This window comes from Streptomyces sp. NPDC110618, from assembly GCF_055657065.1.
In genome coordinates this window covers 169,858-224,975 of record NZ_JBVKBN010000012.1, presented here as the reverse complement: position 1 = coordinate 224,975, position 55,118 = coordinate 169,858, and the positions used below count along the sequence as shown (strand labels likewise).

The 55,118-nt window shown below is 72.1% G+C and carries 55 protein-coding genes and 1 tRNA gene (2 of these 56 only partly in view); 29 read left to right on the top strand and 27 right to left on the bottom strand.

The genetic code is table 11. The annotated features are described in order from the left end of the window. The 5 genes from ACZ7L7_RS21990 to ACZ7L7_RS21970 all read left to right on the top strand — a co-directional run. Positions 1-795, top strand: the 3' portion of a protein-coding gene (locus ACZ7L7_RS21990) for a class F sortase (protein WP_472076857.1). 114 nt of this gene lie to the left of the window's left edge; the window shows 795 of its 909 coding nt (coding positions 115-909); its start codon lies beyond the left edge, outside the window; its stop codon occupies positions 793-795. Positions 796-970: 175 nt separating this feature from the next. Continuing rightward, positions 971-2,326, top strand: coding sequence for an ABC transporter ATP-binding protein (locus tag ACZ7L7_RS21985; RefSeq protein ID WP_471591683.1), 1,356 nt, complete (start codon positions 971-973; stop codon positions 2,324-2,326). Between the two features lie 20 nt (positions 2,327-2,346). Continuing rightward, on the top strand, positions 2,347-2,811 hold the full coding sequence (locus tag ACZ7L7_RS21980; RefSeq protein WP_285511584.1) for a DUF3574 domain-containing protein: 465 nt from the start codon (positions 2,347-2,349) through the stop codon (positions 2,809-2,811). Positions 2,812-2,922: 111 nt separating this feature from the next. Further along, on the top strand, positions 2,923-4,308 hold the full coding sequence (locus ACZ7L7_RS21975) for an aldehyde dehydrogenase family protein (RefSeq protein ID WP_285511583.1): 1,386 nt from the start codon (positions 2,923-2,925) through the stop codon (positions 4,306-4,308). Positions 4,309-4,325: 17 nt separating this feature from the next. Next, positions 4,326-5,408: a Zn-dependent alcohol dehydrogenase gene (locus tag ACZ7L7_RS21970; RefSeq protein ID WP_285511582.1), complete on the top strand. Its 1,083-nt coding sequence runs from the start codon at positions 4,326-4,328 to the stop codon at positions 5,406-5,408. A 15-nt stretch (positions 5,409-5,423) separates the two neighbouring features. Here ACZ7L7_RS21970 and ACZ7L7_RS21965 read toward each other — a convergent pair whose 3' ends face one another. From ACZ7L7_RS21965 to ACZ7L7_RS21955, 3 genes are all read right to left on the bottom strand, one after another. Next, on the bottom strand, positions 5,424-6,359 hold the full coding sequence (locus tag ACZ7L7_RS21965) for a DMT family transporter (protein ID WP_471591747.1): 936 nt from the start codon (positions 6,357-6,359) through the stop codon (positions 5,424-5,426). A 67-nt stretch (positions 6,360-6,426) separates the two neighbouring features. Next, the gene (locus tag ACZ7L7_RS21960; protein ID WP_471591684.1) at positions 6,427-7,140 is read right to left on the bottom strand and encodes an ArsR/SmtB family transcription factor; all 714 of its coding nucleotides are present in this window, start codon (positions 7,138-7,140) and stop codon (positions 6,427-6,429) included. Between the two features lie 51 nt (positions 7,141-7,191). Beyond that, complete coding sequence (locus ACZ7L7_RS21955; protein ID WP_285511580.1) at positions 7,192-7,836, bottom strand: TetR/AcrR family transcriptional regulator; 645 nt, start codon at positions 7,834-7,836, stop codon at positions 7,192-7,194. 91 nt (positions 7,837-7,927) lie between these two features. On the opposite strand from ACZ7L7_RS21955, the gene ACZ7L7_RS21950 reads away from it, so the two are divergent. From ACZ7L7_RS21950 to ACZ7L7_RS21940, 3 genes are all read left to right on the top strand, one after another. Next, positions 7,928-9,079, top strand: coding sequence for an acyl-CoA dehydrogenase family protein (locus tag ACZ7L7_RS21950; RefSeq protein ID WP_453606298.1), 1,152 nt, complete (start codon positions 7,928-7,930; stop codon positions 9,077-9,079). A gap of 76 nt (positions 9,080-9,155) precedes the next feature. After that, positions 9,156-9,401 carry a YiaA/YiaB family inner membrane protein gene (locus ACZ7L7_RS21945; protein WP_471591685.1) on the top strand — a complete coding sequence of 82 codons (246 nt, stop codon included), beginning with the start codon at positions 9,156-9,158 and terminating at the stop codon, positions 9,399-9,401. A gap of 92 nt (positions 9,402-9,493) precedes the next feature. Further along, the gene (locus ACZ7L7_RS21940; protein ID WP_285511577.1) at positions 9,494-10,117 is read left to right on the top strand and encodes a TetR/AcrR family transcriptional regulator; all 624 of its coding nucleotides are present in this window, start codon (positions 9,494-9,496) and stop codon (positions 10,115-10,117) included. A 37-nt stretch (positions 10,118-10,154) separates the two neighbouring features. On the opposite strand, the gene ACZ7L7_RS21935 is transcribed toward ACZ7L7_RS21940, so the two are convergent. After that, on the bottom strand, positions 10,155-10,616 hold the full coding sequence (locus ACZ7L7_RS21935) for a MaoC family dehydratase (RefSeq protein WP_285511575.1): 462 nt from the start codon (positions 10,614-10,616) through the stop codon (positions 10,155-10,157). A 109-nt stretch (positions 10,617-10,725) separates the two neighbouring features. Here ACZ7L7_RS21935 and soxR point away from each other — a divergent pair, with 109 nt between their 5' ends. Next, positions 10,726-11,190: a redox-sensitive transcriptional activator SoxR gene (gene soxR, locus ACZ7L7_RS21930; RefSeq protein WP_285511574.1), complete on the top strand. Its 465-nt coding sequence runs from the start codon at positions 10,726-10,728 to the stop codon at positions 11,188-11,190. A 258-nt stretch (positions 11,191-11,448) separates the two neighbouring features. Here soxR and ACZ7L7_RS21925 read toward each other — a convergent pair whose 3' ends face one another. The 3 genes from ACZ7L7_RS21925 to ACZ7L7_RS21915 all read right to left on the bottom strand — a co-directional run bounded on the left by ACZ7L7_RS21925 (position 11,449) and on the right by ACZ7L7_RS21915 (position 14,119). Then, a complete protein-coding gene (locus ACZ7L7_RS21925) occupies positions 11,449-12,516 on the bottom strand; it encodes an RNA ligase (ATP) (protein WP_471430380.1) in 1,068 nt (355 codons plus the stop codon). Positions 12,517-12,607: 91 nt separating this feature from the next. Further along, positions 12,608-13,345: a 3-keto-5-aminohexanoate cleavage protein gene (locus ACZ7L7_RS21920; protein ID WP_453606305.1), complete on the bottom strand. Its 738-nt coding sequence runs from the start codon at positions 13,343-13,345 to the stop codon at positions 12,608-12,610. A 168-nt stretch (positions 13,346-13,513) separates the two neighbouring features. Then, on the bottom strand, positions 13,514-14,119 hold the full coding sequence (locus ACZ7L7_RS21915; RefSeq protein ID WP_250749030.1) for a hypothetical protein: 606 nt from the start codon (positions 14,117-14,119) through the stop codon (positions 13,514-13,516). Positions 14,120-14,363: 244 nt separating this feature from the next. On the opposite strand from ACZ7L7_RS21915, the gene ACZ7L7_RS21910 reads away from it, so the two are divergent. Beyond that, positions 14,364-17,150, top strand: coding sequence for a penicillin acylase family protein (locus ACZ7L7_RS21910; RefSeq protein WP_285511571.1), 2,787 nt, complete (start codon positions 14,364-14,366; stop codon positions 17,148-17,150). Positions 17,151-17,169: 19 nt separating this feature from the next. On the opposite strand, the gene ACZ7L7_RS21905 is transcribed toward ACZ7L7_RS21910, so the two are convergent. Further along, entirely contained in the window at positions 17,170-18,516 is a 1,347-nt protein-coding gene (locus ACZ7L7_RS21905; protein WP_285511570.1) for a serine-threonine protein kinase, read from the bottom strand. A gap of 81 nt (positions 18,517-18,597) precedes the next feature. Continuing rightward, positions 18,598-19,833 (bottom strand): exo-beta-N-acetylmuramidase NamZ family protein, encoded by a 1,236-nt coding sequence (locus ACZ7L7_RS21900; protein ID WP_453606311.1) that lies wholly within the window; start codon positions 19,831-19,833, stop codon positions 18,598-18,600. A 172-nt stretch (positions 19,834-20,005) separates the two neighbouring features. Between ACZ7L7_RS21900 and ACZ7L7_RS21895 the strand changes: the two genes are divergently transcribed. Further along, the gene (locus tag ACZ7L7_RS21895) at positions 20,006-20,758 is read left to right on the top strand and encodes an SDR family oxidoreductase (protein WP_285511695.1); all 753 of its coding nucleotides are present in this window, start codon (positions 20,006-20,008) and stop codon (positions 20,756-20,758) included. Positions 20,759-20,878: 120 nt separating this feature from the next. After that, entirely contained in the window at positions 20,879-21,472 is a 594-nt protein-coding gene (locus ACZ7L7_RS21890) for a TetR/AcrR family transcriptional regulator (protein ID WP_093724387.1), read from the top strand. A gap of 12 nt (positions 21,473-21,484) precedes the next feature. On the opposite strand, the gene ACZ7L7_RS21885 is transcribed toward ACZ7L7_RS21890, so the two are convergent. From ACZ7L7_RS21885 to ACZ7L7_RS21855, 7 genes are all read right to left on the bottom strand, one after another. Beyond that, entirely contained in the window at positions 21,485-22,699 is a 1,215-nt protein-coding gene (locus ACZ7L7_RS21885) for an acyl-CoA dehydrogenase (protein ID WP_453606314.1), read from the bottom strand. A gap of 6 nt (positions 22,700-22,705) precedes the next feature. Continuing rightward, positions 22,706-23,728, bottom strand: coding sequence for a phosphotransferase family protein (locus ACZ7L7_RS21880; protein WP_471430386.1), 1,023 nt, complete (start codon positions 23,726-23,728; stop codon positions 22,706-22,708). Positions 23,729-23,884: 156 nt separating this feature from the next. Then, on the bottom strand, positions 23,885-24,181 hold the full coding sequence (locus ACZ7L7_RS21875) for a hypothetical protein (RefSeq protein WP_285511566.1): 297 nt from the start codon (positions 24,179-24,181) through the stop codon (positions 23,885-23,887). A 175-nt stretch (positions 24,182-24,356) separates the two neighbouring features. Beyond that, entirely contained in the window at positions 24,357-24,680 is a 324-nt protein-coding gene (locus ACZ7L7_RS21870; protein ID WP_285511565.1) for a DUF202 domain-containing protein, read from the bottom strand. Beyond that, positions 24,677-25,069, bottom strand: a complete 393-nt coding sequence (locus ACZ7L7_RS21865) for a YidH family protein (RefSeq protein WP_285511564.1) — start codon at positions 25,067-25,069, stop codon at positions 24,677-24,679. The genes ACZ7L7_RS21870 and ACZ7L7_RS21865 overlap by 4 nt, the downstream gene beginning before the upstream one ends. 9 nt (positions 25,070-25,078) lie before the next feature. Then, the gene (locus tag ACZ7L7_RS21860) at positions 25,079-25,603 is read right to left on the bottom strand and encodes an NUDIX hydrolase (RefSeq protein ID WP_472076850.1); all 525 of its coding nucleotides are present in this window, start codon (positions 25,601-25,603) and stop codon (positions 25,079-25,081) included. 100 nt (positions 25,604-25,703) lie between these two features. Then, entirely contained in the window at positions 25,704-26,597 is an 894-nt protein-coding gene (locus ACZ7L7_RS21855; protein ID WP_453606319.1) for a DMT family transporter, read from the bottom strand. A gap of 382 nt (positions 26,598-26,979) precedes the next feature. Here ACZ7L7_RS21855 and ACZ7L7_RS21850 point away from each other — a divergent pair, with 382 nt between their 5' ends. The 4 genes from ACZ7L7_RS21850 to ACZ7L7_RS21835 all read left to right on the top strand — a co-directional run bounded on the left by ACZ7L7_RS21850 (position 26,980) and on the right by ACZ7L7_RS21835 (position 30,986). Beyond that, positions 26,980-27,930: a hypothetical protein gene (locus tag ACZ7L7_RS21850; RefSeq protein ID WP_285511694.1), complete on the top strand. Its 951-nt coding sequence runs from the start codon at positions 26,980-26,982 to the stop codon at positions 27,928-27,930. A 48-nt stretch (positions 27,931-27,978) separates the two neighbouring features. Beyond that, positions 27,979-29,520 carry an APC family permease gene (locus ACZ7L7_RS21845; protein WP_285511561.1) on the top strand — a complete coding sequence of 514 codons (1,542 nt, stop codon included), beginning with the start codon at positions 27,979-27,981 and terminating at the stop codon, positions 29,518-29,520. A gap of 130 nt (positions 29,521-29,650) precedes the next feature. After that, on the top strand, positions 29,651-30,376 hold the full coding sequence (locus tag ACZ7L7_RS21840) for a molybdopterin-dependent oxidoreductase (protein ID WP_285511560.1): 726 nt from the start codon (positions 29,651-29,653) through the stop codon (positions 30,374-30,376). Then, positions 30,360-30,986 (top strand): cytochrome b/b6 domain-containing protein, encoded by a 627-nt coding sequence (locus ACZ7L7_RS21835; protein ID WP_285511558.1) that lies wholly within the window; start codon positions 30,360-30,362, stop codon positions 30,984-30,986. The genes ACZ7L7_RS21840 and ACZ7L7_RS21835 overlap by 17 nt, the downstream gene beginning before the upstream one ends. A 60-nt stretch (positions 30,987-31,046) precedes the next feature. Here the strand turns inward: ACZ7L7_RS21835 and ACZ7L7_RS21830 are convergent, their stop codons facing one another. Next, positions 31,047-32,444 carry a GntT/GntP/DsdX family permease gene (locus tag ACZ7L7_RS21830; protein WP_285511557.1) on the bottom strand — a complete coding sequence of 466 codons (1,398 nt, stop codon included), beginning with the start codon at positions 32,442-32,444 and terminating at the stop codon, positions 31,047-31,049. A 97-nt stretch (positions 32,445-32,541) separates the two neighbouring features. Further along, positions 32,542-33,069 (bottom strand): gluconokinase, encoded by a 528-nt coding sequence (locus tag ACZ7L7_RS21825; protein ID WP_285511556.1) that lies wholly within the window; start codon positions 33,067-33,069, stop codon positions 32,542-32,544. A 146-nt stretch (positions 33,070-33,215) separates the two neighbouring features. On the opposite strand from ACZ7L7_RS21825, the gene ACZ7L7_RS21820 reads away from it, so the two are divergent. Both ACZ7L7_RS21820 and ACZ7L7_RS21815 read left to right on the top strand, forming a co-directional pair. Beyond that, positions 33,216-33,923 (top strand): FadR/GntR family transcriptional regulator, encoded by a 708-nt coding sequence (locus ACZ7L7_RS21820; protein WP_285511555.1) that lies wholly within the window; start codon positions 33,216-33,218, stop codon positions 33,921-33,923. A gap of 38 nt (positions 33,924-33,961) precedes the next feature. Then, positions 33,962-34,702 carry a class I SAM-dependent DNA methyltransferase gene (locus ACZ7L7_RS21815; protein WP_285511554.1) on the top strand — a complete coding sequence of 247 codons (741 nt, stop codon included), beginning with the start codon at positions 33,962-33,964 and terminating at the stop codon, positions 34,700-34,702. A gap of 4 nt (positions 34,703-34,706) precedes the next feature. Here ACZ7L7_RS21815 and ACZ7L7_RS21810 read toward each other — a convergent pair whose 3' ends face one another. Both ACZ7L7_RS21810 and ACZ7L7_RS21805 read right to left on the bottom strand, forming a co-directional pair. Next, positions 34,707-35,078: a YchJ family protein gene (locus ACZ7L7_RS21810; RefSeq protein WP_285511553.1), complete on the bottom strand. Its 372-nt coding sequence runs from the start codon at positions 35,076-35,078 to the stop codon at positions 34,707-34,709. A 92-nt stretch (positions 35,079-35,170) separates the two neighbouring features. Further along, positions 35,171-35,255, bottom strand: a tRNA-Leu gene (locus tag ACZ7L7_RS21805). A 187-nt stretch (positions 35,256-35,442) separates the two neighbouring features. Here ACZ7L7_RS21805 and ACZ7L7_RS21800 point away from each other — a divergent pair. From ACZ7L7_RS21800 to ACZ7L7_RS21790, 3 genes are all read left to right on the top strand, one after another. Next, the gene (locus tag ACZ7L7_RS21800) at positions 35,443-36,768 is read left to right on the top strand and encodes a M20/M25/M40 family metallo-hydrolase (protein ID WP_472076847.1); all 1,326 of its coding nucleotides are present in this window, start codon (positions 35,443-35,445) and stop codon (positions 36,766-36,768) included. Positions 36,769-36,946: 178 nt separating this feature from the next. After that, positions 36,947-37,180 (top strand): chaplin ChpH, encoded by a 234-nt coding sequence (gene chpH, locus ACZ7L7_RS21795; RefSeq protein ID WP_285511550.1) that lies wholly within the window; start codon positions 36,947-36,949, stop codon positions 37,178-37,180. Between the two features lie 117 nt (positions 37,181-37,297). After that, a complete protein-coding gene (locus ACZ7L7_RS21790) occupies positions 37,298-38,152 on the top strand; it encodes a chaplin (protein WP_472076845.1) in 855 nt (284 codons plus the stop codon). Positions 38,153-38,210: 58 nt separating this feature from the next. Here ACZ7L7_RS21790 and ACZ7L7_RS21785 read toward each other — a convergent pair whose 3' ends face one another. Next, complete coding sequence (locus ACZ7L7_RS21785; RefSeq protein WP_030053310.1) at positions 38,211-38,399, bottom strand: DUF5703 family protein; 189 nt, start codon at positions 38,397-38,399, stop codon at positions 38,211-38,213. Between the two features lie 47 nt (positions 38,400-38,446). On the opposite strand from ACZ7L7_RS21785, the gene ACZ7L7_RS21780 reads away from it, so the two are divergent. Then, positions 38,447-39,127: a hypothetical protein gene (locus tag ACZ7L7_RS21780; protein WP_453608373.1), complete on the top strand. Its 681-nt coding sequence runs from the start codon at positions 38,447-38,449 to the stop codon at positions 39,125-39,127. Positions 39,128-40,197: 1,070 nt separating this feature from the next. On the opposite strand, the gene ACZ7L7_RS21775 is transcribed toward ACZ7L7_RS21780, so the two are convergent. Together ACZ7L7_RS21775 and ACZ7L7_RS21770 are read right to left on the bottom strand one after the other, a co-directional pair. Continuing rightward, complete coding sequence (locus ACZ7L7_RS21775; protein ID WP_472076843.1) at positions 40,198-42,444, bottom strand: helix-hairpin-helix domain-containing protein; 2,247 nt, start codon at positions 42,442-42,444, stop codon at positions 40,198-40,200. Beyond that, positions 42,441-43,427 (bottom strand): aldo/keto reductase, encoded by a 987-nt coding sequence (locus tag ACZ7L7_RS21770; protein WP_285511546.1) that lies wholly within the window; start codon positions 43,425-43,427, stop codon positions 42,441-42,443. The genes ACZ7L7_RS21775 and ACZ7L7_RS21770 overlap by 4 nt, the downstream gene beginning before the upstream one ends. 169 nt (positions 43,428-43,596) lie before the next feature. On the opposite strand from ACZ7L7_RS21770, the gene ACZ7L7_RS21765 reads away from it, so the two are divergent. Both ACZ7L7_RS21765 and ACZ7L7_RS21760 read left to right on the top strand, forming a co-directional pair. Continuing rightward, the gene (locus ACZ7L7_RS21765) at positions 43,597-44,652 is read left to right on the top strand and encodes an LLM class F420-dependent oxidoreductase (RefSeq protein WP_285511545.1); all 1,056 of its coding nucleotides are present in this window, start codon (positions 43,597-43,599) and stop codon (positions 44,650-44,652) included. Between the two features lie 435 nt (positions 44,653-45,087). Continuing rightward, positions 45,088-45,876, top strand: a complete 789-nt coding sequence (locus ACZ7L7_RS21760) for a ferritin-like domain-containing protein (RefSeq protein ID WP_285511544.1) — start codon at positions 45,088-45,090, stop codon at positions 45,874-45,876. Between the two features lie 19 nt (positions 45,877-45,895). Here ACZ7L7_RS21760 and corA read toward each other — a convergent pair whose 3' ends face one another. After that, positions 45,896-46,885, bottom strand: a complete 990-nt coding sequence (corA, locus tag ACZ7L7_RS21755) for a magnesium/cobalt transporter CorA (RefSeq protein WP_261717911.1) — start codon at positions 46,883-46,885, stop codon at positions 45,896-45,898. A 62-nt stretch (positions 46,886-46,947) separates the two neighbouring features. Here corA and ACZ7L7_RS21750 point away from each other — a divergent pair, with 62 nt between their 5' ends. From ACZ7L7_RS21750 to ACZ7L7_RS21730, 5 genes are all read left to right on the top strand, one after another. After that, on the top strand, positions 46,948-47,634 hold the full coding sequence (locus ACZ7L7_RS21750) for a histidine phosphatase family protein (protein ID WP_285511543.1): 687 nt from the start codon (positions 46,948-46,950) through the stop codon (positions 47,632-47,634). An 81-nt stretch (positions 47,635-47,715) separates the two neighbouring features. After that, a complete protein-coding gene (locus ACZ7L7_RS21745; RefSeq protein ID WP_285511542.1) occupies positions 47,716-48,306 on the top strand; it encodes a DUF3090 domain-containing protein in 591 nt (196 codons plus the stop codon). Then, complete coding sequence (locus tag ACZ7L7_RS21740; RefSeq protein WP_285511541.1) at positions 48,270-49,088, top strand: SCO1664 family protein; 819 nt, start codon at positions 48,270-48,272, stop codon at positions 49,086-49,088. Before ACZ7L7_RS21745 ends, ACZ7L7_RS21740 begins: the two co-directional genes overlap by 37 nt. 100 nt (positions 49,089-49,188) lie before the next feature. Next, positions 49,189-50,418, top strand: a complete 1,230-nt coding sequence (gene mshC, locus ACZ7L7_RS21735) for a cysteine--1-D-myo-inosityl 2-amino-2-deoxy-alpha-D-glucopyranoside ligase (protein WP_472076840.1) — start codon at positions 49,189-49,191, stop codon at positions 50,416-50,418. Between the two features lie 182 nt (positions 50,419-50,600). Further along, positions 50,601-51,560, top strand: a complete 960-nt coding sequence (locus ACZ7L7_RS21730; protein WP_472076838.1) for an SMP-30/gluconolactonase/LRE family protein — start codon at positions 50,601-50,603, stop codon at positions 51,558-51,560. 129 nt (positions 51,561-51,689) lie between these two features. Here the strand turns inward: ACZ7L7_RS21730 and ACZ7L7_RS21725 are convergent, their stop codons facing one another. The 3 genes from ACZ7L7_RS21725 to glpK all read right to left on the bottom strand — a co-directional run. Further along, positions 51,690-52,616, bottom strand: a complete 927-nt coding sequence (locus tag ACZ7L7_RS21725) for a PAC2 family protein (protein WP_285511538.1) — start codon at positions 52,614-52,616, stop codon at positions 51,690-51,692. 277 nt (positions 52,617-52,893) lie between these two features. Beyond that, complete coding sequence (locus ACZ7L7_RS21720) at positions 52,894-54,510, bottom strand: glycerol-3-phosphate dehydrogenase/oxidase (protein WP_285511537.1); 1,617 nt, start codon at positions 54,508-54,510, stop codon at positions 52,894-52,896. Positions 54,511-54,587: 77 nt separating this feature from the next. After that, positions 54,588-55,118: the 3' portion of a glycerol kinase GlpK gene (glpK, locus tag ACZ7L7_RS21715; RefSeq protein ID WP_285511535.1), read on the bottom strand. Its footprint extends 1,011 nt past the window's final position; the window shows 531 of its 1,542 coding nt (coding positions 1,012-1,542); its start codon lies beyond the right edge, outside the window; its stop codon occupies positions 54,588-54,590.

The following is a 55,118-nucleotide window of genomic DNA, read 5'->3' as shown; positions in this document are numbered from 1 at the left end:
GCGTACCGGCTGACCAGGACCGCCCTCGCGGTGCTCGCGCTGGTCACGGGCGGTCTGTGGTGGGGGCAGGACGAGGAGCCCGGCGCGGTGGCCGACGCCGCCCAGCCGGGGCACCCGGCCGCAGCCGGTCCGGCGTACGACGGCCCCCGCGGGACCGACCCGCAGGGGCTCCGGGGCCGCCCGGACGACATCCCCGACCGGCCTGCGGTGTCCCCCGACCGGCCTGCGGTATCCCCCGACCGGCCTGCGGTGTCCCCCGACCGGCCGCCGCCCAGGGCCCGCTCCGGGCCCGAGCGCCCCGCCGCCCCCCTCCCGCGCTCCCGCGCCGCCCGCCTGTCCATCCCCCACCTCGACGTCGACGCCCCCGTCGTCGACCTGCGCCTGGACCGCGAACGCCGGCTGCCCGCACCGGACGACGGCGACCCCAACCTCGTCGGCTGGTACGCCGACGGGCCGTCCCCCGGAGAACAGGGCACCGCCGTCGCCGTGGGGCACCTGGACACCGACACCGGGCCCGCCGTCTTCGCCGGGCTCGCCGAACTCGGGCGCGGCCACCGGGTCGAGGTACGGCGCGCGGACGGGCGGACCGCCGTGTACGCCGTCGACAAGGTGCGGTCGTACGAGAAGGACCGGTTCCCCAACCGCGAGGTGTACGGGCCCCGGGCCCGCCCCGAACTGCGGCTGATCACCTGTGGCGGAAGCTACAACCGCAGAACCGGCTATTCCGGCAATCTGGTGGTCTTCGCCCACCTGGTGGAGGTCCGGGACGCCCCGTCCCGCCCGGGGCAACGCTGAATTCGGCCGTCCGCTTTCTCACCTAGTGGACGCTGCAAGCGGATCGCGTTCATCCTCTTCCCTCCGGCGCGCACATTCCGTTAACTTCCGTGACTCACCGGCCCCGTACGACCCGCACGGGGCATCCCGTCGCGGAGCACCAGGGCCGCCGAACCCAGCCCCCGGGGGCACCCCAATGACACGCGCCATCTCTCTGCACAACGTGAGCAAGAGCTACGCGAAAGGTGTTCGCGTGGTCGAACGGCTCTCGTTGGACATCGATCCCGGTGAATTCCTCGTCCTGCTCGGCCCGTCGGGCTGCGGCAAGTCGACAGTGCTGAGAATGATCGCCGGCCTTGAGGAGATCGACGAGGGCGAACTGTTCCTCGACGGCGAGTGGGCCAACGATCTGCCGCCCTCCGGACGGGACATGGCGATGGTCTTCCAGAACTTCGCCCTCTACCCGAGCATGACCAGCCGCGACAACATCGGCTTCCCGCTGCGCATCGAGGCACCCGGCGAGGACCCGGGACCCCGCGTGGACGCCACCGCCCGGATGCTCGGCATCGAGGACCTCCTCGACCGGCTGCCCGCCCAGCTCTCCGGCGGTGAACGCCAGCGCGTCGCCATGGGCCGGGCCATCGCCCGCCACCCCTCCGCCTTCCTGATGGACGAGCCGCTGTCCAACCTCGACGCCAAGCTCCGCAACCACCTGCGCGCCGAGATCACCAAGCTCACCCGGGACCTGGGCGTCACCACGGTCTACGTCACCCACGACCAGTCCGAGGCCATGTCCCTCGGCGACCGGGTCGCCGTCCTGCGCGGCGGCGTGCTCCAGCAGATCGGCACCCCGCGCGAGGTCTACGCCCTGCCCCGCAATGTCTTCGTCGCCGCCTTCATCGGCACCCCGCGGATCAACCTGCTGCGCGGCCTGGTGCGCGCCCCGCTCGACGGGGCGATGACCATCAGCCTCGGCAAGCAGTTCCTGCGGCTGCCCGAACCCCTCTCCCTGGACCACCAGTTGCTCCGGGTCCAGCAGGGCCGCGAGGTGGTCGTGGGCCTGCGTTCGGAGGCCGTGCGGATCGCCAAGCCGACCTCCGCCCGGCCCGGCGAGGTGGTGCTGACCGGTCTGGTGGAGCACGTCGAGTTCCAGGGCCACGAGGTGCTCGTCCACTTCAACACCGGTTCCCGGCCCGCCGTCGTGCCCGAGCTGGAGGCCCCGCGCCCGGCGCGCCGGGTCCGGCGGCGCAGACGGGAGGGCGGCACCGTCCTGGACCGGATCCGGGAGCGGGCGGGCGCGCTGCGGGCGGGCTCGTCGGCCGTGGCGGTGCTGGACGACCCGGCCGACGCCGGTGAGGACCGCTCCTTCGAACCCGTACCGCCCGAGGGGCGGCTGCCCGGCGACCTGATCGTCCGGACCACCCCCGACATAGACCTCCGGCACGGCATGCAGGTGCCGCTCCTGGTCGACATCGCCCACATGTTCGTCTTCGACCAGGACGGCGAACGGATCTGTCCCGCTCCGGCGCGGCTGCCGGATCTCGCGGAGTAGAGCCCGTAAGTGATGGGGACATGAACGTTCCCATCAAGCAGCGCCCGCGCACCCGCGCCGCACTCCTCGCCGCCGGTCTCCTGCTCGCCGTGGCCGCGCCCACCGCGTACGCCACCCTCGACGACAGTGAGTCCGGCGGCCTGCCGCGGCGCGGCGCGCCCTATGTCGAGACCCTGCTCTTCTTCGGCACCGAGCGTCCCGACGGCGGACCGGCCGTCACCGACGAGCAGTTCATGGCCTTCGTCGACGAGGAGGTCACCCCCGGCTTCCCCGACGGACTGACCGTGCGCACCAGCCGCGGCCAGTGGCGCAACGCCGACGGCACCATCGACAAGGAACGCTCGTACGAGTTGGTCCTGCTCTACCCGGTGGCCGCCGCGCAGACCGGTGACCGCAAGATCGAGGAGATCCGCCGCGCCTACGAGAAGGAGTTCGGCCAGGAGGCGGTGGGGAGGGTGGACGACCGGGTGGAAGTCGACTTCTGAGCACCTTCCGGGCAGGGTGAGCTGTGCCATGCGGGCGGTCCCTGGTGCCGGAAAACTAACGGCGCTAGTTTAAGGGGGTCCCGCAGTCGCACCACGCCCGGAAGGAACGCGATGAAGGCACACGACGGCTTCTACATCGACGGAGCCTGGCACCCCGCCGTCGGCCGGGACCCGATCGACGTGATCGACCCGGCCGCCGAACAGGTCATCGGCCAGGTCCCGGCCGGCACCGCCGAGGACGTCGACACCGCCGTACGCGCGGCCCGCGCCGCCCTCCCGGCCTGGGCCGCCACGGCGCCCGCCGAACGCGCGGCCCGCCTCGCCGCCCTCCGCGACATCCTGACCGCCCGCAAGGACGAGATCGCCGAGACGGTCACCGCCGAACTCGGCTCCCCGCTGAACTTCTCCCAAGCCGTCCACGCCGCCGTGCCGATCGCGGTCGCCGCCTCCTACGCCGAACTCGCCGCCACGCACTCCTTCGAGGAGAAGGTCGGCAACTCCACCGTGCTGCACGAGCCGATCGGCGTGGTCGGCGCGATCACCCCGTGGAACTACCCGCTCCACCAGATCGTCGCCAAGGTCGCCCCCGCCCTTGCCGCGGGCTGCACGGTCGTCCTCAAGCCCGCCGAGGACACCCCGTTGACCGCCCAGCTCTTCGCCGAGGCGGTCCACGAGGCGCGGATTCCGGCGGGCGTCTTCAACCTGGTCACCGGCATCGGCAGGATCGCGGGCCAGGCCCTCGCCGAGCACCCCGGCGTCGACCTCGTCTCCTTCACCGGCTCCACCGCCGTCGGCAAGCAGATCGCCGTCACGGCCGGTGCCGCCGTCAAGAAGGTCGCCCTCGAACTCGGCGGCAAGTCCGCCAACGTGATCCTGCCGAGCGCCGACCTCGCCAAGGCGGTCAACGTCGGCGTCGCCAACGTCATGTCCAACTCCGGCCAGACGTGCAGCGCCTGGACCCGGATGCTGGTGCACGCCTCCCAGTACGACGAGGCCGTGGAACTCGCGGTCACGGCCGCCGCGAAGTACGGCGAGCGCATCGGGCCGCTGGTCAACGCCCGCCAGCGGGACCGGGTGCGCGGCTACATCGACAAGGGTGTCGCCGAGGGCGCCCGGCTGGTCGCGGGCGGCACCGAATCCCCGCGCGAGCGCGGCTACTTCGTCAGCCCGACCGTCTTCGCCGACGTCACCCCCGAGATGACCATCGCGCAGGAGGAGATCTTCGGGCCGGTCCTGTCGATCCTGCGGTACGAGGACACCGAGGACGCCCTGCGCATCGCCAACGGCACGGTCTACGGCCTGGCCGGGGCGGTGTGGGGCGACGAAGCCGAGGCGGTCGCCTTCGCGCGCCGCATGGAGACCGGACAGGTCGACATCAACGGCGGCCGCTTCAACCCCCGCGCGCCCTTCGGCGGCTACAAGCAGTCCGGCGTCGGCCGGGAGCTGGGCGCGCACGGGCTCGCCGAGTACCTCCAGACCAAGTCCCTCCAGTTCTAAGAGGAGTTCACCACCTCATGGTTCGCGCCGCTGTCCTGCCCGCCGTGGGCGCCCCGCTGGAGATCGCCGAGATCGAACTCCCCGACCCCGGACCCGGCCAGGTCCGCGTCCGGCTCGCCGCCGCGGGCGTCTGCCACTCCGACCTGTCCCTGTCCAACGGCACCATGGTGGTGCCCGTCCCGGCCATCCTCGGGCACGAGGGCGCGGGCACGGTGACCGCGGTGGGCGAGGGTGTCACCGGGCTCGCCCCCGGCTCCGGGGTCGTGCTGAACTGGGCCCCCTCCTGCGGGAGTTGCCCGGCCTGCGGGCGCGGCGAGGTGTGGCTGTGCGGCAACGCCATGAACGGCGCCGCCAACGTCCACGCCCGCCGGGTGTCCGACGGCACGGAACTGCACCCCGGCCTGAACGTCGCCGCGTTCGCCGAGGAGACCGTCGTCCCCGCGTCCTGCGTGCTGCCCGCCCCCGAGGGCGTTCCGCTCGCCGAGGCGGCCCTGCTCGGCTGCGCCGTCCTCACCGGCTACGGCGCCGTCCACCACTCGGCACGCGTCCGCGAGGGCGAGACGGTCGCCGTGTACGGCGTGGGCGGAGTCGGCCTCGCCGCGATCCAGTCGGCCCGGATCGCGGGCGCCTCCCGGATCGTCGCGGTCGACGTCTCGGCGGCGAAGGAGGAACTGGCCCGCGCCGCCGGCGCCACGGACTACGTCGTCGCCTCCGACACCACCGCCCGCGAGATCCGCGCCCTCACCGGCAAGCAGGGCGTGGACGTGGCCATCGAGTGCGTCGGCCGCGCCACCACCATCCGCGCCGCCTGGGACTCCACCCGCCGCGGCGGCCGTACGACGGTCGTCGGCATCGGCGGCAAGGACCAGCAGGTCACCTTCAACGCCCTGGAGATCTTCCACTGGGGCCGCACCCTCTCCGGCTGCGTCTACGGCAACACGGACCCGGCCCGGGACATCCCGATCCTGGGCGACCACGTCCGCGCGGGCCGCCTGGACCTGGGCCAGTTGGTGACGGAACGGATCGGCCTGGAGGGCATCCCGGCGGCCTTCGAGAACATGCTGGCGGGCAAGGGCGGACGGGCGCTGGTGACCTTCTAGAGGGCGCGATGCCGCTCAGGCCGGTTCCGTCTCCGCCTCGGGAGCGGGAGCGGCCTGACCGGTCCCGGCCTTCCGCGCCGCAGGCCGGGACCGCGACACCGCCACCCCCAGCAGGCACAGCGCCCCGCCCGCCAGCGTCAACAGTCCCGGTACCTCCCCGAGCGCCGCCCAGGACATCAGGACGACCAGGGCCGGGACCGCGTACGTCGTCGCGCCCATGCGGCCGGCGGTCGTACGGGCCAGCGCGTACGCCCAGGTCGTGAAGGCGAGGGCGGTCGGGAAGACGCCCAGGTAGACCATGTTGAGCGTGGCCGACAGCGGGGCGTGCGCAGCCTGCGACACCAGCTGGCCGGAGAACGGCAGACAGGCCACCGCGCCCACCAGGCACCCGAACGTCGTCATCTGCAGCGCGCTCGCGTGCGCCAGCGCGGGCTTCTGCGCCACCACACCCCCGGCGCACGAGACCGCCGCCAGCAGGCACAGCGCCACACCGAGCAGCGAGGACCCGCCCCCGCCCGACATCGACAGACCCACGGTCACCGCGCCCGCGAACGCCACCGCCATCCCCGCCACCAGCCGAGGAGGCGTCGTCTCCCCGAGGAGCCGCGCGCCGAGCAGGGCGACCAGGAGCGGCGCGATGTTCACCACCAGGGCCGCCGTACCGGCGTCGACCTGCTGCTCGCCCCAGTTCAGGGCCACCATGTAGAGCCCGAACCACAGCACCCCGGAGATCAGGATCCCGCGCCACGCGGCCCGCGGCGGCCACCCCTCCCGCCGCAGCGCGCAGATGACCCCGAGCACCAGCGCCCCGGCCAGCAGCCGCCCCAGCGCCAGCGCGCCGGGCGCGTACTCGGCACCCGCGCTGCGGATGGAGACGAAGGCGGACGCCCACAGCACGACGGTGACGGTGGCGGCACCCGCGGCGAGCGGGTCGGTACGGCGGGGACTCATCATGCTCCCGAGGCTAGGAAGGACAGGTGGCTGGAAGCTCGCGGTTTTCGGACCCGGAGCAGGGGCGTCAGGCCAGTGCCTCCGGCCGGATGCCGAGCAGTTCGGACAGCGCTCGTTCCCCTGCCGCCGTCACCTTCACCGCACGCTCGGACCCGATCCGCACGCACCATCCGGCCTCCAGCGCGTGCCGGCACAGCGCCGCGCCCGCCGCCCCGCCCAGATGCGGACGCCGCTCGGTCCAGTCGAGGCACGCCCGCGCCAGCGGCCGCCGCCCCGTCCGTTCCAACGGGATCCCGGCGGAGCCGAACCACTCCAACCCGGCGTCGGTGAGCGCGAACCCGGTGTCCTGCCGCAGCAGCCCCCGCTCCGTGAACGCGTCGGTCACCGCGATCCCGAGCCGCCCGGCCAGATGGTCGTAGCAGGTCCGCCCGCGCGCCATGGCCGCGCCCGCACCGGCCTGCCGCAGACCGCGCGGCCGTACGACCGCCCGCGGCGCGACATACGCGGCGAGGTCCTCCACCAGCTGCGCGGCCCGCGCGTCGGCGAGCCGTACGTACCGGTGCCGCCCCTGCCGCTCCTCGACCAGCAGCCCACCGGCGACCAGCTTGCCGAGGTGCTCGCTGAGCGTGGAGGCGGCCACCCCCGCGTGCCGGGCCAGTTCCCCGGCGGTCCAGGCCCGCCCGTCGAGGAGCGCGAGCAGACAGGCGGCCCGCGTCTCGTCGGCGAGGAGCGAGGCGAGCCGCGCGAGATGGGGTGCGCGGGGATCGCGGCGATCGGTCATGGGTCCAGCATGAGCCCCGGACACTTCGGCGGCGGCCGAACCATCACCGACTCAGGCTGACGCCCGCTGGATCCCCTCGTACTGCCGCTCCAGCCCGTCCAGCAGCGCGGCGAGCCCCGTCTCGAAGGCCCGCTCGTCGATCTTCTCCTGCCGCTCCGCGAGCAGATGCGCCTGACCCAGATGCGGATAGTCCTCCGGGTCGTAGGCGCTCTCGTCGTCGACGAATCCCCCCGCGAACGACCCCAGGGCGGACCCCATGATGAAGTACCGCATCAGCGCCCCGATCGACGTGGCCTGGGCCGGCGGCCACCCCGCCGCCACCATCGCCCCGTACACCGCGTCCGCCAGCCGCAGCGCGGCGGGCCTGCGCCCGGGACCGCGCGCCAGTACCGGCACGATGTTCGGGTGGTCGCGCAGGGCCGCCCGGTAGGACACCGCCCAGTCGTGCAGCGCGGTGCGCCAGTCCCGGCCGTCCTCGAACATCGACAGATCGACCTGGGCGCTCACCGAGTCCGCGACCGCCTCCAGGATCTCGTCCTTGGTGCGGAAGTGGTTGTACAGCGACGGCCCGCTCACCCCCAGCTCCGCCGCCAGCCGCCGGGTGGAGAGGGCGGCGAGCCCCTCCGTGTCCACGAGCACCCGGGCCTTCTCGACGATCCGGTCGGTGCTGAGCAAGGGCTTGCGCGGTCGGGCCATGGCGCACATAGTAGGGCTGCGCCTAGAAACTAGCAGTGCTAATTTAAATGTACGGCCTTCAATGTACGGCATTCAATTGGGGTGACTCGGCATGAACCTGGAGCTCAGCGAGGAGCAGACCGCCGTACAGCGGCTCGCCCGGGACTTCGTGGCCCGCGAGATCACCCCGCACGTCGTCGGCTGGGACCGCGCCGAGGAGGTCGACCGGGGCATCGTGAAGAAGCTCGGCGAGGTCGGCTTCCTGGGCCTGACGATCGACGAGGAGTACGGCGGCTCGGGCGGCGACCACCTCGCGTACTGCCTGGTGACCGAGGAACTGGGCCGCGGTGACTCCTCGGTGCGCGGCATCGTCTCCGTCTCCCTCGGGCTCGTCGCCAAGACGATCGCCGCGTGGGGGAGCGAGGAGCACAAGCGCCGCTGGCTGCCCGGACTGACCGCGGGGGAGTACGTGGGCTGCTTCGGCCTCACCGAGCCCGGCACCGGCTCCGACGCGGGCAGCCTCGTCACGCGGGCGGTGCGCGACGGGGGCGACTACGTCATCAACGGCACCAAGATGTTCATCACCAACGGCACCTGGGCCGACGTCGTGCTCCTCTTCGCCCGCTCCACCGACGCCCCCGGCCACAAGGGCGTCAGCGCCTTCCTCGTCCCCACCGACACCCCCGGCCTGACCCGCCGCACCGTCCACGGCAAGCTCGGCCTGCGCGGCCAGGCCACCGCCGAACTGGTCCTGGAGGACGTCCGCGTGCCCGCCTCCGCGATGCTGGGGGAGGAGGGCAAGGGCTTCTCCGTCGCGATGTCGGCGCTGGCCAAGGGCCGCATGTCGGTGGCGGCGGGGTGCGTGGGCCTGGCGCAGGCAGCCCTGGACGCGGCCGTGAAGTACGCGGGGGAGCGGGAGCAGTTCGGCAAGACAATCGCCCACCACCAGCTCGTCCAGGAACTGATCAGCGACATCGCCGTGGACGTGGACGCGGCCCGGCTGCTGACCTGGCGGGTGGCGGATCTGATAGACCGCGGGCAGCCGTTCGCCACCGAGTCCTCCAAGGCCAAGCTCTTCGCCTCCGAGGCCGCCGTCCGCGCCGCCAACAACGCCCTCCAGGTCTTCGGCGGCTACGGCTACATCGACGAGTACCCGGCGGGCAAGCTGCTGCGCGACGCCCGTGTGATGACCCTCTACGAGGGCACCAGTCAGATCCAGAAGCTGGTGATAGGCCGCGCGCTGACGGGGGTCTCGGCGTTCTGACGCACCCGTGCCTGAGTACGTGATCTGAGTACGTGCGCGGATGTGAGGCGCCCCACACCGTCCGAATGATGTCCCCATGAGTGACACACCGGGCAAGCAGCAGAACACGGCCGCCTTCTACGGCCAGTCCGTCGCCTCCTTCGCCGTCGCCATGGCGGCCACCGCGATCGGGATCTACCAACTGGACGCCGACCCCTGGGTCCGCGCCTTCCTCGCCATAGCCGTCCTGTACCTGGTCACCTCGGCCTTCACCCTGGCCAAGGTCATCCGCGACCGCCAGGAGGCGGCGTCCCGCGTGTACAGCCCGTTCGAGAAGCTCTGACCGGGCACCGCCCCTCCGGACGGCCGCTCTAAGCGCTCGCTCACTGTCGGCGGTATGGTGGTGACCCTGTCAGCGAGAGGGGCGAACGAGCGATGAGTACGGCGGAGGAGACGGCCGGCGGCGAGCAGGCGGGGTGGGGCGAGGTCACGCCCGACGCGGCCCGGCGGCTGCTGATCGCCGCGGTGGAAGCCTTCGCCGAGCGCGGGTACCACGCCACGACGACCCGCGACATCGCCGGGCGCGCCGGGATGAGCCCGGCCGCGCTCTACATCCACTACAAGACCAAGGAAGAGCTGCTCCACCGGATCAGCCGGATCGGCCACGAGAAGGCGCTGGAGATCCTGCGCACGGCCGCGGCCCGCGAGGGCACCGCCGCCGAGCGGCTGGCGGACGCGGTGAGCTCCTTCGTGCGCTGGCACGCGGGAGGCCGTACGACCGCCCGCGTCGTCCAGTACGAACTGGACTCCCTCGGCCCCGAGGCCCGCGCCGAGATCGTCGGACTGCGGCGTCAGGTGGACGCCGTGGTGCGCGGGATCATCGAGGACGGGGTGGCGTCCGGCGAGTTCGAGGTGCGGGACGTCCGGGGCACCACGCTGGCTGTGCTGTCGCTGTGCGTGGACGTGGCGCGCTGGTTCAACATCGACGGTCCGTGGACCCCGGACGAGGTCGGCGAGCTGTACGCCGACCTCGTACTGAGGATGGTCACGGCGAAGTAGGCCCGGGGCGCGGCCCAGGTCCCAGGGGTATCGGCTCCTAGAGGTAGTACCGCGCGACGGACTCGGCGACGCACACGGGCTTGTCGCCGCCCTCCCGCTCCACGGTGAAGGCGACCGTCACCTGTACGCCGCCCTTGACGTCCTCCACGCCCGTGATTCTCGCGGTGGCGCGCAGGCGGGAGCCGACCGGGACCGGGGCCGGGAATCGGACCTTGTTGGTGCCGTAGTTGACGCCCATCTGCACGCCCTCGACCGACATGAGCTGCGGTCCGAAGAGCGGCAGCAGCGACAGCGTCAGATACCCGTGGGCGATCGTCGTCCTGAACGGCCCGGAGGCGGCCTTCTCCGGGTCGACGTGGATCCACTGGTGGTCGCCGGTCGCCTCGGCGAACAGGTCGATCCGCTTCTGGTCGATCTCCAGCCAGTCGGTGTGGCCGAGTTGCTCGCCGACGGCGGCCTTGAGTTCGTCGACGGAGGCGAAGTTTCTGGGTTCTGCCATGTTTCCCTGCCCTCCCGAGCGCTGTCTAAGCGACTGCTTAGCATGCTAGCTGGGTGGGCCGCTGTCAACGAGCCGCGGTCCCGTGGCCGGGGTGGGTAGGCTCCGAGGGGTGCCCAAGATTCCCGAGAAGATCCACGAGCTCACGGTCGGCCAGCTCTCCGCGCGCAGTGGGGCGGCGGTGTCGGCCCTGCACTTCTACGAGTCCAAGGGCTTGATCGCCAGCCGCCGTACATCGGGCAACCAGCGCCGCTACACCCGTGACACCTTGCGCCGGGTCGCCTTCATCCGCGCGGCACAACGGGTCGGCATTCCCCTGGCGACGATCCGCGAGGCCCTGGCGGAACTTCCGGAGGAGCGCACGCCCACCCGGGAGGACTGGGCGCGGCTCTCCGAGGCGTGGCGAGCGGAACTGGACGAACGCATCACCCAACTGAACCGTCTCCGCGACCACTTGACGGACTGCATCGGCTGCGGCTGCCTGTCCCTGGACACCTGCGTCCTGTCCAACCCGGACGACGCCTTCGGCGAAAGCCGAGCGGGTTCGCGACTCCTGGTAGAACGCCGCAGGCCGTAACGCAGAGGGCTTTGTTCGCCCCCGCCGCCCCTTCCCATTCCCGTCCCTGGGGGCTCCGCCCCCAGACCCCCGTGTCGGCCCTGAACGGGCCTCGTCCTCAAACGCCGGACGGGCTGATAGGGGCGCGGGGAACTGCGCGAACAACCCCCACCGGCCCGCACCCGAGGTGCGACCCTCGGGGGTCGAAGGGGCGAAGCCCCTGGGGATGGGACGGGTAGGGGCGGCGGGGGCGAAAAAAGGCCCCCCGCCGCAGCGCAGCTACTCGTACTCGGTCCCACCCTTCCGCGTCAGATACGCCGGGCTCACCGCCTTCGCGATGGCCCGCCCCCCGGTCACCGGGCTGTACCGCTCCTCCAAGGGCCGTATCACCACACCCTCCCGCAGATGCAGCGCCCGCCCCGACACGGTCTCCCGACCAGTGGCGACCGACAACACCACCTCACTGTCGTACGGCCCCTCGTACAGCCGAGGCACCACAGGCAGCGCATCCCCCACCACAGACGCCGCGTCCAGCCACCGCACAGCCCCGTCGATCTCCGCCGAGACATCGAACACCGCGTACCCCAGCGTGTCCCGCCGCCCGTCGGCGCCGTACGTCAGGTCCTGCACCCCCGCCCCGAACACCTCCCCGAAGATCCCGACCCGCCGAGCCCCGAGCCGCTCGGCGACGGAGGCCGCCACCTCCGCGACCCCGTGCCCCCGCACGGCCCGCCAGTACAGATTCCGCGGATCCTCCTTCAGGGCGAGGGACTTCGAGCCGAATCCCTTCGACGAGACGAACACCTGCCCGGAGTCCGCCACGTACGTCACCAGGCACGCCGACCCGTGCAGCTTCTCCGTCAGCACCACCGGCTCGCCGTCCGCGAAGATCCCCGGATACCGCTGGATGTTCTCGATGTCCACCCATGGCAGCAGCTCCGGCGCGGCCTCCACGTCCCCCGACATCGTCGGCGGGATCGGCGGCACCCATTTCGTGATCCCCAGCCGCTCCGCGAAGTCCGTACCGTCCGCCGCGGCCTTCTCCAGGTCCACGTCCGCCAGCGCGCCCGGCCGGCACACGATCCCCTGCGACAGCTCACCGCGCAGCCGAACCGCCTTGACCCGGTCGGAGTTGCTGCCCGCCAGCCGCCCGGTCAGCCCCAGCTCCTCGACCAGCGCGGCCGGCAGCACGGACTGCTCGGGGATGTAGACGGCCACATCGCCGGTACGGTAGGCGCCCTTCGCCACGACGGCCCGGTACAGACCCACCTGGGCCAGTTCTAGGGCGTCGGCGTTGGGGTGTTCGTGGATGGTCAGTACTTCGGCGGTGACACGCAGCGTCGACATCAGCGACTCCCGGATCTGCTCGGACAGTTGGTACTCAGCTGGTACTCATCGCGTCCAACTGTCCGTACCGGAAAGGGGTGGAGCGACCGGTTTAGCGCCTGGTACCGTCCCCGCCGGTGTCCGCCCCCACCGCCAGCGCGGCCGTCACCAACTGCGCGTTCGAGAGGGCCCGTTCACCATCGGGAAGGACCAGCACATCCTCCAGCCCCACCCGCGTCGCCAGCCCCAGCCCCCGCGCCAGCCGCAGCACCGGCCACGCCCCGCCGTCCTCCCCGTGCACCAGCACCGGCCGCCCGGAGGCGTCCCCCAGCGAACCCAGCAGCTCCCGCGCCGTGCGTTCCGCCGTACCCGGGTCGGTGTCCGTCACCTCCGCCAGCACCCGCAGCACCCGCCCGCCCAGCGGCGACCGGGCGAACCGCGCCGCGCCCTCCGTGCCCGACCAGATGCCGGCCTCCACGCCCACGCCTCGCTCGATCAGTGCGGCTGCCACCTCCTCCGCCCCCGGTTCGTGCCAGTTGACCGAGGCGTGGTCCGGCAGCACGGTCCACGAACGGATCCGCGCCACCCGTGCGTCGGGGTCCGGTTCCTCCCACGCGCCCGTGGTCACCCCGACCGGCACGGACACCCGCGCCCGGACGGCCTCCAACGTCGCCGCGACGACGCGAGGGGAGAGGCTCTTCCTGCCGCAGGGGGTTCTGGGATGGACGTGCACATCCGTCGCGCCCGCCGCCACCGCCTCCGCGGCCGACTCGGCCAGCGCTTGCGGCGACAGGGGGATCATCGCGCCGTCGGCCGCCGACCGGGATCCGTTGAGACAGACCTGCATCACACCGTCTAGTGTCCCAGCCGCGGCAGAGTTGGGGGTGCGGCATCCCCAACGCACCCCCCAGGTGCGGCATCCCCGGCGCACCTCGTATCCATGGCGCGGCTTCGTCCCGCGGGTACCAACAGCCCCCCGTCACCCCGCGGACGACACACCGCACCCCCCGACACGGCGTCAGGCGGACACCAGCATCCGCCGCTCCCGCCGCGCGGCCGCCAGCGCCTGGGGCGTCAGCACCGGACGCGGCACGACGATGCCGCAGTCCACGCAGACCGGCCCCGACGACGGCTCATGTGCCAGGTCGTACCTCCAGGTCAGCCGCTCCCCGCCGCACACCGGGCAGTGGTCGCCCGGCTCGCGCTCCAGCGCGGAGATCAGCCTGCGCAGCACCTCGGCCAGCGGCGCACGGGGGTGTACCCGCGGGTCGTCGCACCACGCCACGCCGAATCCGCCCCAGGTCAGCCGGTGCCAGTCGTCGACACTGCCCGGCCTGCGCAGCCCGTCGTGCTTCTCCTTCTTGCGGCGGCGGGCGAACTCGGCCTCATAGGCGAGCCAGACCGAACGCGCCTCCTCCAGTTCCTCCAGCGCGGCCACGAGCCGCGCCGGGTCGGGGGAACGGTCCTCGGGATCGAACCCGGCCCGGGAGCACAAGTGGTCCCAGGTCGCCCTGTGCCCGTAAGGGGCGAACCGCTCAAGGCACTTGCGCAGCGAGTAGCGCCGCAGCGCCAGATCGCAGCGTGGATCTCGCACCTGTCTCGCCAGACTCCGGAAACCGGCCATCGCCCTGCACCTCCGTCACACCTGCACCTGTACTTCGGTCACTTCGGCGACGCCGTACGGACTTCGCACGACGTTGACGAATAGACGTATCGACACGCGATTCGGCTCCATCGAATTTCCGATGGCCCCCATCAGCCGGTCCGGGTGCCTCGTCAAGGCCCCGTAAGTTGAGGCATGTTCACCTTCAATCCCGGGGATACCGGCGGTAACGTCAGGCCCGCCCACCCCGTCGGTAGGAGCTGCCATGCCACGGCGCATCCCCCGTACCGCGCTCGACAGACTGAGAACTCCCGGCAGATTCCCCGGGTTCCTGAAGACGGCATCCGTATGCGCGCTCATTGCCGGTCTTTTGACTCCGCTTTCCCCGGCCGTTGCCGCGGACCCCCAAGCGGCGGCCGTCGCCGATCACTGCGGCAACCAGTGCTCCGACATCCTGCCGCCCGGCCAGAACGGCAACGCCACCCTCGCCCAGATCCTGCTCAACCAGGCCTTCGGCAGCATGCCCGCGCACGCCTCCGACCAGATCGGACCGTACGCGAACCTGGCCACCGGCCACCCGGCGCTGACCAACTCCACGATCACGAACTTCTTCAACGACGCCTCCTTCGGCGTCCCCGCCGACCAGGTCGACTCCACCCTGAAGCCCGCCGGACGCACCGACGTGACGATCGTCCGGGACAAGAAGACCGGTGTGCCGCACATCACGGGCACCACCCGCTACGGCACTGAGTTCGGCGCCGGGTACGCCGCGGCCCAGGACCGGCTGTGGCTCATGGACGTCTTCCGCCACGTCGGCCGCGGCAACCTCACGCCCTTCGCCGGCGGCGACCCCGCCAACCAGGGCCTGGAGCAGGAGTTCTGGCGCCACGCCCCGTACACCGAGGCCGATCTCCAGGCCCAGATAGACAACGCTGTCGCGGCCAACGGAGAGCGCGGCCGGCAGGCCCTCGCCGACGTCGAGGCCTACATCGACGGCATCAACGCCTACATCGACGCCTCCGACAGCGGACGCTACTTCCCCGGCGAGTACGTCCTCACCGGCCACAAGGACTCCCTCACCAACGCCGGGACCATCGAGCACTTCAAGCCCACCGACCTGGTCGCGCTCGCCTCCGTCATCGGCGCCCTGTTCGGCTCCGGGGGCGGCGGTGAGGTCGACAACGCGATCTCCCTGCTCGCCGCCCAGGAGAAGTACGGGGTCGCGGAGGGCACCGAGGTCTGGGAGTCCTTCCGGATGCGCAACGACCCCGAGGCGGTCGTCACCGTCCACGACAAGAGCTTCCCGTACGCCGAGAGGCCCGCGAACCCGCAGGGCACGGCACTCCCCGACGACGGCCCCGTCACCGCCGAGCCCCTGGTGTACGACCGTACGGGCAGCGCGGCGACCGAGACCGCCGCCGCCACTTCCGCCTCGGCGACGAAGGCGGCGATGAGCTCGGCCCGGCGCGGGATGTCCAACGCGCTCGTGGTCGGCGGGGAGCACACGGCGAGCGGCCACCCGATCGCCGTCTTCGGCCCGCAGACCGGCTATTTCGCACCCCAACTGCTGCTCCTCCAGGAGATCCAGGGACCGGGCATCAGCGCCCGGGGCGCCTCCTTCGCGGGACTGAGCATGTACGTCGAACTCGGCCGCGGCCAGGACTACTCCTGGAGCGCCACCACTTCAGGCCAGGACATCATCGACACCTACGCCGTCGAGCTCTGCCAGGACGACCACCACTACCTGTACCGGGGCACCTGCACCGCGATGGAGAAGGTCGAGCGGAAGAACGCCTGGAAACCCACCACCGCCGACGACACCCCGGCCGGTTCCTACACGATGCGGGTCTGGCGCACGAAGTACGGCCCCGTCTCGCACCGCGCGACCGTCGACGGCAAACGCGTCGCCTACACCACCCTGCGCTCGTCCTTCCTGCACGAGGCCGACTCGATCATCGGCTTCCAGATGCTCAACGACCCCGATTTCCTCACCGGCCCGCAGCGCTTCCAACAAGCCGCGCGGCACATCAACTACACCTTCAACTGGTTCTACGTCGACTCCGAGCACACCGCCTACTACAACAGCGGCGACAACCCGGTACGGGCCACCGGCGTCGATGCCGAGTTCCCGGTGTGGGCGCGGCCGTCGTACGAGTGGCGGAACTGGACTCCGGAGACGAACACCGCCGACTACACCCCGCCCTCGGCGCACCCCAACTCCATCGACCAGGACTACTACATCTCCTGGAACAACAAACAGGCCGCCGACTACACCACCGCCCCCTGGGGCGACGGCTCGGTGCACCGCGGCAACCTCCTCGACGACCGGGTGCGGGAGTTGACCGAGCAGGGCGGGGTGACCCGCGCGGCCCTGGTGAAGGCGATGGCCGAGGCCGGGCTCGCCGATCTGCGCGCCGAGGACGTCCTGCCGGACCTGCTGAAGGTCGTGAACAGCTCCCCGGTCACCGATACGGCGGCGAAGGCGGCCGTGGACAAACTGTCCGCGTGGCTCGCCGCGGGCGCCCTGCGCACCGAGACCAGGGCCGGGTCCAAGACGTACGCGCACGCCGAGGCGATCCGCGTCCTGGACGCCTGGTGGCCGCTGCTCGTGCAGACCGAGTTCCAACCCGGCCTCGGCAGCGAGCTGTTCACCGCCTTCACCAACAACCTGCCGGTCGACGAGGCGCCCTCCGCCGCCCACGGCCCGACCGGCGCCCACGCGGGCAGCTCCTTCCAGTACGGCTGGTGGAGCTATGTCGACAAGGACCTGCGCGCGGTGCTCGGGGAGCCCGTCGAGGCACCGCTGGCCCGCGAGTACTGCGGGAACGGCAGCCTGAGCGCCTGCCGCGACAGTCTCCTCAGCACCCTGAAGACGGCGGCCGCCAAGACCCCGGCCCAGGTCTACCCGGGTGACGACGGCTGCCCGGCGGGCGACCAGTGGTGCGCCGACTCGATCGTGCAGCGCACGCTCGGCGGCATCAAGCACGCCCGGATCAGCTGGCAGAACCGGCCCACCTACCAGCAGGTCGTGGAGTTCACCTCACACCGGTGAAGGTCTTTCCGGTGGTACCTCACACCGGTGAGACATCCGGCGCGGCGGCGGGTCCGTGCACCCGGCCCGCCGCCAGCACCAGCTGGGCCAGCTCCCGGTGCGCGATGTCGCTGTGCGCACCGGCGGGCGGCCCGCCGCGCCGTACCACCGCCGCCGCGTCCACGTTCACACACCCCTTGGCGGGCAGCGGCCCGCGCAGCGCGTCCGCGAGCCGCAGATTCCTCGTTCCGGGCACCGCCTGCACCCCGTCGAAGCCCAGCGCGCCCCACTTGGCGCCCAGCGCCCGGCGGATGGAGAGTTCGTGGAGCTCCCGGTCGTGGCCCGCCATCCGGGACGCCAGCGGGTACACCGTGCCCAGCGCGTCGTCGTGCTCGGAGTAGCAGCACACCAGCGGCCCGTCGATGCGGTTCTGCTGGCCCTGCAGGACCCCGCCCGCGCGCGCGTCGTGCGGCAGCCGCGCCGCGAACGCGTAGTGCGAGAAGGCCGCCTGAAGCAGCGTCACCGACTTCACCGTACGCACGCCCTCGGGCAGTCCGCGCAGCGCGAACGCCACCAGCCGCCCGCCGAAGCTGTGCCCGATCAGATGGACCCGCGTCTTCGGCGACCGCTCCGCGAGCTGCCCGATCACCCGCCCGAGCCCCCGCTCGCCCACCGTCCCCGCGCGCCGCTTCATCGCGAAGTACGTGGCCTGGCGCAGCAGTTCGTGCGCCCCTTCCCAGGGATTCGGCAACGAGAAGGAAGCCTGCCCGGGTGACCGCACCTCGGCGAGCGCCCGGCCGAAGTCCGCGCAGACCTCGGCCGCCGTCGCCCGGAACATCTCCGGCTCGTCCTGCGGAACGCCTTCCGCCAGGGTGTCCGCCGCGAACAGCGCCTGCGGACCCGGCGGCACCAGATCCACCAGCAGCCGCACCAGCCTTACGAACTCGTCCAGTTCGGCCTCCTCGCGGGACTGCTGGTCCAGCAGCCGGGCGAGCTGGTCGATCACCGTGGCCCGGCCGGGGAAGGTCTCCAGCAGCGCGTGCCGGGTGTCCTTGTCCAGTGCCGGACGCGCGGTCGTACCGGCCGCGACCGAGCGCGGGAAGTCGGGGATCGGCTCGTCCGAGAACCGCATCGAGGGCCACACGATCCCCACGTACCCGATCTTCGCCGTGGGGGCGAGGTGAGGGACATGGGTGAAGAACCGGTCGTAGAGCCGGGTGGCCCCGGAGCGGTCACTGTTCCAGCCGTGCGCGAAGACGAGCAGGTCCCGCACACCGCGCTGGGCGACCCCGGTGAGCAGCCGGTCCCGGGAGCGGGTCCCGGCGTCGCCGTCCGCGTCGAAGGTCAGCTCCCAGTACGGGGATACGCTCATCTGCGGTCGTGCCATGGCAGGCTCCCTCGTGCCCCGTAGCGGTGCGATGTGGGCGTATCGTCCCGCCACGGGGCAGAGTTGGCCATACAACCCGGCTCATCTGTAGAGGAGGTATTTCTTTCGAATCCTCCGGAACGCGGTGAGTTCGCCCTGCCAGCCCTCGACCACCTCGTCCGTGCTCGCTCCCGCGTCGATCGCGGTGCGCACCTGGGTGGACCCGGTGAGCTTGTCGATCCAGTTGTCGGAGCGCCAGCTGAAGCCGGGGAAGACCTTCTTGGCGGTGACGAGGAGGGCGATGCCGGTGCGCACGGGGTCGTAGGCGTCGCGGTCGTGGACGTGGATCTGCACGCCGCCGACGGTCTTGCCCTGGAACTTGGAGAAGGTGGGCGTGAAGTACGCCTCCCTGAAGTGCACTCCGGGCAGCCTCTGCCGGTTCGCCTCGGCGGCCCAGCGTCCGTCGATGCCCTCCGCGCCGAGCAGTTCGAAGGGCCGGGTGGTGCCCCGGCCCTCGGAGAGGTTGGTGCCCTCGAAGAGACAGGTGCCCGAGTAGACGAGCGCGGTGTCGGGGGTGGGCATGTTGGGGCTCGGCGGCACCCAGGGCAGCCGCGTGGCGTCGTAGAACTGCGAGCGCCGCCAGCCGGACATGGTGACCGTGCGCAGGGGGACCGGCGTGGTCAGGAACTCCCCGTTGAACAGCAGGGCGAGCTCGGCCACCGTCATCCCGTGCGCCTGCGAGATCGGCTCCCGTCCGACGAAGGTGGCGAACTCCTTGTGCAGCACCGGTCCTTCGGCCGAACGCCCGGTCACAGGGTTGGGCCGGTCGAGGACCACGAACCGCTTTCCGGCGAGGGCCGCCGCCTCCATGCAGTCGTAGAGCGTCCAGATGTAGGTGTAGAAGCGGGCGCCGGCGTCCTGGATGTCGAAGACGACGGTGTCGACGCCGGAGGCGGTGAAGATGTCCGCGAGCGCCTGACCGCTCTTCAGATACGTGTCGTAGACGGGCAGTCCGGTCGCCGGGTCGTCGTAGCGGCCCTCGGAGCCGCCCGCCTGTGCGGTGCCGCGGAAGCCGTGCTCCGGGCCGAAGACGGCCCGCAGGTCCACCCTGTCGTCCTCGTGCATGACGTCGACGATGTGACGGACGGTCCGGGTGATGCCGGTGGGGTTGGTGACGATGCCGACGCGCTGGTCCTTGAGGGGGGAGTATCCGTCGGAGACCAGGCGTTCGAACCCGGTGCGCAGGCCGCGGCCCTTTCCTTCCGCCGCCGCTGCCGAGGTCGTGGTCGCCGCCAGGGCCGGGGTTGCCGCTAGGAGAGTTCGTCTCGTTAGGCGCATGAGGGGCACGGTAGGGGCTGGTGCGGTGGTTCGTAAGGTGCTGGTTGTTCGGGCCTGTCGCGCGGTTCCCGCGCCCCCGGGATGTCTCCCGCACCCTTTCCCCGTCACATACCGACTGGTTAGTCTGGAGCCTCGATCGAGCCGCGCGAGAAGGAGACCGAGGGTGGAAGCCTTGCAGGGTGCCGGAGTGGTGGTCACCGGAGCCGGTGGCGGGATCGGGGCCGCGCTCGCGCGGCGGTTCGCCGGAGCCGGGGCCCGGGTCGTGGTGAACGACCTGGACGGCGCCAGGGCCGAAGCCGTCGCCGAGGAGATCGGCGGCACCGCCGTCCCCGGGGACGCCTCCCGGATCGTCGGCGCCGCCCGCGAGGCGCTCGGCGGGGACATCGACGTGTACTGCGCCAACGCCGGCGTCGGCTCCGGCGGCTCCGAGGCCGCGGGCGAGGACGTCTGGGCGCTGGCCTGGGACGTCAACGTCATGGCCCATGTACGCGCCGCCCAGGAGCTGATCCCGGGCTGGCTGGAGCGCGGGTCGGGACGGTTCGTCTCCACCGTCTCCGCCGCCGGACTGCTCACCATGATCGGCGCCGCGCCCTACAGCGTCACCAAGCACGGCGCGTACGCCTTCGCGGAGTGGCTGTCGCTGACGTACCGGCACCGCGGGATCAAGGTGCACGCGATCTGCCCCCAGGGCGTGCGCACCGACATGCTCGCCGCCACCGGTAGCGCCGGTGACCTGGTGCTCCGGCCGACCGCCATCGAGCCCGACGACGTCGCCGACGCGCTGTTCAAGGGCATGGCCGAGGACCGGTTCCTGATCCTGCCGCACCCCGAGGTCGCCGGGTACTACCAGGGGCGGGCCGGGGACCCGGACCGCTGGCTGGCGACCATGAACCACATCCAGCAGAAGTGGGAGTCGGCGCAGTGACGCCCCAGTAGGGGATCTGGTCTGCCCGCCGGGGACGGCAGGTGGGAAGATCCTCGGGCGGGAGTTCTTTTCCCGCCCGCACGACAGTCAGTGAGAACGTGAAAGGCAGGTGGCGGCTAAGTGCCCAGGACGACGGACGGAGACGGTACCCCCGTCCCCCAGCGGCTGCTCGCCGCCGCCACCCGGCTCTTCGCCGAGCAGGGCTACGACCGGACCTCGGTCCAGGAGATCGTGGAGGCGGCCGGCGTCACGAAGGGAGCCCTGTACCACTACTTCGGCTCCAAGGACGATCTGCTGCACGAGGTGTACGCGCGCGTGCTCCGCGTCCAGCAGGAGCGCCTGGACGCCTTCGCGGACGCCGACGAGCCGGTGGAGAAGCGGCTGCGGGCCGCGGCGGCGGACGTGGTGGTCACCACCATCGAGAACCTCGACGACGCGTCGATCTTCTTCCGCTCGATGCACCATCTGAGCCCGGAGAAGAACAAGCAGGTGCGTGCCGAGCGCCGGCGCTACCACGAACGCTTCCGCGCGCTCATCGAGGAGGGCCAGCGCACCGGCGTCTTCTCCACCGCGACCCCGGCCGACCTGGTGGTGGACTACCACTTCGGCTCGGTCCACCACCTGTCCACCTGGTACCGCCCCGACGGCCCGCTCAGCCCCCAGGAACTGGCCGACCACCTGGCCGACCTGCTCCTGAGGGCGCTCAGGCCGTAACCGACGGCGGCCTCACAGGTACTTCTTCAGCTCCCGGCGGGCCAGCGACCGCTGGTGGACCTCGTCCGGCCCGTCGGCAATCATCAGCGTCCGCGCGGCCGCGTACAGCTCGGCCAGCGGGAAGTCCTGGCTGACGCCGCCCGCGCCGTGCAGCTGGATCGCGCGGTCGATGATGTCGACGACGGCACGCGGCGTGGCGATCTTGATGGCCTGGATCTCGGTGTGGGCGCCCCGGTTGCCGACGGTGTCCATCAGCCAGGCCGTCTTCAGCACCAGCAGCCGCAGCTGCTCGACGGTCACCCGCGCGTCGGCGATCCAGTTGTGCACCACGCCCTGCTGAGCCAGCGCCTTGCCGAACGCCTGCCGGGAGACCGCCCGGCGGCACATCAGCTCGATCGCCCGCTCGGCCATGCCGATCAGCCGCATGCAGTGGTGGATACGTCCGGGACCGAGCCGGGCCTGCGCGATGGCGAAGCCGCCGCCCTCCTCGCCGATGAGGTGGGACACCGGCACGCGCGCGTGGTCGAAGATCACCTCGGCGTGGCCGCCGTGGGAGTGGTCCTCGTACCCGAAGACCTGCATGGCCCGCTTGACGGTGACGCCCGGGGTGTCGCGCGGGACGAGCACCATGGACTGCTGGCGGCGGATGTCGGCCCCGTCCGGGTCCGTCTTGCCCATCACGATGAAGATCTTGCAGTCCGGGTTCATCGCCCCGGAGATGTACCACTTGCGGCCCGTGATGACGTAGTCGTCGCCGTCCCGCTCGATGAGCGTGGTGATGTTGGTGGCGTCCGAGGAGGCCACGTCCGGCTCGGTCATCGCGAACGCCGAGCGGATCTCACCGGCCAGCAGCGGCTCCAGCCACTGCTTCTTCTGCTGCTCGTCGCCGAACTGGTGCAGCACCTCCATGTTCCCGGTGTCCGGCGCGGCGCAGTTCGTCGCGGTGGGCGCGAGGTGCGGGGAGCGGCCGGTGATCTCGGCGAGCGGGGCGTACTGGAGGTTGGTGAGCCCGGCGCCGTAGTGGCCGTCCGGCAGGAAGAGGTTCCACAGGCCCTGCCTGCGCGCCTCGGCCTTGAGCTCCTCGACCACGGCCGGGGTGTCCCAGGGCGAGGCCAGCGCGGCGCGCTGCTCCTCGGCCACCGCCTCGGCCGGGTAGACGTACTCGTCCATGAAGGCGAGCAGCTTGGCGCGCAGCTCCTCGGTGCGTGCGTCGAACGCGAAGTGCATGTCCCGTCAGCCTTCCTGAAGAGTGGTCAGCCCGTGCTCGATGAAGACCGGGACCAGGTCGCCGATGCGGTCGAAGCCGCGGCCGACGGTCTGGCCCAGCGTGTAGCGGTAGTGGATGCCCTCCAGGATCACGGCGAGCTTGAACCAGGCGAACGCCGTGTACCAGGAGACGGCGGAGACGTCCCGCCCGGAGCGGGCGGCGTACCGCTCGATCAGTTCGGCCGGATCCGGGTGGCCGGGGGCCTCGGCGGTGGTGGAGACGGGGGAGTCGGGCATGTCCAGCGGCATGCTGTACATGACCAGCAGGCCGAGGTCGGTGAGCGGGTCGCCGAGCGTCGACATCTCCCAGTCGAGGATCGCCTTGATGCGGTCGTCGCCGCCGATCAGGACGTTGTCCAGGCGGTAGTCGCCGTGAATCACGGTCGGCGCGGGGGAGGCCGGCAGCTGCCGTCCCAGCGCGGCGTGCAACTCGTCGATCCCGGCCAGCTCCCGGTTGCGGGAGGCGTCGAGCTGCTTGCCCCAGCGGCGCAACTGACGGTCGAGGAAGCCCTCGGGCCGCCCGAAGTCGCCGAGCCCGACCGCCTCCGGGTCCACCGCGTGCAGATCGACCAGCGTGTCCACCAGCGACAGCACGGCCTGCCGGGTGCGCTCCTCGCCGAGGGGTGCGAGCTGGTCGGCGGTGCGGTAGGGGGTGCCCTCGATGAACTCCATGACGTAGAAGGGCGCCCCGAGCACGTCCTCGTCCTCGCACAGCAGCACCGGGCGCGGCACCGGTACGTCCGTGGGGTGCAGGGCGCTGATGACCCGGTGCTCGCGCTTCATGTCGTGCGCGGTGGCGAGGACATGGCCGAGCGGGGGCCGCCGTACCACCCAGCGGGCGGTGCCGTCGGAGACGGCGTACGTCAGGTTCGACCGCCCGCCCTCGATCAGCCGCCCGGTCAGCGGGCCGTTCACCAGGCCCGGATGCTCACGGTCCAGGAGGGCGCGCAGCCGGTCGAGATCGAGTCCGGGCGGGTCGTCGGGGCTCATCGGTGCTCCTACGGGCAGGTGAACGGGACGCGACCAATGATGCCGACCGGTCGGTATGTCGTCCAGTGCGGGGGCCCAAAGTGATCGGAGCCACGATAGGCCGTCAGCTCCCCGCGCCGGGCGACGGGGAGCTGACGGGCGGTGTCTTTCGGCCGGTCAGTGGTCGTCCCAGTGGCCGTTGTGGGCGGCGTGCCGGTGGCCGTCGTGCAGATAGTCCACATGGTCCCCGTGCAGCACGCTCTCGTGCCCGCAGTCCTCCCCGTGCTGATGCTCGTGCCCCTCGTGCGGGGCGTGCTCGTCCGGCTCGCACTCGTCCCAGTGCCCACCGTGCTCGCGGTGCAGATGCCCGCCGTGCGCGTAGTCGACGTGGTCCCCGTGCGGCACCTCGGTGTGCCCGCAACCGGGGCCGTGGGTGTGGTGGTGGGAGGCGTGTTCATGATGCAGGGAGGACATGCTGCTCACCTTCGAGACGCGGAAGCCGACGACGGTCAGGCTGCCACGTGAAGTGCGCGTATCGGCTGAATTCGCCGTGCGGCGCACACCATGGGAGCACGCAAAGGATCAACACGGCGCCGCACACCTGTCGGCGCGCGCGCGATCAGGGCAGCCCCGCCCACCACGGGAGCGCCTAAAGAATCAGCACCGCCCCGCACACCGCGACCCCCACCGTGCACAGCACCACCGTCGAGGCGAACCGGGGCGCCATGGGTGCCGGCTCGTGGCCGGAGGCCAGGGCCTGGATGCGGGCGTGGGCCAGGGCGAGGAACGCCAGCCAGAGCAGGGCGCACACGGCGGAGACCGCGATCCGCGCCACTGTCACGTCGGCGTGCAGCGCGGCGCGCCCCGCCAGGACCGCCGCCACGGTGGCCGCGAGGGTCGTACGACGCCAGGCCAGGCGGGTCCGCTCGGGCTGGAGCCCGGGGTCACGGACCGGCTCCGGGGCCGTCGTCACCCCTCCCACCCGACCAGCACGATCACCGCCATCACCAGGGCCACCACCGCCACGACCACGCTCAGCACCGCCGGGAACCGGGAGACCGGCAGGTCCTCACCGCGCCGCATCGCCCGCTCGCACCGCACCCAGTGGTTCACCGCGCGCAGCGAGCACAGCACCCCCGCCGCCAGCAGCGCCAGCGCGAGCCCGGCGCGCCAGCCCCAGCGCAGGTCCGGCAGGAACTGGTCCACCGCGAACCCGCCGCCGATCAGCGCCAGCGCGGTGCGCAGCCAGGCCAGGAAGGTGCGCTCGTTGGCCAGCGAGAACCGGTAGTCCGGCGTGCCGCCCTCCTGGCGGACCACCTCGGGGGCGAACCACAGCCGGACGTTCCGTACGAATTCGATCACGCCGGGACCCTACCGGGAGCCCTCGGCGGCCCGGTGCGCGCGCAGCCGGTGATAGGCGTCGAGCCCGTCCGGCACCCAAGCCCACGCGTCGAGACGGGCGAGGACCTCCTCCTCGGGGAGGAAGGCGTGCCAGTCGACCTCCTCCACCTGGGGGCTCACCGGCAGCTCGCAGCGCACCTCGTACACCGCCGACCACCAGCTGTGCCCGGCGCCGTTGTCGTAGAGGAACTTGAACAGGAACCGCGGCCGGGGCAGCCCGGACACCCCCAGCTCCTCCTCGGCCTCCCGCAGCGCCGCCGTGTCGTAGGACTCGCCCGCGCCGACGACCCCGCCGACGAACATGTCGTACATCGAGGGGAAGGCCAGCTTGGTCGGTGTGCGCCGATGGACGAACAGGCGTCCCTCGGCGTCCCGCGCCTGGATGAACACGCACCGGTGCCGCAGCCCCTCGGCGTAGGCCTGCCCGCGCGGGGACTGTCCGACGACCCGGTCGTTCTCGTCGACGATGTCGAGGATCTCGTCAGCTGAGCTCATGGCCCTCATCCAAGCAGGCCCGCAAAGCTGAGTTCACGCCCCTCGTCCACGCAGGCCCGCGCAGCTGAGTTCACGCCCCTCGTCCGAGCAGGCCCGTCCGTCAGCCGGTCGCCAGCTTCCCCGTCGGCTCCCGCGGCGCCTGGCCGCACGGCATGGCCGGGTGCAGCCCCAGCAGCACGATCCCCACCACGATCGCCGCGAGCCCGGCGGACTCCCACGCCAGCGCCCCGGCGTCGGTGCGCAGCCGGTCCCCGAGGAACCCGACCCCGCACAGGATCCCGGCCAGCGGCTGCGCCGCCGTCAGCGCGGGCAGCGACATCCGCAGCGACGCCGTCTCGAAGGCGCTCTGCACCAGCACCAGCCCGGTCACCCCGAGCGCCAGAACCGCATACGGCTGCCAGCCGGTCAGAACCTCCAGCAGGCCGCCCTCGTCGAAGCGCCGGCCGGTGATGCGGGTGAGGGCGTCCTGGACGCCGTAGAGCAGACCGGCGGCCGTGGCGAGCAGGACCGGCCCGGCGCTCAGCCGGGACCGCCTGGCGTACCCGGTGAGCAGCAGGGCCGCGCCGATCATCGCGCCGATGATCAGCCACTGCCGGGAGGAGCCGCTCAGCGCCGTGCCACCGGACGGTTCACCGGCCACGATGAACGCCGTCACCCCGCCCGCGAGCAGCAGCAGACCGGCCCACCCCTGGCGGCCCAGCCGCTGTCCGGTCTGGCGCCGGGACAGGGCCAGCGCGAAGAGCAGGTTGGTCGCCAGCAGCGGCTCCACCAGGGACAGCTCACCCTGCCCGAGCGCGACGGCGCCGAGCGCCATGCCGACCACCATCAGCGCGATACCGCCGAGCCAGCGGGGCACCCTCATCAGGTCGAGCAGCAGCCGAGGGGAGAGGAAGTCCTTGAGCGGTGCCTTCTGCGCGGCGTTCTGCTGCAGGACGAATCCGAAGCCCAGACAGCAGGCGGCGCTCACGGCGAGAAGCAGTACCTGAAGCGACACGCGGGGTTCCTCGATCGTTGGGCCGGGCCCGGGGTGTACGGCGCGACAGCCGACAGTAGCGTCCCGGGGTCCGGTCCGCCGCCCGGAATGGGGGCTTCACGCCATGGTCCGGGTCCGGCGCCGAAAACACCAGGGCCTGCGCCACAGAATCAGGTCAATTCCGGCATACGACTGCATACGCGCCGTGAGTACCACGTCACAACTGCCCCGGCAATCACAGGAGTTGACGACTTTCACACCCCGGTGGCCCTTGACGACAAGTATTGGGTGAGGGTTTGCTGTGCGTGATCACTCGATGGCGAACCGGAACCAGAACCGGAACCAGCAGACGACCCGTCGTGACCGAGCGCGTACAGCGACCCGCATGAGGATGTTTTCCGAGGTGTCCCCACCCCCACCACCCCTCGGTCGGAGCCGCAGGCGTGCGGCCCAGCCCCTGGACGGCGCCCTCGACGACCTCGACCTCGCGCAGGCCCGCGCCGCGCTGGCCCAGGGCCGCTGGCAGAGCGCCCGCTCCCTGCTCGGCCGTACCGGTGACGACTGGGACTGCCGGGGCCACCGCGTCACCGTCCTCGCCCAGGAACCGTACTGCGCCCCCTGGGCGAGGGAATGGCTGCTCGCCGAACCGGAGTCCGCCGACGCCCGCGTCCTGCTCGCCCTCGCCGAGGTCCAGCGCGCCCTGCGCGGCAAGGAGAAGCCGGACCGCGCCCGCGAGAGCTGCCGCGCCGCCGCCGAGGGCGCCCCGGCCGACCCCACCCCCTGGCTCGGCCTGCTCATGCTCACCCGCGGCACGGGCACCGAGGAGGAGGCGCTGCGCCTGTTCGACGAGGTCCGCCGCAGGCACCCCGACCACCACCACGCCCACCACCTGATCGTCGCCCGGCTCGCCGAGCGCCACGCCGCCGCCGGCCCCGACCCGCTGCACGAGGTGTACGACTTCGCGGGCGCCGCCGCCGAACGCGCCCCCGCCGACTCCCCGCTCGCCGTGCTGCCGGTGATCGCGCACGCCGAGCGCTACCGCGTGCTGGCCGCCGCCGGGCACGAGCCCGCCGACCCCGCCGCCTCCGGGCACTGGGTCGGGCGCCGGGCCCGCCAGGTGATGAAGGCCGCCTTCGACTGGTGGCTGGAATGGGAGCACGAGGGCCACCCGCGGCGCCTGGTCGACCTGAACTTCCTCGCCCACGCCAAGTACTGCGAGGGCCGGGGCGCCGAGGCCGCCGCCCTCTTCCACCGCATCGGCGACCACATCACCCCCGAGCCGTGGTCCTACCCGGACCGCGACCCCGGCTCCGCCTTCCGCGCCGCCCGCGACAGCGCCCTCGGCACGGTGTGAACGACCGCACGCCCAGGAGTCCCACCCCGCCCCCGAAAGGACCTCACGATGACCACGGGCAGTACCCCGACGAGTTCGCCCCCCACCGGCGGCATCAGCACCTTCAAGGGCCAGGACCGCGCCCTGCGCGCCGACCGGCTCGGCACCACCGGCCTGCTGCTGTCGGTGCTCGCCGCCACGGCCCCGCTCATGGTCGTCGCCGGTGTCATGCCCACGACCTTCGGGGTGATGGGGGTCGTCGGACAGCCCCTGCTCTTCGTGATCCTCGGCGGCGTCCTCGCCCTGTTCAGCGTCGGCTACGCCGAGATGAGCCGCCACGTCCACAACGCCGGCGCCTTCTACGCGTACATCTCCCGCGGCCTCGGCGGCACCGCCGCCTCCGGCGCCGCCCTGCTCGCCCTCGTCGCCTACAACGCCCTCCAGGTCGGCATCTACGGCATCTTCGGCTTCGAGGTCTCCGGCCTGTTCGCCACCTACCTGGAGATCGACCTCGCCTGGTGGATACCGGCCCTGCTCGCCGTCGTGCTCACCGGCGCGCTCGGCTGGCTGAAGATCGACCTCAACGCGCGCGTGCTCGGCGTACTGCTCCTCATCGAGGTCGTCCTCGTCGTCATCTTCGACGTCGCCGCCCTCGGCGACCCCGGCCCCGAGGGACTGTCCCTGCACGCCTTCAACCCCGACACCCTCAGCGGCGTCGGCATCGGCACCGCCCTGTGCTTCTGCGTCGCCGCCTTCCTCGGCTTCGAGCAGGCGCCCGTGTACGCCGAGGAGACCAGCCGCCCGCACGTCCTCGTGCCCCGCGTGATGTTCCTGGCCATCGGCGGCATCGCCGTCTTCTACACCATCAGCTGCTGGGCCATCACCGTCGCCACCGGCCCCGACGCCGTCGTCGGCACCGCCCGGGAACAGAGCGCCGGAATGCTGTTCTTCCTCACCGAGGGCCTGCTCGGGGAGACCTTCACCGACGTCCTGCACATCCTCTTCGTGACCGGCATGTTCGCCGCCATGGTCAGCTTCCACAACGTCGTCGCCCGCTACGCCTTCGCCATGGGCCGCGAGGGCCTGCTGCCCTCCGCCTTCGGCCGCACCACCAGCGCCAGCGGCGCCCCCGGCACCGGCTCCCTGCTCCAGACCGGGATCGCCCTGGTGGTGGTCAGCGCCTTCGCGCTCACCGACGACAAGCCGACCGGCGACCCGACGGCACCGGTGCTGCACCTGTTCACCTGGATGGGCAACGTCGGCGCGCTCGGCGTCATCCTGCTGATGTGTGTCGCCTCGGTGTCGGTCGTGGTCTTCTTCGTCCGCCGGGGCGCCGCGGCCGCCCAGTTCTGGCGGCTCACCGCCGCGGCCCTCGCCGCCGCCGCGCTGGCCTTCATCGTCGTCTACACCGTCAAGGACTTCGACGTCCTGGTCGGCTCCGGACCCGACTCGTCCCTGAACTGGATCCTGCCCGGCATCCTCGCCCTCGCCCTGCTCGCGGGCGTCGTCCAGGGACTCGTCCTGCGCGCCCGCAACCCCGAGGTCCACGCCCGCATCGGCCTCGGCAACGAGGCCTTCCAACTGGACAAGGCGGCAGCGGCCAAGGATTGACCGGCAGCGGCCAGGGATTGGCCGGCAGCGGCCAGGGATTGACCGGCAGCGGCCGAGCATTGATTACCAAACTCTGACGGGCACCCCCGGCCCCTGGCCCGCCCGGGGCCGGGAGTGCTCGAATGAACAGGTGAACTCCGAACAGCCCGAGGAACGCGGCACCCCCATCGGCCGCCGTGTCTTCCTCGGCACCCTCGGCCTCGGCGCCCTCGGTGTGGCCACGGCGCCCGTCCTCCAGCGCGGCATGGAGTCCTTCCTGGCCGGCGCCGCCGAGAAGGACCCCACCGGCCTGACCGGCCTGCTCCCCAACGGCGGCGGCTTCCGCTACTACTCCGTCGCCTCCTCGGTGCCGCACAAGAACGCGGGCAACTACCGCCTCACCGTCGACGGCCTCGTCGACCACCCGATGACGTACACCCTCGACGAACTGCGCGCCCTGCCCCAGACCCGCCTCGTCCGCGACGTCCAGTGCGTCACCGGCTGGCGGGTCCCGGGCACCCCCTTCGAGGGCGTGCGCCTGTCCCGGCTGCTGGACGCCGCGGGAGTGCGCGCCAAGGCCGGGGCGGTGCGCTTCACCTGCTTCGACGGCGTCTACACCGAGAGCCTCACCCTCGACCAGGCCCGCCGCTCCGACGTCCTGGTCGCCCTGCGCATGCAGGACAAGGACCTCAACCACAGCCACGGCGGCCCGGTCCGCCTCTATGTGGCTCCCATGTACTTCTACAAGTCCGCCAAGTGGCTCTCCGGCATCACCGTCACCGAGGACGTCCGCCCCGGCTACTGGGAGGAACGCGGCTACGACGTCGACGCCTGGGTCGGCCGCTCGAACGGACGCGACGATGAACCCACGAGCTGACACTCCGGCCCCGCCCGCCACGAGCCTGCGCCGCTTCGGCCGCGCCACCAGGTGGGTCCACCGCACCACGGCCGCCCTGATGCTCACCTGCGTGGCCACCGCCGCCTGCCTCTACGTCCCCGAACTCGCCGAACTCGTCGGCCGCCGCGAGCTGGTGGTCCGTATCCACGAATGGGCGGGCCTCGCCCTGCCCGTACCGCTCCTGGCCGGCCTCGCCTCCCGCGCCCTGCGCGCCGACCTCGGGCACCTCAACCGCTTCGGCCCGCACGACCGGCGCTGGCTGCGCGCCGTCCTGCGCCGCGACCGGAGCCCCGGCGCCCGCCCCGCCGCCAAGTTCAACGCGGGCCAGAAGATCTACGCGGCCTGGATCGCGGGCGCCACCCTGGTGATGCTCGGCACCGGCCTGATGATGTGGTTCACCCACCTCACGCCCCTGATGTGGCGCACCAGCGCCACCTTCGTCCACGACTGGCTGGCGCTCACCATCGGAATCGTCCTGGCCGGCCACATCGGCATGGCCATCGCCGACCCCGAGGCCCGTCGCGGGATGCGCACCGGGTCGGTGAGCCGGGAGTGGGCGAAGCGGGAACACCCGCTCTGGAAGCCCTGACACGCCAACGGGCCCGCCCTCCGCACGGAAGGCGGGCCCGGGACAGCCGCTAAATCACCGCTATATCACCAGGGACAACAGCAGTACCGTGCCACCGGCGACCACCGAGATGATCGTCTCCATCACCGACCAGGTCTTGATGGTCTGGCCGACGTCCAGCCCGAAGTACTCCTTCACCAGCCAGAACCCCGCGTCGTTGACGTGGCTGAAGAAGAGCGAGCCCGCGCCGATGGCGAGGACCAGCAGGGCCGTCTCGGTGGTGGACATGCCCGCCGCGAGCGGCGCCACCAGACCCGCCGCCGAGACCGTCGCCACCGTCGCCGAACCGGTCGCCAGCCGGATCGCCACCGCGATCAGCCAGGCCAGCAGCAGCGCCGGGATCGACCAGTCCTCGGAGATCTCCAGGATCATCTGACCCACACCGGAATCGATGAGCGTCTGCTTGAAGCCGCCGCCCGCGCCGACGATCAGCAGGATGCCCGCGATCGGCGCGAGCCCCTTCTCCACCAGCCCGGAGACCCGCTCCTTGCCGAACCCGGCCGGGCGGAGCAGCGTGAAGATGCCGAGCAGGACCGCCGCCAGCAGCGCGATCAGCGGGGAGCCGATGACGTCGAAGACGCGCTGGGTGGTGTTCTCCTTGTCGTCGATGATGATGTCGACGAGCGCCTTGGAGAGCATCAGCGCGACCGGCAGCATGATCGTGGTCAGCGTGGCGCCGAAGCTCGGACGCCGCTCCAGCTCCTCGGAGGCGCGCTGCGGGATCATCCGGTCCGGCGCCGGGACGTCCACCCAGCGGGCGGCGTACCGGGAGAACAGCGGACCGGCGATGATCACCGTCGGGATGGCGACCAGGACACCGAGGGCCAGCGTGACACCCAGGTTGGCGCCCACCGCGTCGATCGCGACCAGCGGACCGGGGTGCGGCGGAACAAGACCGTGCATGACCGACAGACCGGCCAGGGCAGGGATGCCGATGCGCATGAGGGAGTAATTGCCGCGCTTGGCGACCATCAGCACGACCGGGATCAGCAGCACCACGCCGACCTCGAAGAACAGCGGCAGACCGATCACCGAGGCGATCAGCACCATCGCCCACGGCATCGAACGGCCGCTCGCCTTGGCGAGGATGGTGTCGACGACCTCGTCCGCGCCGCCGGAGTCGGCGAGCATCTTGCCGAGGATCGCACCGAGGGCGATCAGCACGCCCACACCGGCCACGGTGGCGCCGAGCCCCGCCGTGAAGCTGGTGATGACCTTGTCCAGGGGCGCCCCGGCGAACGCGCCCAGCGCCAGCGACCCGATGGTCAGCGACAGGAAGGCGTGCAGCTTGTACTTGGTGATCAGCAGGACGATGACGGCGATGCCCGCCAGCACGGCGATGCCCAGTTGGGCGTGACCGGCCGAGGTGATGGGCTCGACGGGGTCCGCTGCCAGCAGCTCGACATTGAGTCTGGTCACGGGAGTTCCTTGCGGTTACAGGGGAGGGGGACCGTGGGGGGTGGGGTGACCCCGTCGGACGTCCGACAGGGAGGGGCCGTCGGGACGGCGGGTGGGGTCACGCCGTCGGGGACGACGGGATGTCGAGCGCGTCCAGCGCGGCCACGGCGCGCGCGGTGATCTCCTCGGGGGTGCCCGAGACGTCCACCACGACGCCCGCCTCGTCCGCCTGGAGCGGCTGGAGCGTGGCGAACTGGGAGTCCAGCAGGGCCGTCGGCATGAAATGGCCCTGCCGCTGCCGCATCCGGCTCTCGATCAGCTCCCGGTCGCCCGAGAGATGCACGAAGAGGACGCCCGGTGCGGCGGCCCTGAGCCGGTCGCGGTACGACCGCTTCAGCGCGGAGCTGCTGACCACCCCGCCCAGCCCGGCCCGCCCGTGGGCCCAGGCGCCGATGGCGTCCAGCCACGGCCACCTGTCCTCGTCGTCGAGCGGGGTACCGGCCGACATCTTGTCGATGTTGGCCTGCGGGTGGAAGTCGTCACCCTCGGCGTACGGGACACCCAGCCGGGCGGCGAGCAGCGGACCGATCGTGGTCTTGCCCGTTCCGGCGACGCCCATCACGACGATGACGTGGGAGGTACGCATCACTGCCTCGCTGTCTTCCTCGACATACGACGTCGACTGCTGACGTCGGCCGGGACACTGAAACCCATTAGGTACGACGAATTCAAGACTCTGTGACAAATAAGTCTGACTTTTTGTTCCCGTGATCCCCGCCGTACGCTGTGTCCATGAGCACACCGGGCCGGGGGCTGCACGGCCATGTACTGGAAACCCTCGGCCCCGCGATCACCGCGGGGGAGTACCCGCCCGGCAGCGTGCTGCGCACCGACGAACTCGCCCAGCAGTTCGACTGTTCACGGTCCGTGATGCGCGAGGCGGTCCGTGTCCTGGAGTCCATGCACCTGGTCGAGTCCCGCCGCCGCGTCGGCGTCACGGTCCGCCCCAAGTCCGAGTGGAACGTCTACGACCCGCAGGTCATCCGCTGGCGGCTGGCCGGCGCCGACCGCCCCCACCAGCTGCGCTCCCTGACCGTGCTGCGCTCCGCCGTCGAACCGGTGGCCGCCGGACTCGCCGCGCAGCACGCCACCGCCGAGCAGTGCGCCGAACTCACCGAGTGCGCCCTCGGCATGGTCGCCCACTCCCGCGGCCACCAGCTGGAGGGCTACCTCTTCCACGACGTCGCCTTCCACCGGGTGATCCTCAACGCCTCCGGCAACGAGATGTTCGCCCGGCTCGGCGATGTCGTCGCCGAGGTCCTCGCGGGCCGCACCCATCACGAGGTCATGTTCGAGGACCCCGACCCGGCCGCCGTCACCCTGCACGTCCAGGTCGCCGAGGCCGTACGCGCCCGCGACGCGGCCCGCGCCGAGCAACTGGTCCGCGAGATCACCGTCGGCGCCCTCCAGGAACTGGACATCCTGGCCCCCGGAAAATAGCCGCGCAGCCACCCCGCCCCCGGCGGTACGGTCCCCCAGTGCTTGACGACGACGGGTACTTCGGAGAGAAGGTCGCGGCCGCCTACGACGACGGCGCGGCGGAGATGTTCCGTCCCGAGGCGGTGGACCCGGTGGTCGACCTGCTGGCCGACCTCGCCGGCGACGGCGCCGCCCTCGAATTCGGCATCGGCACCGGCCGTATCGCCCTCCCACTCGCCGCCCGCGGGGTTCCCGTGCACGGCATCGACGTCTCCCGGGCCATGGTGGCCCGACTGCGCGCCAAACCCGGCGGGGACGCCGTCGGCGTGACCATCGGCGACTTCGCCACCACCCGGGTGGAGGGCCGGTTCACCGTGGTCTACCTGGTGTTCAACACCATCAACAACCTCACCACCCAGGACGCCCAGGTCGACTGCTTCGTCAACGCCGCCGCCCACCTGGCCCCGGGCGGCCGCTTCGTCGTCGAGGTCGGCGTCCCCGACCTGCGCAGGCTTCCGCCCGGCCAGACCGCCGTGCCCTTCCGCATCACCCCGACCCAGTGGGCCTTCGACACCTACGACCCCGCCACCCAGGCCATGAGCTCCCACTACGTCACCGTCGTGGACGGACACGCGGAGCACACCTCAATCCCGTTCCGGTACGTGTGGCCCGCCGAGCTGGACCTGATGGCGCGGATCGCCGGACTGCGCCTGCGCGACCGCTGGCAGGACTGGGACCGGGCGCCCTTCACCGGAGAGAGCACCCAGCACGTCTCGGTCTGGGAGAAACCCGCCCGCTGACGGTTCAGTCCTGGAACTCCCCGTCCACGTACACCCAGGCCCCGTCCACCCGCTCGAACCGGCTCCGCTCGTGCAGCGAGCCGCCCCGGTAGGACGCCCGGAAGGTCACGGTCCCGGTGGAGTGGAAGGCCGACCCGTCCGTCGCGTCCAGGATCTCCAGCCCCGTCCACCGCATCCCGGGGTCGAGATCCAGCCGCCCGGGGCGGGTCCGCGGATGCCAGGTCCGCAGCAGATAGCCCGCGTCCTGCCGGACGAAGGCGCTGTACCGGGACCGCATCAGCGCCTCGGCGGTCGGCGCCGCCGCCCCGGCGTGGTACCGGCCGCAGCACTCCGCGTACGCCGCGGGCAGCCCGCACGGACAGGAACGCGTGGTCATGATCACCTCCGCGGCGCGCCCGACCTCCTGCGCGCTCGTCTTCCCTGCAACGCACGAGGGCCGCGACCTCGCGGTCGCGGCCCTCGCTTCTGTGTCCGAGGGGGGACTTGAACCCCCACGCCCGATAAAGGGCACTAGCACCTCAAGCTAGCGCGTCTGCCATTCCGCCACCCGGACAAGGTGTCTGTCGTGCGGGCTCTGCCCGCGGCGACAGAGGAAACATTACCAGGCTTTCGAGGGTGACCGATCACCCCCCGGCCTCGGCGTGAACGCCGTGTGACGGACCGGGGGCGGTCTTGGGCCCCGGCCGCCCGCGGGAGGAGTATGAGGGGGACCACCAGCAGGTACAGCGGGAGGAACCAGCGTGAGCGGGACGGACACGGCCAAGGGCGTCACCGGCGAGGACGAGGTCGTGGACCTCTGCCGCGAGCTGATCCAGATCGACTCCAGCAACTACGGGGACCACTCCGGTCCCGGCGAGCGCAAGGCCGCCGAGTACGTGGCCGAGAAGCTCGCCGAGGTGGGCCTCGAACCGCGGATCATCGAGTCCCACAAGGGCCGAGCCTCCACGATCGCCCGGATCGAGGGCGAGGACCCGTCCCGGCCCGCGCTGCTCATCCACGGCCACACCGACGTGGTCCCGGCCAACGCCGCCGACTGGACCCACCACCCCTTCTCCGGCGAGATCGCCGACGGGTGCGTGTGGGGCCGCGGCGCGGTCGACATGAAGGACATGGACGCGATGACGCTGGCCGTCGTCCGCGACCGGCTGCGCAGTGGCCGCAAGCCGCCGCGTGACATCGTCCTGGCCTTCCTCGCCGACGAGGAGGCGGGCGGCACCTACGGCGCCAAGTACCTCGTCCAGAAGCACCCGGACCTCTTCGAGGGCGTGACGGAGGCGATCGGCGAGGTCGGCGGCTTCTCCTTCACCGTCAACGAGAAGCTGCGGCTGTACCTGGTGGAGACCGCCGAGAAGGGCATGCACTGGATGCGGCTCACCGTCGACGGCACCGCCGGCCACGGCTCGATGACCAACACCGACAACGCGATCACCGAGCTGTGCGAGGCGGTCGGCCGGCTCGGACGGCACAAGTGGCCGGTCCGGGTCACCAAGACCGTACGGTCCTTCCTCGACGAGCTGTCCGACGCGCTCGGCACCGAACTCGACCCCGAGAACATGGACGAGACCCTCGCCAAGCTCGGCGGCATCGCCAAGATGGTCGGCGCGACCCTGCGCAACTCGGCGGCGCCCACCATGCTCGGCGCCGGCTACAAGGTCAACGTCATCCCCGGCCAGGCCACCGCCCACGTCGACGGCCGCTTCCTGCCCGGCCACGAGGAGGAGTTCCTCGCCGACCTCGACCGCATCCTCGGCCCGCGCGTCAAGCGCGAGGACGTGCACAGCGACAAGGCGCTGGAGACCGACTTCGACGGCCGGCTCGTGGACGCCATGCAGAGCGCGCTGAGTGCCGAGGACCCGATCGCGCGGGCCGTGCCGTACATGCTCTCCGGTGGCACCGACGCCAAGTCCTTCGACGACCTCGGCATCCGCTGCTTCGGCTTCGCGCCGCTGAAGCTGCCCCCGGAGCTGGACTTCGCGGGCATGTTCCACGGCGTGGACGAGCGGGTGCCGGTGGACGGTCTCAAGTTCGGCGTGCGGGTGCTCGACCGCTTCCTCGACGCGTCCTGAGGACGCCCCGCCGGGGTCCGGAATTGGCCCACTGAAACGACACTTCACTATTCGGCCGCACGTACGGAAATGACCAGGAAGAGTGAATGCGACCATAAGCTCGTAGCTCCATTACTCCCTCCTCGTTACTGCCTATGCGATCCGCTACTTGGGATCGCATTGCCAACAAGGAGGAATAATGATCAAGAAGGTCGTCGCCGCTGCGGCTGCCACCGGTGGCCTGGTTCTCGCGGGTGCGGGTCTGGCCGTCGCCGACTCCGGTGCCCAGGGAGCCGCCGTGCACTCCCCGGGTGTCCTGTCCGGCAACGTGATCCAGGTTCCCGTGCACGTCCCGGTGAACGTGTGCGGCAACACGATCTCCGTGATCGGGCTGCTGAACCCCGCCTTCGGCAACACCTGCGTGAACAAGTGACGCTGCCTTTCTGAAGGTTTCGTTTCTACGCCGTCGGTCCCGGAGCGCACGCCATGCGCTCCGGGACCGACCGGTCTATTTCGCGTGGGTCTTGAGGGGGAAGGCAGGAATTCAGCAATGCGACAGGTCACCCGCAAGGGCCTGATGACCGTGGCGGCCGCGACCGGCGTGATCGCCGCCGCGGGCGGGACCGCCGCCCAGGCCCACTCCGGCGCGAGCGGCTCCGCCTCGCACTCGCCCGGAGTGCTGTCCGGCAACTCGGTCCAGGCACCGGTGCACGCGCCGGTCAACGCCTGCGGCAACACGGTCGACGTCGTCGGGGTGCTCAACCCGGCGGTCGGCAACACCTGCGTCAACAGCGGGGGCGCGAAACACGGCACTTCCGGCAGGCACAGTGGCTCCGGGGGCGCGCACGCCGGCGGTCACACCTCGCACTCGCCCGGTGTGGCATCCGGCAACCACGTCGAGGTCCCGGTGTACGCGCCGGTCAACGTCTGCGGCAACAGCGTCAACGTCGTCGGTATCGGCAACGGCGCCACGGGCAACGACTGCGGCAACGGCGGCGGGGCGCACGACAGGGGCACACCGAACCACCCGGGGGGACCGGACCGGCCCGGTCACCCGGGCAACCCCGGCAACCCGGACGGGGGTCCCGGAAACTCCGGGAACCAGCCGGGCGACCCGAACTCCCCGCGCGATCGCGCCAATCCGGACGGCCCCGCACGCCCCGGCACCCCGGGCGACCCGTCCCGTCCCGGCGGCGAGGTGACGGCCCACGGCGGCCCCAGCACGGACCTGCACACCGGTACCGGCTCCTCCAGCTCGGACTCCGTCACCGAGGCACGGGGCGGCGGCGTCGACCAGCTCGCCGCCACCGGCAGTGAGCTGCCGCTCGGCATCGCCCTGCCGGTCGGCGCGGGCGCGCTGCTGGCGGGCACGGTGCTCTACCGCAAGGCGCGGGCCTCGGCCTGAGCGGCCCCGAGCACGGAGCGGGCCCCGCCTTCCCCGGCGGGGCCCGCTCCGTCCGCGCTCACCAGGTGGCGCGCACCTGGCGGATGATCCTGCGGCGCAGCCGCACCTTGCGGCTTCCGTCACGCAGCAGGCTGAGGCGGTCCAACTCCCAGTGTCCGTACTCCGCATGGTCGGTCAGCAGGCGTGTGGCGTCCTTACGGGAAACCCCGCGCGGTACGTACACGTCGACAAATTCGTATTCCGGCATCGCATCTATTGTGCGGGCTGGGGCCCGGTACGGATAGCGTCTGCACTATGTCTGATGCTGCGCAGCCCACCGCTGCCGAGGTACGCGCCGCCGCCGAGGCGGTCAAGGCCGCGCTCGACCGCCATCTCGCGGCCGTCGAACGCCGGTCGGGGGAGGACGACCCGGCCGTCTACGAGGCGTTCAACGAGCTGGCCTCGGCCGCGGAGGCGTACGACGAGCTGCTCTACGACCGCTACGACGAGGTCACCCCCTTCGAGATCCCCGGCACCGACGAGGGACTGCCGCCCTACCTGGGCCCCGAGGAGCCGAACGCGGTGAGCGTGCTGATCAGGCGCGACTACGCCGTGGTGGAGCCGCAGCGACTGCTGGCGCAGGCGGAGCGGGTGGAGGCCGCGGACGATCCGGACACGGAGAACTCCGCCACCGTCCACGGCGCGCTCGGCATCCTGTTCGGCGAGTTCGAACCGGACGAGATCGCCTCCCGCCACAAGGAGTTCGGTCTGGAGGAGGGCGACTCCACGCTCTGGGTGACCGCCGCCGACGAAGTCGCCGAGCCCGGCGAATGGCTGGAGTCCCCGTTCGACCAGGTAGACCCCCAGCGCGTGGTCTGCCGCTTCGACGTGAGCGCGGTCTTCGACGACGAGGACGACGAACCGGACGAGGACGACGACGTCGAAGCGGCCTCGGAGGACGAGGACGACCTGGAACCCCTGGACGCGGATCGCTGACCTGAGCGATGACGTCACCGAAGGGCGGCGGCCTCCCGAACGGGACCGCCGCCCTTCGGCTGCCGCCGACGGGATCCCGCGCCACGTCGCCCAGGTCCGGGGGAACCCCGGTTCGCAACGGGCCGCGCCCCTCCCACCTGCGGCGCCCTGGGCTGCCGACCGAGCAGCGAGCCTTCTCGCACCCATCCGAACGCGGCCCACGCTCCCCGGATCGCACCGGCCCACCCCATGCCGCGACGGGCCCGTCACTCAAACCCCCGGCGGCCGAGGACCGCCTGACCGGCCCGCACTGCTCCCGCACCCGCCCCGGCCGCCGCCCTCGCCCGGGTCACGGCGGCCTTTCGCCGGTGCGGTGTCGGCCTCTGCCGGTGCGGGTCCCGTGCCTGTCCCGGGCGGTGCTTTCGTCCCCGTGTCCTGGCGGGGTCGCGGTGGCGGCCCTTCGCTCGTGCGGTGTCGGCCTCTGCCGTTGTGGGTCCCGTGCCTGTCCCGGCGGGGTCTTCGTCCCGGGTCCCGGCGGGGTCGCGGTGGCTGGCACCCTTGCCCCCAGGCCCCGGCGGCCGCCTTTCGCTCGTGCGGTGTGGGCCTGCCGTTGTGGGTCCTGCGCCTGTCCCGGCCGGCGCCCTCGCCCCAGCCGTCCTTCGCCCGTGCGGCGTCAGCCCGGCCGTGTGGGTCCCGTGCCTGTCCCGGGCGGCGCTTTCGTCCCCGTGTCCTGGCGGGTTCGCGGTGGCGGCCCTTCGCCCATGCGGCGTCAGCCCGGCCGTGCGGGTCCCGTGCCCGCCCCGGGCGGTGCCTTCGTCCCGGGGCCCGGCGGGGTCGCCCCAGCCGCCCCTTCGCTCGTGCGGTGTCGGCCCGCCGGTGCGGGTTCCGTGCCCGCCCCGGGCGGTGCCCTCGTCCCAGGCCCCGGCGGGGTCGCCCCAGCCGCCCCTTCGCTCGTGCGGCGTCAGCCCGCCCGTGCCGGTCCCGCGCCCGCCCCGGACGGCGCCCGCGTGTCCCGAGCGTCGGCGTCGGGGTGCCCCGCCCGCTGCGGCACAGGGCACGGAGGCGGGCTCGGTGCGCCACTCCGCCGAGGGCTACTCGCCGGTTGCCGGTACCTGGGGTGTCAGCAGTTCCGTCAGGCGGGTCGTGCGGGGCTTGGCCGGGATTTCGGCCACCGCCCTCGGCAGCGCCCCTTCCGCGCCGTGTACGACGGACAGGTGCCGCTCCGCGCGGCTGAACGCCGTGTAGACCCACGGGCGGCTGAGCGCGGCGGTCGCGTCGCCGGGGAGGACGACCACGGCCGCGGGCCAGCGGGCGCCCGCCGCCTGGTGGGCGGTGAGGGCCCACCCGTGGCGTACGGTCCGCTCCACCTGGTCCTTCGGGACGACGACCGGCTCGCCCGCGCACGACAGGTGCAGGCCGTCGGCGTCGGCCTTCACCACGCGGCCCGGGACCGTACGGCCCGGCGCGGGGGAGTAGGCGATGCGGTCCCCGGGGTCGAAGCCGCCGAAGCGGCCGGGGCCAGGGTTAAGGCGTTCCTTGAGCGCGACGTTCAGCGCGCGGGTGCCGGCCGCGCCGCCGTGGCCCGGCGTGATCACCTGGGTCTCCTCCGACGGCACGCCGATCGCGCGCGGCACCGAGTCGGCGACGAGCTGCACGGTGCGGTGCACGGCCTCCCCGGCGTCCCGCACCGGCACGATCACGATCTCCTTGCCGGGCGTCTCGACCTGGTTCAGCTCACCGATCCCGACACCGGAGACCAGCTCGCCGAGCGGGCCGGGGTCCGGCTGCCGGGAGGCGATCTGCGGGCAGATCCGGGCCGCCAGCAGATCCGCGAACACCCGCCCCGGCCCCGCCGACCACAGCACCCCCGGGTCACCGGACAGCACCAGCCGCGCCCCGTCCGGCAGGGACTCCGCGAGCAGCGCCGCCGCCTCGACGTCCAGCAGGGGCGCGTCGAGCACCACGAGAAGGTCGAGATCGAGCGCGCCGTCCCCGTCCCGCCCGGGCGCCTCGGCCCCGGACAGCAGCCCGGCGACGGTGGCGACCCGGGGGGAGTCCGCGCCCACCAGCTTCGCGAACGAGCCCCGCCCCAGGGGACTGTGGGCCGCCGCCCACGCGCGCAGCCCCAGCCCCTCGGCCGCGCGCAGCAGCGCCGCCGGTTCGGCGAGCGAGGCCGCGCCGCCGGTGTGGAGCACCAGCGCGTGCCCGGCGACCGCGTGGATCAGCTCGCCCGCGCTGCCCCCGGCCGCGGCGGCGGCCTCCTCCCAGGACTGAGCCGAACCGTCCTGCTTGGGAACGGAGTTGACCAGCCTTCCCAGCCCGTCGGCGAGGCTCTCCTCGGCGAGCGCGTACCGCTCAAGTCCGACCAGGACCCGAACCGGCCGTTCCTCCTCGGCCTCTTCCGACGCCCCGGCCTCTTCCGACGCCCCGTCCTCTTCCGAGGCCCCGTCCTCCTCCAGTCCGTCCTGGAAGGCCAGCGCCTCGCCCTCCGCGAGCGTGCTCTGCACGGCCGCGCCGGCGTCGGGCACGCTCTGCCGGGCCAGCGCCGCGGTGAGCGTCGGCAGTTCCAGCGCTGTGTGCCCGGCCACGGCCGCCTGCTCCAGCAGCCACACGGTCAGGGCCCGGCCCCGCCGCTCGTCGTCCGGACCGCACTCGGCGCCCAGCAGCGCCCGCGCGAACCCGTCCGCCTGTTCCGGCCGTACCCCGCCGACCCGCAGCAACTGCCAGGGATCGGCCCGCAGGTGCTCGGCCGCCCCCTCCCCGAGCACCGCGGCGACCTGCGCCGCGAGCCCCGCCGGTGCGCCGCCCTCGGCGAGCACCTGACCGACGCCCGCGACGGCCTCGGCCGGGGGAGCGGCCGGTGCCTCGGCCACCACGGGCCGCTCCCGCCGTACCGGCTCCGGGGCGGGCCGCCGGGGCGGCTCGGGCACGGCGAAGACGGTGGCCGCGGGCTTGGCCCCGCTCTCCACGGCCCGTACGGCGGCCAGCAGCTCGGCGGCGGTCCCGCTCAGCTTGGTACCGGCCTCGATGGGTGCCGCCTTCTCCGCCTTGCGCCGCTCGATCCGCTCCCGCTCGATGCGCTGCGCCGCCAACTCGGCCTCGGCCTCGGACAGCTGAGCGGCCGCGCTCTCGGAACCTTCACCGTCGGAGCCCTCGGAGCCCTCGGAGCCCTCGGAGCCCTCGGAGCCCGCGCCCTTGGGGTCCGCAGAGTCCTCGCCCGAAGTACCCTCCGCCGAAGAACCCTCGGCCCCCGGTGCGGCGACGGCCTCCTCCGGCGCGGCCTCCGCGCGCGGCGTCTCCGCTCCGGTCTCCCCCGTGGTCTCGGGCTCCGTGCTCACAGCGTGCTCCAGTCGTGATCGGGATAGCGGTGCACCGGCGCCGACACATCGTCCAGCGCCCGGCAGATCTCGTCAGGAAGACTAAGGGCCTCCACTGACAAAGCCGCCGTGAGCTGCTGCGCGTTGCGCGCGCCGATGATGGGCGCGGCCACCCCGGGCCGGTCCCGGACCCAGGCGAGAGCCACCTGGAGGGGGGTCACCGCCAGCCCGTCCGCCGCGGTCTGCACGGCGTCCACGATCCGGCTCGCGGTGTCGTCGAGGTACGGCGCGACAAAGGGCGCCAGGTGCTCGGAGGCGCCCCGGGAGTCCGGCGGCGGGGTGGCGCCGCGGTACTTGCCGGTGAGCACGCCGCGCCCGAGCGGCGAGGAGGGCAGCATCCCGATGCCCAGATCCAGCGCGGCGGGCAGCACTTCCCGCTCCACGCCCCGCTGGAGCAGGGAGTACTCCAGCTGCGTACTGGCCAGCCGGGTCCGTATGCCCGGCGCCGCCAGCTGCCAGGTGGCGGCCTTGGCGAGCTGCCAGCCGCAGAAGTTGGACACGCCCGCGTACCGGGCCCGGCCGCTGCTGACCGCGATGTCGAGGGCTTGGAGGGTCTCCTCCAGCGGGGTGTCCGGGTCGTAGGCGTGGATGTGCCAGACGTCGACGTAGTCCGTGCCGAGCCGGGACAGCGAGGCGTCCAGCGCGGCCAGCAGATGCCCCCGGGAGCCGTCGACCCGGCGCTCGGGGTCGGGCACGCTGCCCGCCTTGGTGGAGATGACCAGCTCCCGGCGCGGCACCAGGCCCTCCATGAGCTGGCCGAGCAGATACTCGGCCTCCCCGTTGCCGTACACGTCCGCCGTGTCGACGAGCGTCCCGCCGGCCTCCCAGAAGGTCTTCAAGAGGTCCGCGGCGTCGTGCTCGTCGGTGTCCCTGCCCCAGGTGAGGGTGCCGAGTCCGATACGGGACACACGCAGGCCGGTGCGGCCGAGATGCCTCTGCTCCATGAACGCCGAGATTACTGGCCAGAACCTTCCACGTGGGGGCCTGTGGATATCCAGTTTTCCGGTCAACGAAAAGAACCGGCGCCGCGCCCCGGCGCCCTCCCCGCCGGGGCGGTCACCGCGCTAAGGTCTCGGCAACAAGGACGTTACTGATCAGTAAGGGGAATCGGCCATGCAGCTCGGGATCAACCTCGGCTACTGGGGTGCCGGAATGGACGGCGACAACCTCGCCGTCGCCCAGGAGGCCGACCGCCTCGGCTACGCCGTCTGCTGGGCCGCCGAGGCCTACGGCTCCGACGCCGCCACCGTTCTCAGCTGGGTCGCCGCCCAGACCGAGCGCATCGACGTCGGCTCGGCCATCTTCCAGATCCCGGCCCGCCAGCCGGCGATGACCGCGATGACCGCCGCCACGCTCGACTCCCTGTCCGGCGGCCGGTTCCGCCTCGGCCTCGGCGTCTCCGGCCCGCAGGTCTCGGAGGGCTGGTACGGCGTCAAGTTCGACAAGCCGCTGGCCCGCACCCGCGAGTACGTCGAGATCGTCCGCAAGGCGATGAGCCGGGAACGGCTCACCCACGACGGCGAGCACTGGACGCTGCCGCTGCCCGGTGGTCCCGGCAAGCCCATCAAGCTCACCGTCCACCCCACCCGCGAGCACATCCCGCTGTACATCGCCGCGATCGGGCCGAAGAACCTCGAACAGACCGGCGAGATCGCCGACGGCGCCCTGCTGATCTTCCCCTCCGCCGAGCACCTGGAGGACACGGCGGTCAAATACATCCGCGCGGGCCGCGAGAAGGCGGGCAAGACCCTCGAAGGGTTCGACGTCTGCCCGACCGTCCCGCTCGCCGTCGGCGACGACAAGGACGTCGCGTCCCTCGCCGACACCTTCCGCCCCTACACCGCCCTGTACGTCGGCGGCATGGGCAGCCGCAAGCAGAACTTCTACAACCAGCTCGCCCAGCGCATGGGGTACGAGAAGGAAGCCGCCGAGATCCAGGACAAGTACCTCTCCGGCGACAAGCAGGGCGCCGCGGCCGCCGTCCCGCACGACCTGATCGACTCCACCACCCTGCTCGGCTCGGTCGACCGCATCGCCGACCGGATGCGCGCCTACGCGGAAGCGGGCGTCACCACCCTCACCCTGGCCCCCGCGGGCTTCACCCTGGACGAGCGCCTGGCATCGCTCCGCGCGGGCACGGAGGCCCTGGAGCGCGCCGGTCTGGCGTAGCCCCTCTCACCCGGCCCGCCGTCGGTCGCCCCGGCCCGGACGCCCCCACTGCCCGCCCGGCGTGGGGGTCGCCCGGTGACGGACTCGTCAGTCGGCGGGCTCGCCGGGCTCGGCTGCCCGCCCGGGGCACCGCGGCCGTGGGGCGCGCCGACCTCGTACAGGCGCCGCGGCGGGCCGACCCGTAAGGCGCGGCCAGGGGCGAAGAGCGGGCCGGGGCCGGAGGTTTCCGCGGCCGTGGTGGGGGCTCGGGGGTCTTCCCCGCCACGGCCGTCACGCAGAACAACGCGTGCGCGCCCGCGCGGTTACGCCCCAGTGGTGACGGCCCCCGTCCTCCTTTTGGCGGAGTTGTCCGACACAACTGTTGCAGCACCCCTCGCACCGCATTTGACTCGTTCTTTGCGGAGTCCCGCGGAGGCACACAGAGAGGTGCTCACGATGCTTTCGGCCAAGAGTCTGTTCCAGGAGATCCTCGACAACGACGAGTCCTTCGCCCTGTTCTGCTCCATCGCCGCGAGCGGGGAGTCCCAGGGCGGCTGGGAGAACGCCCGCATCGCCGCACTCGTCCCGGCGGACGAACGCGACATGGCCCCCAAGATCACCCGGCACGGCGCCGACGAGGACAAGCACGGCCGGATCTTCAACGCCCTGATGAAGAAGCGCGGACTGGAGCCCGTCCCCGTCCCGCCCGAGACCGACTACACGATGCTCCTGGAGAACAACGGCATCGGCCTCGCCCACGAGAAGCTCAAGGGCGAGGAACCCCTCACCGTCCAGGACATCGTCACCTACCTCGCCCACAGCAGGGTCACCGAACAGCGCGCCTCGGAGCAGATGGACCTGCTGCGCAAGCACTTCTCCGACCACCCCGACCTCGGCCGCGCGGTGAAGATGATCTCCAACGACGAGGACAACCACCTCGCCTACTGCCACGAGGAACTGCTGCGCTTCGCCCGCGCCGGACACGGCCGCGCGATCCAGCGGACCCTCCGGGAGTGCGCCCTCGCGGAGATCCGCATCTACCGCGACGTCAGCCTCGCCGTCATGGCCCACATGGGCCGCATCCTCGGCTGGCCGCGCGCCAAGTCCGCGGTGCTCGCCGCCGGCATCCACGCCGTGTACGCCTGGGAACGGGCCGCGGGCTGGCGACGCATGGTGTCCCTGGAGATGCCCGAGCGCCGCGACGCCCTCGGCGGCCCGGCGACCTCGGCCCCCGAATTCGCCTGACGAACCGGCCGGGTGCGCCTCACATCCACCCCCGGCGCTTGAACAGCCGGTACAGCAGCACCTCCAGGGCGGCCATGACCGCGATGAGCAGCGGGTACGACCACCGCCAGCTCAGCTCGGGCATGTGCTCGAAGTTCATGCCGTAGATCCCCGCCACCATCGTGGGGACCGCGGCCATGGCCGCCCACGCGGAGATCTTCCGCATGTCGTCGTTCTGCCGCACGCTCATCTGCGCCAGATGCGCCGACAGCACGTCCGACACCAGCCGGTCCAGGCCCTCCACGGCCTCGTTCACCCGCGTGAGGTGGTCGCTCACGTCCCGGAAGAACGGCCGCGCCGCGTCGTTGACGAACGGCACCACGACGCCGCCGCCCGTCCCCGCCAGCCGGGTCAGCGGCAGCGCCAGCGGCCCGGTCGCCCGCCGGAACTCCAGGATCTGCCGCTTGAAGACGTAGACGCGGGACGCGGCGTCCCGGGACCCGCCGCTCGGCGAGAACACATCCGCCTCCAGCTCCTCCAGATCCGTCAGCAGCTCCGCCGACACCTCCATGTAGTGGTCCACGACCGCGTCAGCGATCGCGTACAGCACCGCGGTCGGCCCCTTGACCAGCAGTTTCGGCTCCCGCTCCAGACGCCGCCGCACCGCCTTGAGCGGGGAGCCCTCGCCATGACGGACCGTCACCACGAAGGAGTCACCGAGGAAGATCATGATCTCGCCGGTGGAGACTGCGTCGCTCCTCGGCTCGTACACCACGGGCTTGAGGACCACGAACAGCGAGTCGTCGTAGACCTCCAGCTTCGGGCGCTGATGGGCCTTCAGAGCGTCCTCGACGGCCAGCGGATGCAGCCCGAACTCATGCGTGACCAGGGCGAACTCGTCCTCCGTCGGCGAGTGCAGACCGATCCACACGAACCCGCCCACCGCACGCGCCGCGGCGAGCGCCTCGGAGAGGTCCCCGGGGGCCTGCGTACGCCGCCCTTTCTCGTAGACCGCGCAATCGACGATCACGGAGCGTATTCTCCCGTCTGCGCCCGGCCGCCGCACCCCGTGGTGCGCCTACCCTGGGCCGCATGCCCACGTTGATCCTGGTCCGGCACGGACGTTCCACCGCCAACACCGAGGGACTGCTCGCCGGCCGGATGCCCGGCATCGCCCTCGACGAACGCGGTGCCGCGCAGGCCGCCGCCCTCCCCGGCCGCCTCGAAGGGCTGCCGATCTCCGAGGTCGTCACCAGCCCCCTCCAGCGCTGTGAGGAGACCGTACGCCCCCTCCTCGACGCACGTCCCGAACTGCGCGCGCACACCGACGAACGGATCGGGGAGTGCGACTACGGCGACTGGTCCGGCCGCAAGCTCGCCGAGCTCAAGGACGAACCCCTGATGGAGATCGTCCAGGCGCACCCCTCGGCGGCCGCCTTCCCCGGCGGGGAGTCGATGCGGGCCATGCAGACCCGCGCCGCCGAGTCCGTACGCGAGTGGAACGCGCGCGTGGAGCGCGAGCACGGCGCCGACGCCGTCTATCTGATGTGCTCGCACGGGGACATCATCAAGTCCCTGGTGGCGGAGGCACTCGGGCTTCATCTCGACCTCTTCCAGCGGATCGCTGTGGAACCGTGTTCCATCACCGCGATCCGTTACACCCGTCTGCGGCCCTTCCTTCTGCGCCTCGGGGACACCGGCGACTTCGCCTCCCTGGTGCCGCGCGAGGAGCCCCCGGCCGGTGACGCCGCGGTCGGGGGTGGCGCGGGCGCACCGTGATCGCCGGGCGCAGTAGGGTGAAGCGGTCGCACCAAGCGGCCCCGACCACGAGTCCGTTCACGATTCCCATGGAGACAGGACGTGTCCCGTCAGGTGTTCCTCTACGACCCGCCGGACCGTTTCGTGGCCGGTACGGTCGGACTTCCCGGACGCCGTACGTTCTTCCTCCAGGCCACCGCCGGCAGCCGGGTGACCAGCGTGGCCCTGGAGAAGACCCAGGTAGCCGCGCTCGCCGAGCGCATGGACGAACTCCTCGACGAGGTGGTGCGGCGCAGCGGCGGCAGCGCGGCCGTGCCCGCCGCGGCCCCCGCCGAGGTCGCCGACACCGCCCCCCTCGACACCCCGATCGAGGAGGAGTTCCGGGTCGGCACCATGGCGCTGGCCTGGGACGGCGAGGAGCAGCGCATGATCGTCGAGGCGCAGGCGCTGGTCGAGCTGGAGGCCGAGTCCGAGGAGGACCTCGCCGAGGCCGAGGAAAGGCTCCTCCAGGACGAGGAGAACGGCCCACCGATGCTGCGGGTCCGGCTCACCGGCGCGCAGGCCCGGGCCTTCGCCAAGCGCGCCCTGGACGTCGTCAACGCCGGGCGGCCGCCGTGCCCGCTGTGCAGCCTGCCCCTGGACCCGGAGGGACACGTATGTCCGCGCCAGAACGGATACCGCCGCGGAGCGTGACCGCCCTCGACCTGCTCACCGAGGGTGAGCTGACCGTGCGCGGTCGGATCCGCGAGGCGTCCAACGCCGCCCTGCTGTGCACCGTCTCCCTCGCGGGCCGGGAAGCGTCCTGCGTATACAAACCGGTCGCCGGTGAGCGCCCGCTGTGGGACTTCCCCGACGGCACGCTCGCCCAGCGGGAGGTCGCCGCGTACGCGGTCTCCGAGGCGACCGGCTGGGACCTGGTGCCGCCCACCGTGCTGCGGGACGGCCCCTACGGCGAGGGCATGTGCCAGCTGTGGATCGACGTCGAACCCGGCGCCGAACTGCTCGCCCTGGTCGACGCCGAGGAGCCGGAGCCCGGCTGGAAGGCCGTCGGCCTCGCCGATGTCGGCGAGGGGCGCACGGCCCTGCTGGTGCACGCCGACGACGAGCGGCTGCGGCGGCTCGCCGTACTGGACGCCGTGATCAACAACGCCGACCGCAAGGGCGGCCACCTGCTGCCCACCGCCGGGAACCGCCTCTACGGCATCGACCACGGGGTCACCTTCAACGTCGAGAACAAGCTGCGCACCCTGCTGTGGGGCTGGGCGGGCGAGCCCCTGACGGGCGAGGCCATCGAAGTGCTCAAGGGCCTGGAGGCGGCCCTGGAACCCGCCGGGACGCTCACCACCGCCCTCACCCCGCTGATCACCCCCGCCGAGCTGGACGCCACCCGCGCGCGGGTCGACGCCCTCCTCGCCTCCGGCGTCCACCCCGAGCCGACGGGACAGTGGCCCGCGATCCCCTGGCCCCCGGTGTAGCCGGGACCGCATACGCCGAGGTGGAGCGCAAGAGGGCCTTCCCGGCCATCCGGCGTGATCCGGTTCGTATATGGAACGCCGGTCCGGTTACGCTCATGACATGTATGCCTGGCCCGCTTCTGAGGTCCCCGCCCTGCCCGGCAAGGGCCGCGACCTCCGGATCCACGACACCGCGACCGGTGGGCTCGTCACCCTTGAGCCCGGTCCCGTCGCCCGTATCTACGTCTGCGGCATCACCCCGTACGACGCGACCCACATGGGTCACGCGGCGACCTACAACGCGTTCGACCTCGTCCAGCGCGTGTGGCTCGACACCAAGCGGCAGGTCCACTACGTCCAGAACGTCACCGATGTCGACGACCCGCTGCTGGAGCGGGCCGAACGCGACAGCGTCGACTGGGTGGCCCTCGCCGAGAAGGAGACCGCCCTCTTCCGCGAGGACATGACCGCCCTGCGCATGCTGCCCCCGCGGCACTACATCGGCGCCGTGGAGGCCATACCCGGCATCGTGCCGCTGGTGGAGCGGCTGCGGGACGCCGGAGCCGCCTACGAACTCGAAGGCGACATCTACTTCTCCGTCGAGTCCGACCCGCACTTCGGCCAGGTCTCGAACCTCGACGCCGCCGCGATGCGGCTGCTGTCCGCCGAGCGCGGCGGCGACCCGGACCGCCCGGGCAAGAAGAACCCGCTCGACCCGATGCTGTGGATGGCCGCCCGACCCGGTGAGCCCAGCTGGGACGGCGGCTCGCTCGGCCGGGGCCGCCCCGGCTGGCACATCGAGTGCGTCGCCATCGCCCTGGACCACCTCGGCATGGGCTTCGACGTCCAGGGCGGCGGCTCCGACCTCGCCTTCCCGCACCACGAGATGGGCGCCTCGCACGCCCAGGTGCTCACCGGCGAGTTCCCCATGGCCAAGGCGTACGTCCACGCGGGCATGGTCGCCCTGCACGGCGAGAAGATGTCCAAGTCCAAGGGCAACCTGGTCTTCGTCTCCACACTGCGCCGCGAGGGCGTCGACCCGGCCGCCATACGCCTCGCGCTCCTCGCCCACCACTACCGCTCCGACTGGGAGTGGACCGACCGGGTGCTCCAGGACGCCGAGGCCCGCCTCGGCCGCTGGCGCGCGGCCGTCTCCCGCCCCGACGGCCCCCCGGCGGACGCGCTGGTCGAGGAGATCCGCGAAGCCCTGGCGAACGACCTGGACGCGCCGTCCGCGCTCGCCGCGGTCGACCGCTGGGCCGCGCTCCAGCAGGAGAAGGGCGGCACCGACGAGAGCGCGCCCGGCGTGGTCTCGCGCGCGGTGGACGCGCTGCTCGGCGTGGCCCTGTAGGACACGCACGGTGGTTCCCCGGCAGCCGGGGAACCACCACGCGTGCCGCGCGGCGAACCTGTCAGGACGCTGTCGAAGACCGCCGCGCGCTGTGGTGGGCGCGGCGCATGTGATGGGGTGGAACGGTCAGTTGACCGCTGGACCGGTTCAACTGCCGGTCCTCACTCGTGGAAGGGCACCCCGTGGCTCCCACACACGGCTCCTTCGCACATCCCCTCAGCCGCCGCGGACTGCTCGCCGTCGGCGCCGCGGCCACCGGTGCCGCACTGGTCGGCGGCCCCGCCCACGCGGCCGCCGGACCCACCGTCGTCCCGCTCCCGGACGGCTTCCGCCCGGAGGGCATCACCATCGGCGGCGGCCCCTACGCCTACCTCGGCTCCCTCGGCGACGGCTCGATCTACCGCGCCGACCTGCGCACCGGCTCCGGGAAGATCGTCTCGCCCGGCCCCGGTACCCCGTCGGTCGGGCTCAAACTCGACGAGCGGGGGCGGCTGTTCGTCGCCGGCCGCGCGGAGGGCGCCCGCGTCGTCGACGCCCGCAGCGGCGAGATCCTCGCCTCCTACCGGCTGAGCACCACCACCCCCACCTTCGCCAACGACGTGTTCCTGACCCCGCGCGCGGCCTGGTTCACCGACTCCTTCCAGCCCGTCCTCTACAGCCTCCCGCTCGGCCGGCACGGCCGTCTGCCGGACGCGGACGACGTCGTACGGATCACCCTGGGCGGCGCCTGGAGCCAGGTCCCCGGCGAGGTCGTCAACGCCAACGGCATCACCCGCACCCCCGACGGCTCCGCGCTGCTCGTCGTCCAGTCCGGGGTCGGCGCCCTGCACCGGGTGAACCCGCGCACCGGCGTCACCGAACTCGTCGACCTCGGCGGCGCCGACCCCCTCACCAACGGCGACGGCCTGCTGCTCGTCGGCCGCACGCTGTACGTCGTGCAGAACCGGCAGAACGCCGTCGATGTCTTCACCCTTGCCGCCGACGGCCGCAGCGGGGTCTTCCGGCGCCGGATCACCGACCCCGCGTTCGACGTGCCGACGACGGTGGCCGCCTTCCGGGGGCGGCTCTACCTGCCGAACGCCCGGTTCACCACGACCCCGACGCCCGAGACGACGTACACGGTCGTCTCGGTACCGAGGTAACGACGAAGGGTCCGTAGTAACGGCGAACGGCGGCAGGGACGGCGAGGGGCGGCGCGCACCCGGCGCACCGCCCTTCGCTCGACGAACGACTCACTCCTCCGGATCAGTCCTCGGGCTCAGTCCTCGGGCTCAGTCCTCCGGCGAATCGTCGTCCTCGGCGTTCGGCCTGGGGGGCTTCGGCGGCCGGGTGCGCTCCCCGGGAGCGGGCGGGCCGCCGCCGTCGCGGCGCCGCAGATACCGTTCGAACTCGCGCGCGATGGCCTCGCCCGACGCCTCCGGCAGCTCGGCGGTGTCCCGGGCCTCCTCCAGCGTCTGCACGTACTCGGCGACCTCGCTGTCCTCGGCGGCCAGCTGGTCCACGCCCACCTGCCAGGCGCGCGCGTCCTCGGGCAGCTCGCCCAGCGGGATGCGGACGTCGATCAGGTCCTCAAGCCGGTTCAGCAGCGCCAGCGTCGCCTTGGGGTTCGGCGGCTGGGACACATAGTGCGGTACCGCCGCCCACAGGCTCACGGCCGGCACGCCCGCGTGGGTGCACGCCTCCTGGAGCACCCCGACGATGCCCGTGGGGCCCTCGTACTTGGTCTCCTCCAGGTCCATCCGACGGGCCAGGTCCGTGTCCGACGTGGTCCCGCTGATTGGCACCGGACGGGTGTGCGGGGTGTCGCCCAGCAGGGCGCCCAGGATGACCACCAGCTCCACGCCCAGTTCATGGGCGAAGCCCAGCAGTTCGTTGCAGAACGAGCGCCAGCGCATGGACGGCTCGATGCCCCGGACCAGTACGAGGTCACGCGGCTTCTCGCCGCCGACCCGGACCACGGACAGCCTCGTCGTGGGCCAGGTGATCTTCCGCACCCCGGCGTCCATCCACACGGTGGGCCGGTTGACCTGGAAGTCGTAGTAGTCCTCGGCGTCCAGCGCCGCGAACACCTCGCCCTTCCATTCCCGGTCCAGATGCGCGACCGCGGTGGAGGCGGCGTCACCGGCATCGTTCCAGCCCTCGAACGCGGCCACCATGACTGGGTCGATCAGCTCGGGAACTCCCTCCAGCTCGATCACCCAGCGCCTCCTTCCGACGTGCCCTCGCCTGACGACCCAACCTTACGGCGTGCGACGGGGGCGCCCGCAGCCCCCTTGCACGGGGGAGTGAACGGATCACTGCCCCGTTCACCACCCCGGAACACCCCCGGGCCCGGCGCTCCTTGCCCGTGGACCAGGGACGCGAAGGGGGCGGCTCCGTGCGGGGAGCCGCCCCCTTCGCGTGCCGGCCCTCAGGTGGAGGAGGGCCGTTCCCGTTCGCCAGGTCCTGTCGGGGGAGGGGCCGGGCGACCGAGGTCTACTTCTTGTCGAGCAGGTCCTGGACCTTCGCGCGGACCTCGTCCGTGGCCAGGCCCCGGATCGTCAGCGTCGTCCGGCGGCGCAGCACGTCGTCCGCGGTCTCGGCCCACTCGTTGTCCCGGGCGTAGACGACCTGCGCCCAGATCTCCGGGGCGTCGGGGTGGACGCGTTCGGCCAGCTCGGGGTTGTCGTTGGCCAGGCGGGCGATGTCGAAGGCCAGCGAGCCGTAGTGGGTGGCCAGGTGCTTGGCGGTGTCGGCGCCCATGCGCGGGCCCGGCGCCGGACGGTCCACCAGGAGGCGGTGCGCGACCGCGCGGGGGTTGGCGACACCGGGCAGCGGCAGCTTCTTCGGCAGCGTGCTGACCGGCTCGAAGTCCTCGCCCAGCGGGTGACCCGGCAGGGCCTCCAGCTTCTTCATGATGGTCCGGCCGATGTGCCGGAACGTGGTCCACTTGCCGCCCGCGACCGACAGCATCCCGCCGCGGCCCTCGGTGACGACGGTCTCGCGCTTGGCCTTCGCGGTGTCTCCGGGGCCGCCAGGGAGCACCCGAAGACCCGCGAAGGAGTAGGTGATCAGGTCCCGTGACAGCTGCTGGTCGCGGATGGAGAACGCGGCCTCGTCGAGGATCTGGGTTATGTCCTTGTCGTTGACGGCCACGTCCGCCGGGTCGCCCTCGAACTCCTCGTCGGTGGTGCCGAGCAGGAGCATGTCCTCCCACGGCAGCGCGAAGGTGATGCGGTACTTGTCGATCGGGGTGGCCAGCGCCGCCCGCCACGGCGCGGTCCGCTTCAGGACCAGGTGTGCGCCCTTCGACAGACGGATCGACGGCGCGGCATTGGGGTCCTCCATCCGGCGCAGGTGATCCACCCACGGACCGGTCGCGTTCAGCACCAGGCGGGCGTTGACGCCGAACTCCTCTCCGGTGAGCCGGTCGCGCAGCTCGGCGCCGGTGACCCGGCCCCGGGTGAAGCGCAGCCCGGAGACCTCGGCGTGGTTCAGCACGACCGCACCGGCCTCGACGGCCGCGCGGACCGTCATCAGCGCCATCCGGGCGTCGTTCATCTGGTCGTCGCCGTAGACGGCCACGGCCTTGAGGTTGTCGGTGCGCAGCTCCGGCACGTCCTGCGCCGCCTTGGCAGGGGAGAGCAGGTGGCCGACGCCGTCACCGAAGGCGGAGAGCGCGGAGTAGGCGAACACACCCGCGCCGAGCTTCGCCGCGCCGTGCGGCCCGCCCTTGTACACGGGGAGGTAGAAGGTGAGCGGGTTCGCCAGGTGGGGGGCCACCTGGCGGGAGACCGCACGGCGCTCGAAGTGGTTCTCCGCCACCAGCTTCACCGCGCCGGTCTGCAGGTAGCGCAGACCGCCGTGGAGGAGCTTGGAGGAGGCGGAGGAGGTGGCGCCGGCGAAGTCGCCGGCGTCGACCAGAGCCACCCTGAGGCCGGCCTGCGCGGCGTGCCAGGCGGTGGAGATGCCCAGGATGCCGCCTCCGATCACGAGAAGGTCGTACGACGCCTTGGAGAGCTGCTCCCGGGTCTCGGCCCGGCTCGGGTTGGAGCCGGAGGCCGGGCGCGTCCCGAGGGCAGGCACGGACTGCAGGGTGGACTGACTGGTCATTTCGGGTTCTTACTCCTCGTCAGAGCGTGCGGGAGGCCTGACCGGGGAGCCCGCAGGCGGGCTCCCCGCGGCCCTCGTCAGTGCTCGTCGTCCTCGATCCAGCCCATGGTCCGGTCGACGGCCTTGAGCCAGTTCTTGTACTCGCGGTCGCGGGTCTCCGCGTCCATGTGGGGGGTCCACTCGGCGGCCCGGCGCCAGTTGGCGCGCAGTTCGTCCGTGCTGGACCAGAAGCCGACGGCCAGGCCGGCGGCGTAGGCGGCACCCAGGCAGGTGGTCTCGGCGACCATCGGGCGCACCACGGGCGCGTCCAGGACGTCGGCGAGGGTCTGCATCAGGAGGTTGTTGGAGGTCATGCCGCCGTCGACCTTCAGGGCCACCAGCTCGTCGCCGGAGTCCTTGACCATCGCGTCGGCGATCTCCCGGGTCTGCCAGGCGGTCGCCTCCAGGACCGCGCGGGCCAGGTGCGCCTTGGTGACGTACCGGGTCAGGCCGGCGATCACACCGCGGGCGTCGGAGCGCCAGTGCGGGGCGAACAGGCCGGAGAAGGCCGGCACGAAGTAGGCGCCGCCGTTGTCCTCCACCGAGAGCGCGAGCGTCTCGATCTCGGC

What these genes read in the sequence shown, in the direction of transcription:
- ACZ7L7_RS21985 (WP_471591683.1), top strand. Translation starts at nt 971, where the DNA reads ATGACACGCGCCATCTCTCTGCACAACGTGAGCAAGAGCTACGCGAAA.
- ACZ7L7_RS21980 (WP_285511584.1), top strand. Translation starts at nt 2,347, where the DNA reads ATGAACGTTCCCATCAAGCAGCGCCCGCGCACCCGCGCCGCACTCCTC.
- ACZ7L7_RS21975 (WP_285511583.1), top strand. Translation starts at nt 2,923, where the DNA reads ATGAAGGCACACGACGGCTTCTACATCGACGGAGCCTGGCACCCCGCC.
- ACZ7L7_RS21970 (WP_285511582.1), top strand. Translation starts at nt 4,326, where the DNA reads ATGGTTCGCGCCGCTGTCCTGCCCGCCGTGGGCGCCCCGCTGGAGATC.
- ACZ7L7_RS21965 (WP_471591747.1), bottom strand. Translation starts at nt 6,359, where the DNA reads ATGAGTCCCCGCCGTACCGACCCGCTCGCCGCGGGTGCCGCCACCGTC.
- ACZ7L7_RS21960 (WP_471591684.1), bottom strand. Translation starts at nt 7,140, where the DNA reads ATGACCGATCGCCGCGATCCCCGCGCACCCCATCTCGCGCGGCTCGCC.
- ACZ7L7_RS21955 (WP_285511580.1), bottom strand. Translation starts at nt 7,836, where the DNA reads ATGGCCCGACCGCGCAAGCCCTTGCTCAGCACCGACCGGATCGTCGAG.
- ACZ7L7_RS21950 (WP_453606298.1), top strand. Translation starts at nt 7,928, where the DNA reads ATGAACCTGGAGCTCAGCGAGGAGCAGACCGCCGTACAGCGGCTCGCC.
- ACZ7L7_RS21945 (WP_471591685.1), top strand. Translation starts at nt 9,156, where the DNA reads ATGAGTGACACACCGGGCAAGCAGCAGAACACGGCCGCCTTCTACGGC.
- ACZ7L7_RS21940 (WP_285511577.1), top strand. Translation starts at nt 9,494, where the DNA reads ATGAGTACGGCGGAGGAGACGGCCGGCGGCGAGCAGGCGGGGTGGGGC.
- ACZ7L7_RS21935 (WP_285511575.1), bottom strand. Translation starts at nt 10,616, where the DNA reads ATGGCAGAACCCAGAAACTTCGCCTCCGTCGACGAACTCAAGGCCGCC.
- ACZ7L7_RS21925 (WP_471430380.1), bottom strand. Translation starts at nt 12,516, where the DNA reads ATGTCGACGCTGCGTGTCACCGCCGAAGTACTGACCATCCACGAACAC.
- ACZ7L7_RS21915 (WP_250749030.1), bottom strand. Translation starts at nt 14,119, where the DNA reads ATGGCCGGTTTCCGGAGTCTGGCGAGACAGGTGCGAGATCCACGCTGC.
- ACZ7L7_RS21910 (WP_285511571.1), top strand. Translation starts at nt 14,364, where the DNA reads ATGCCACGGCGCATCCCCCGTACCGCGCTCGACAGACTGAGAACTCCC.
- ACZ7L7_RS21905 (WP_285511570.1), bottom strand. Translation starts at nt 18,516, where the DNA reads ATGGCACGACCGCAGATGAGCGTATCCCCGTACTGGGAGCTGACCTTC.
- ACZ7L7_RS21900 (WP_453606311.1), bottom strand. Translation starts at nt 19,833, where the DNA reads ATGCGCCTAACGAGACGAACTCTCCTAGCGGCAACCCCGGCCCTGGCG.
- ACZ7L7_RS21885 (WP_453606314.1), bottom strand. Translation starts at nt 22,699, where the DNA reads ATGCACTTCGCGTTCGACGCACGCACCGAGGAGCTGCGCGCCAAGCTG.
- ACZ7L7_RS21880 (WP_471430386.1), bottom strand. Translation starts at nt 23,728, where the DNA reads ATGAGCCCCGACGACCCGCCCGGACTCGATCTCGACCGGCTGCGCGCC.
- ACZ7L7_RS21875 (WP_285511566.1), bottom strand. Translation starts at nt 24,181, where the DNA reads ATGTCCTCCCTGCATCATGAACACGCCTCCCACCACCACACCCACGGC.
- ACZ7L7_RS21860 (WP_472076850.1), bottom strand. Translation starts at nt 25,603, where the DNA reads ATGAGCTCAGCTGACGAGATCCTCGACATCGTCGACGAGAACGACCGG.
- ACZ7L7_RS21845 (WP_285511561.1), top strand. Translation starts at nt 27,979, where the DNA reads ATGACCACGGGCAGTACCCCGACGAGTTCGCCCCCCACCGGCGGCATC.
- ACZ7L7_RS21835 (WP_285511558.1), top strand. Translation starts at nt 30,360, where the DNA reads ATGAACCCACGAGCTGACACTCCGGCCCCGCCCGCCACGAGCCTGCGC.
- ACZ7L7_RS21825 (WP_285511556.1), bottom strand. Translation starts at nt 33,069, where the DNA reads ATGCGTACCTCCCACGTCATCGTCGTGATGGGCGTCGCCGGAACGGGC.
- ACZ7L7_RS21820 (WP_285511555.1), top strand. Translation starts at nt 33,216, where the DNA reads ATGAGCACACCGGGCCGGGGGCTGCACGGCCATGTACTGGAAACCCTC.
- ACZ7L7_RS21810 (WP_285511553.1), bottom strand. Translation starts at nt 35,078, where the DNA reads ATGACCACGCGTTCCTGTCCGTGCGGGCTGCCCGCGGCGTACGCGGAG.
- chpH (WP_285511550.1), top strand. Translation starts at nt 36,947, where the DNA reads ATGATCAAGAAGGTCGTCGCCGCTGCGGCTGCCACCGGTGGCCTGGTT.
- ACZ7L7_RS21790 (WP_472076845.1), top strand. Translation starts at nt 37,298, where the DNA reads ATGCGACAGGTCACCCGCAAGGGCCTGATGACCGTGGCGGCCGCGACC.
- ACZ7L7_RS21785 (WP_030053310.1), bottom strand. Translation starts at nt 38,399, where the DNA reads ATGCCGGAATACGAATTTGTCGACGTGTACGTACCGCGCGGGGTTTCC.
- ACZ7L7_RS21780 (WP_453608373.1), top strand. Translation starts at nt 38,447, where the DNA reads ATGTCTGATGCTGCGCAGCCCACCGCTGCCGAGGTACGCGCCGCCGCC.
- ACZ7L7_RS21770 (WP_285511546.1), bottom strand. Translation starts at nt 43,427, where the DNA reads ATGGAGCAGAGGCATCTCGGCCGCACCGGCCTGCGTGTGTCCCGTATC.
- ACZ7L7_RS21765 (WP_285511545.1), top strand. Translation starts at nt 43,597, where the DNA reads ATGCAGCTCGGGATCAACCTCGGCTACTGGGGTGCCGGAATGGACGGC.
- ACZ7L7_RS21760 (WP_285511544.1), top strand. Translation starts at nt 45,088, where the DNA reads ATGCTTTCGGCCAAGAGTCTGTTCCAGGAGATCCTCGACAACGACGAG.
- ACZ7L7_RS21750 (WP_285511543.1), top strand. Translation starts at nt 46,948, where the DNA reads ATGCCCACGTTGATCCTGGTCCGGCACGGACGTTCCACCGCCAACACC.
- ACZ7L7_RS21740 (WP_285511541.1), top strand. Translation starts at nt 48,270, where the DNA reads ATGTCCGCGCCAGAACGGATACCGCCGCGGAGCGTGACCGCCCTCGAC.
- mshC (WP_472076840.1), top strand. Translation starts at nt 49,189, where the DNA reads ATGTATGCCTGGCCCGCTTCTGAGGTCCCCGCCCTGCCCGGCAAGGGC.
- ACZ7L7_RS21720 (WP_285511537.1), bottom strand. Translation starts at nt 54,510, where the DNA reads ATGACCAGTCAGTCCACCCTGCAGTCCGTGCCTGCCCTCGGGACGCGC.